Source organism: Pseudomonas shirazica, assembly GCF_015168335.1.
In the GTDB taxonomy this organism is placed as follows: Bacteria; Pseudomonadota; Gammaproteobacteria; order Pseudomonadales; family Pseudomonadaceae; genus Aquipseudomonas; species Aquipseudomonas asiatica.
The window spans coordinates 4,620,526-4,678,196 of the sequence record NZ_CP063456.1; the positions used below are offsets into that span (position 1 = coordinate 4,620,526).

Genomic DNA, 57,671 nt, shown 5'->3' on the forward strand with positions numbered 1-57,671 from the left:
TCGCCAAGGGCCCGAACGCACTGAGTGCGCCCAGGATGAGCACCATTCGCAGGTTCATCAGGAATCCATAGCAGGCTAAGCAAGTGCTCGATTCTACCTGCTGCGGGCCCTATCGACATGAAAACATTTGCAACAATACAGGCCCTGGCGCGGCCCCTGTAGGAGCGGCCTTGTGTCGCGATGGGCCGCAAAGCGGCCCCAGCAAGTCATGCATCGATGCCAATATCCTGGGGCCGCCTTGCGGCCCATCGCGACACAAGGCCGCTCAGAGTTCAGCGCATAGCCTGATCAGGCTACGTCGGCCTGATAACCCTCATCGCGAATGGCCGTGAGGATCTGCTCCTGAGCCAACTCGCTCTGCACCCGTACCTGCCTGGCCGCCAGATCGACCTCCACCTTGGCCGCGGCATCCTGTTCCTGCACCGCCCGGGTCACGGCTTTCACGCAATGGCCACAGGTCATGCCTTGTACATTGAACACTTGCATGGGGGTTACCTCCTTCGGGTTTTCCACAAGTCTCAAGCTTGCCATCGGGGCAAGGTCAAGACTTGCCGACACCAGCCGGGGTGGAAATCCGCGCGCGCGTCGGCCAAGCTGCGCCTTTGATGATCAGGCAAGCAGGAGATTCTTCATGTTCAGGGCAGCATTGGGCGTCGTCGGGCTATTGAGCACGCTGGCTGCAGTGCCACCGGCCAGCGCCGAGGGCAACTCGGACTACAGCGTGCTGATCATTACCCGGGAGCGTCTGGAAGTGGCCACCAGTTGCGAAATCGGCATCTACCTCAACGACCAGCTCTCCGGGCGCGTGTTCCAGGAGCAGTCCACCTCGTTCAACCTGCCGCCCGGCCCGGTGGACGTGCGCCTGCGCCTGCTGCCCGGGCAAATGCCCGGCTGCGCCCCGGGTGTCGAGGACCAACGCAGCACACGACTGGACCTGCAGGCGGGCCAGATCAACAAATACCGCATCGCCATGGGGCAATATGGGCTGGAGTTGAAGCGAGCCGGCCTGGGCTATTGACCTTACCTGCGTGGCAAGGTTGATGCTGGAGGCCTGTCCAAGGAGGAGAGCCATGCCCGCATCCACCACATACGACCTGCCGATCTCCGGCATGACCTGCGCCAGTTGTGCCGGCCGGGTCGAACGCGCCCTGCGCAAGGTCACCGGCACTGAACAGGTCAGCGTCAACCTCGCCACCGAACAGGCCCGGGTCCAGGCCCCGGCCAACAGTCTGCCCGCGCTGGTCGAGGCCATACGCGAAGCCGGCTATGGCGTGCCCACCCGCACCGTCGAACTGCAGATTGGCGGCATGACCTGCGCCAGTTGCGTCGGCCGCGTAGAGCGCGCTCTCGGCAAGCTGCCGGGTGTTGAACGGGTCAGCGTCAACCTGGCCAGCGAACGCGCTCACCTCGAAGTGCTCGCGGCCCTCGACGACAACCTGCTGATCGACGCCGTGCAAAAGGCCGGCTACAGCGCCAGCCTGCCGCAAACCGCCAAGGACGACCAGCACGCTGCCCAGCACCGCCTGCGTAACGAACGCCTGGCGGTCGGCGCAGCGTTGCTGCTCGCCCTGCCGCTGGTGGTACCAATGGTGGTGCAGCCGTTTGGCGTGCACTGGATGTTGCCAGCGTGGGTGCAGTTCCTGCTGGCCACACCGGTGCAGTTCATTCTCGGCGCGCGGTTCTACGTGGCCGCCTGGAAAGCCGTGCGCGCCGGGACTGGCAACATGGACCTGCTGGTAGCCCTGGGCACCAGCGCCGGCTACGGCCTGAGCCTGTACCAGTGGGCGCAAGCCCCCGCCGGCATGGCCCCTCACCTGTACTTCGAAGCTTCGGCCGTGGTGATTGCCCTGGTGCTGCTGGGCAAGTACCTGGAAAGCCGTGCCAAGCGCCAGACTGCCAGCGCCATCCGTGCCCTCGAAGCCCTTCGCCCGGAACGGGCCGTGCGCCTGGTCGATGGCCAGGAAGAGGACGTGGCCATTGCACAACTGCGCCTCGGCGACCTGGTACTGGTCAAACCCGGCGAGCGCTTCCCGGTCGATGGCGTGGTGGAAGACGGCAGCAGCCATGCCGATGAAGCCTTGATCAGCGGCGAGAGCCTGCCGGTGCCCAAGCAGCCAGGGGACAGGGTCACCGGTGGCGCCATCAACGGCGAAGGCCGGCTGCTGGTACGCACCCAGGCACTGGGTACCGAAACCGTGCTGGCACGCATCATCCGCCTGGTGGAAGACGCCCAGGCGGCCAAGGCACCGATCCAGAAGCTGGTCGACCGGGTCAGCCAGGTATTCGTCCCGGCCGTGCTGGTACTGGCGCTGATCACCCTGGTCGGTTGGTGGTTGGCTGGCGCGCCACTGGAAACCGCGCTGATCAATGCCGTCGCGGTACTGGTCATCGCCTGCCCCTGCGCCCTCGGCCTGGCCACACCCGCCGCGATCATGGCCGGCACCGGGGTCGCCGCCCGCCATGGCATCCTGATCAAGGACGCCGAAGCCCTGGAGCGCGCCCATGCGGTCAACCGTGTGGTGTTCGACAAGACCGGCACCCTCACCTCCGGCAGCCCGCGCGTTGTCCACAGCCAGGCGCAGGTGGGCAGCAGCGCCGACCTGCACCGCCTGGCCGGTGCCCTGCAGCGCGGCAGCGAACACCCGCTGGCCAAGGCGGTACTGGATGCCTGTGCCGAACAGGGCCTGGACGTGCCTGGCGTTGCTGACAGCCAGTCGCTGACCGGGCGTGGTATTGCCGGGCGTGTGGAAGGCCGCGAGTTGGCCCTGGGCAACCGCCGCCTGCTCGATGAAAGCGCCCTGCCACCCGGCGACCTGGCCGCCAAGGCCCAGGCCTGGGAAGCCGAGGGGCGCACCCTGTCATGGCTTATCGAACGCGGCGCGCAGCCGCGTGTGCTGGGCCTGTTCGCCTTTGGTGACAGCCTCAAGCCCGGCGCCGCGCAGGCGATCGATACCCTGCACGCGCAACACATCAGCAGCCACCTGCTGACCGGCGACAACCGCGGCAGCGCCAAAGTGGTGGCCGATGCCCTGGGCATCGACGACGTGCATGCCGAAGTGCTGCCGGCCGACAAGGCCGCGACCGTGACTGCACTCAAGCAGGATGGCGTGGTCGCCATGGTCGGGGATGGCATCAATGATGCGCCGGCGCTGGCCGCCGCCGATATCGGCATTGCCATGGGCGGCGGTACCGATGTGGCCATGCAGGCCGCCGGCATCACCCTGATGCGCGGCGACCCACGCCTGGTACCGGCCGCCCTGGAGATCAGCCGCAAGACCTATGCGAAGATCCGCCAGAACCTGTTCTGGGCGTTCATCTATAACCTGATCGGCATCCCGCTGGCCGCGCTGGGTTACCTCAACCCGGTACTGGCCGGCGCCGCCATGGCCCTGTCCAGCGTCAGCGTGGTGAGCAACGCGCTGTGGCTCAAGGCGTGGAAACCCACCAGCAACACCCAGGAGGCCCCATGAACATAGGCCAGGCCGCCCGCCGCAGCGGGCTCAGCACCAAGATGATCCGTTACTACGAGTCCATCGGCCTGCTCAAACCCGCCACGCGCAGTGACAGCGGCTACCGCCTTTACCAGGCGGAAGACTTGCACAGCCTGGCCTTCATCAAGCGCTCCCGCGACCTGGGCTTTTCCCTCGAGGAGGTCGGCAAGCTGTTGACCTTGTGGCAGGACCGCCAGCGTGCCAGCGCCGATGTGAAAGCGCTGGCCATGCAACACATCGATGAGCTGAACCGGCGCATTGAAGAGCTGGTGAGCCTGCGCGACACCCTTGGCGAACTGGTATCGCACTGCCAGGGAGACGAGCGCCCGGACTGCCCGATCCTCAAGGATCTGGCCAATGGCTCTGCTAATGGCTGCTGTCACTGAGCCACCCGCAACGTTTGGTATGCCATATACGTCCAAACACGACCGAATAGTCACCAACTGCGACTTTATCCAATAAATACGGGCGTTTTCCTACATTAAACCCGGATGCTGCCGATGCAATTGTTACCTGCCTCGTGTGTCGAAAATAACAAATCCGGGAGCGTCGATGAGCATCAAACAGAAACTGACCTGGGCATTCGCGGTCATCGCCGGCTTGCCCATAATCCTTGTGGCCACCTTGGTGGTCCTCAACCTGCGTGGCGAAGCCCGCGACGGATTCCTCGATGGCAGCAGCCGGGAAATCCGCCAGGTCAGCAACGCGATGAACATCTTCTTCCAGGGCATCAACCAGAATGTCGAGTACCTGGCTGCGCAGCCGATGGTCGCCGCCACGGGTAGCGAACTGAACAAGTACATGAGCGCAACCCCGTCCAACGAATTGGGCGACCAGGCCAACAAGCTGCTGGAGTTCATGACCCGCCTGGCCACCACGCATCCCAGCTATGCGTACCTGTCCTACGGGGTGAATGACGGTGGCTATGTCGGCTGGCCGGCCGGGCAGAAGTTCGTCAATTACGACCCGCGCACCCGCCCCTGGTACCAATTGGCAATGGCCAACCCTGGCAAGACCTTGCGTACCGGCGCCTACTACTGGGCTGCCGACGACGCCGTGCTGGTCAGCACCGTGCGCACCGTCGCCAACCAACTGGGCAACCCTGGTGGCGTGGTCAACGTCGACGTCTCGCTCAAAGGCCTTACCGAGATCGTCCAGCAGATCAAGCTGGGCGAAAGCGGCTACGTGCTACTGGTGGAAAACAACGGCAACGTACTGGTCGACCCTCGTGACGCCAAGCATAACTTCAAGCAACTGGCGAGCTTTGGCGACGGGTACGCCGAGCTGGCCAAGCACGGCAAGGGGCTGGCCGAAGTGGAACTGAATGGCGTGCGCTACATGGCCAACATCTACCCGGACGAACAGCTGGGCTGGACCCTGATCGGCCTGATCGAACAAAGCGAAGTGATGCAGACCACCACCCGCCTGACTTGGCTGATCGGCGTGGTGGCCCTGGTACTGGCCGCGCTGTTCGCCGTGGTCGGTGCCACCTTCGCCAAGCTGATCGTACGCCCGATCAACAGCGTCACCAGCGGCCTGGAAGATATCGCCCAGGGCGAGGGCGACCTGACCCGCAACCTGGAGATCCGTGGCCGCGACGAAACAGCGCAACTGGCCAGCTGGTTCAACCAGTTCCTCGGTGCCATTCGCAGCCTGATCCAGCACATCGGGGCTGCCGCCAGCAAGATACTCAGCACCTCCAGCAGCTCGACCCGCGTTTCCAGCGACATGGCCGAAGCCGCAGGCCGCCAGCGCGAAGCGGTGGACATGGTCTCTACCGCCTTCCACGAAATGGTCGCCACCGCCAACGAAGTGGCACGTTCCTGCAGCCAGGCGGCACAGTCGGCCGACAGCGGCCAGCAGCAGGCCCGCGAAGGCCAGCAGCAAATCGATGCCGCGGTACATAGCGTTGACCGCCTGAGCCAGGAGATAGAACAGTCGGCGCAGTCGATCCAGCAGCTGGAGCGTGACAGCAACGCCATCCAGTCGATCCTCGGCACCATCCGCTCGATTGCCGAGCAAACCAACCTGCTGGCACTCAACGCCGCCATCGAAGCGGCCCGTGCCGGCGAGCAGGGCCGTGGCTTTGCCGTGGTTGCCGACGAGGTGCGGGCGCTGGCCAAGCGCACTGCCGACTCCACCGCAGAGATCGACGGCCTGCTGGGCAACCTGGCCAGCCGCACTGCCGAAGTGGCCGCACAGATGCACGCCAGCCTGGAGGTTTCGCAGCAGTCGGTGAGCCGCATCGGCCTGGCCCGTGACAGCTTCGGGCAGATCCGCGAGTCGGTGGATGTGATCCGCGACATGAACACCCAGATTGCCACGGCGGCCGAAGAGCAGCACCAGGTGGCCGAAGACATCAACCGGCACATCAGCCAGATTCATGGCGATGCGCAGCTGGTGGCCGAACTGGCCCAAGCGGCGCGGATGGATTCGGAGAGCCTGGCCGGGTTGTCCAATGAGCTGGATGCACTGGTGCGCAGGTTCCGTACCTGATGTTTTGCCTGCCCCGGCCTTATCGCCGGCAAGCCGGCTCCCACAGGTACTGCACAGGCCCTGAGTGCAGTGGGATCCTGTGGGAGCTGGCTTGCCGGCGATAAGGCCGGTGCAGGCAAACAATGCCTGATTGCCTAAAGCTTCAATTCCCCCGGCGTCGCGCCGAACAATTGCTTGAACGCCGCAATGTAAGCCGAGGTGGAGTCATACCCACACCCCAACGCCGCCTCGGTCACACTCTCCCCGGCCTCCAGCAGCGCCAGCGACGACAACAGCCGCATACGCTGCCGCCAGTTGCGAAAACTCAAGCCCGTCTCTCGCTGGAACAGCCGCATCAGCGTCTTCTCCGAGCACCCCAGCTCTCGCGCCCACTGCTGCAAGGTCTGCGACTGGTCCGGTGCAGCGATCAGCCCATTGCACAGCGCCAGCAACCCCGGGTGCCGTGGCAGTGGCAGCGAAAAACCGACCTCGGGCAGCATGCGCAACTGGTCGAGCAGCACCACCACCAGCCGCGCCTCGGCGCTGTCACCCTCCGGGTAGTCTGCCGGGAACAGGCAGAACTGCTTGATCAGTTCGCGCGCCAGCGGGGTCACTTCCAGTACCCGGCATTGCTCCGGTGCCCACGGGCAGGCATCCCGGCGCACGTAAAGGCTGCGCATTTCGGCCTGCATCGAGGTGACCACCTCGTGTTCGAAATCGGCTGGGATCCATACGCCCCACTGGGGTGGGGCGAAGTAGCTGCCTTCCTGTGTATACACCCCGAGGACGCCGCTGATGGCATAGGAAAACTGCACCCAGTCGTGCTGGTGGCGGGTGGTCCAGGAGCCGGCGCCGAGGCTTTCGGCACGGGCATAGAGTGGCCTGGGCAGGTAGTCCAGCGCCGGAATGGGGCGGGGGTGTCCGATGATGGGCATGGTGGTTTCTTGTAGTTCTGACCAGACAAGCCTAACAGCTCAGCGCTCGACGATGACGGTCACCCCCTGCCCACCCGCAGCGCAGATCGATATCAACCCCCGCCCCTTCCCCGACCTCGCCAGCAGCTTGGCCAGGTTGGCCAATATCCGCCCCCCGGTCGCGGCAAACGGGTGCCCGGCCGCCAGCGAACTGCCCTTGACGTTGAGCTTGCTGCGGTCAATCGCCCCGAGCGGCGCATCCAGCCCCAGCCGTTCGCGGCAATAATCGGCATCTTCCCAGGCCTTGAGCGTGCACAGCACCTGGGCAGCAAAGGCTTCGTGAATCTCGTAATAGTCAAAGTCCTGCAGCGTCAGGCCATTGCGCGCCAACAGCCGCGGCACCGCATACACCGGCGCCATCAACAGCCCTTCGCGACCAGTAACGAAATCCACCGCAGCGGTTTCACCATCGACCAGATAGGCCAGCACCGACAGCCCCTGCTGCTCGGCCCATTCCTCGCTGCCCAGCAACACCAGCGAAGCACCATCGGTCAGCGGTGTGGAGTTGCCCGCCGTCAGCGTGCCCTGCCCGCTGCGGTCGAAGGCTGGCTTGAGCTTGGCCAATTGTTCCAGCGTCAGGTCGGGGCGCAGGTTGTTATCACGGGTCAACGACAGAAACGGCGTCAGCAAGTCATCCTGCCAACCTTCGGCGTACGCGGCAGCCAGCGCCTGGTGGCTGAGCAGCGCCAGCTCGTCCTGTTCGGCACGGCCAATGCGCCAGGCCTGGGCCATGCGTTCGCAATGCTCGCCCATCGACAACCCGGTGCGCGGCTCGCCGTTGCGCGGCAATTCGGGTTTCAGGTGGTGAGGGCGCAGCTTGAGGAATGGCTTGAGCCGCTCGCCCAGGCTTTTGCCACGGTTGGCCTGCAGCAAGATGTGGCGCAGGCCTTCGTTTACCGCAATCGGCGCATCGGAGGTGGTGTCCACGCCGCCGGCAATCCCGCAGTCGATCTGCCCCAGGGCAATCTTGTTGGCCACCAGCAGCGCTGCCTCCAGCCCGGTGCCGCAGGCTTGCTGGATGTCGTAGGCCGGCGTCTGCGGCGACAGCCGCGAGCCCAGCACGCACTCCCGGGTCAGGTTCATGTCACGCGAGTGCTTGAGCACCGCACCGGCCACCACTTCCCCCATGCGCAACCCATGCAGGCGGTAGCGTTCGATCAGCCCTTCGAGGGCGACGGTTAGCATCGCCTGGTTGCTGGCCGTGGCGTAGGCGCCATTGGAACGGGCGAAGGGAATTCGGTTGCCGCCCAGGATCGCGACCCGGCGAAGTGAACGCATGCGCTTGTTCCTCCTGAAACAATTTGATCCGTACAGCCTAGGTGTTTTTACCGCATTCGAACGACCTTGCCACAAAGTTGGTCCACACTTTCAAGCTTGCCTTCCGGGAGACCCACTCATGAGCGATCGCTACCTCGGCTTTGCCAACTCCAACCTCGGCCGCCGCCTTGTGGATGCCCTTGGCCTGCCACGTCCAGCGCCGCTGGAGCGTTGGCAGGCAGGCCGCCTGCGCCCGGTCGAAGGTGCCCTGGTACTGGGTGGCGGGCCACTGGCGAGCCAGGTCGAAGCCATTGCCCCGCGCCTGACCGACACGCTTTACAGCTTCAATACCGACAACCTCCAGGCCGAGGCATGGGTGGCTGGCCTGGGGCCGAAGATCAAGGCCGTGGTATTCGATGCCAGTGACCTGTCCGACAGCGACGCGTTGAAGCAGTTGCGCGAATTTTTCCAGCCACTGCTGCGCAGCCTGGCATCGTGCGCCCATGTGGTGCTGCTGGGCCGCGCGCCAGAAAGCCTCGACGACCCGTTGGCCAGCATTGCCCAACGAGCCCTGGAAGGCTTCAGCCGCTCGCTGGCCAAGGAACTGCGCAACGGTGCGACCGCGCAGTTGCTGTATGTCGGCCCAGGCGCGGAGGGTCAGCTGGAAGGCGCCCTGCGCTTCTTCCTCTCGCCCAAAAGCGCTTTTATCTCTGGCCAGGTGCTGCGCCTGCATGCCTGCGCCAGCCAGGTCAAGGACTGGACCCGGCCGCTGGCTGGGCGCCGCGCCCTGGTGACCGGTGCCGCGCGGGGCATCGGTGCCGCCATTGCCGAAACCCTGGCCCGGGACGGTGCCGACGTACTGCTGCTGGATGTGCCCCAAGCCAGCCAGGATCTCGACGCCCTGGCCGCGCGCCTGGGCGGCAAGGCGCTGCCCCTGGACATCTGCGCCGGCGACGCGGCAACGCAACTGCTTGCGGCCCTGCCCGACGGCGTCGACATCGTGGTGCACAATGCCGGTATCACACGCGACAAGACCCTGGCCAACATGACCCCGGAATACTGGGACGCGGTGCTGGCGGTAAACCTCAAGGCACCGCAGGTGCTGACACAGGCGCTGTACGACAACGGCGCCCTGGGTGAAAACGCGCGCATCACCCTGCTGGCCTCGGTCAGCGGTATCGCCGGCAACCGCGGGCAGGCCAACTATGCCGCGAGCAAGGCCGGGCTGATCGGCTTGGCCCAGGCGTGGGCGCCCCGGCTCGCCGAGCGCGGCGGCAGCATCAATGCCGTGGCACCCGGTTTCATCGAAACCCACATGACCGCCGCCATGCCCATGGGCCTGCGCGAGGCCGGGCGACGCTTGAGTTCGCTTGGCCAGGGCGGCCGCCCGCAGGATGTCGCCGAAGCCATCGCCTGGCTCAGCCAGCCGGGCTCCGGTGCAGTCAACGGCCAGGTGCTGCGGGTATGCGGCCAAGCCTTGATGGGGGCCTGAACATGAGCCGACACTGGCACGACCTGCACAGCCCGGCTTCGCGCGCCAGCCTGTACCTGCGCGCGGCAAGCAAGCGCACCATCAGCGGCGACCAGCTGCCGGACGACGGCCTGCGCTGCTTCATTCGCGTCCAGTCGGGCAACCTGGCCGCCTATCGTCGGCTGTGCCACTTCACCGACGATGGCCGCCTGCCGGGTACTTATCCACATGTCATGGCGTTCACGCTGCAGCTGCAGTTGATGACCGCGCCAAACTTCCCCTTCCCGCTGCTCGGCCTGGTGCACCTGCACAACCGCATCGAAGTGATGCGCCCGCTGGGCGGTATCGAAGGGCTGCGCTTTGCGGTGCATGCAGGCAATCTGCAAGCGCATGCCAAGGGCGGCACCTTCGACCTGGTCACCGAAGCCGAAGACGGCATCGGCCTGCTCTGGCGCGAGACCAGCCGCATGCTGGTGCGCGGGCTGAAGCTGGAAAGCCAGGCAGGTGAGCCTGCCGAGGACGAACCGCAAGCGCTGCCAGAGGCGACCCGCTGGTACGCCGACAGCGATATCGGCCGGCGTTATGCCAAGGTCTGCGGGGACTACAACCCGATCCACCTCAGCGCGGCCAGTGCCCGGCTCTTCGGCTTCCCCACGGCCATTGCCCATGGCATGTGGAGCAAGGCCATGGCCCTGGCGGCACTGCGCGGGCACCTGCCGCACAGTGGCTTTGCCTTCGAGGTGGATTTCCGCAAGCCGGTGCGGTTGCCATCGGAGGTGGTGCTCGGTGCCAGTGAGGCGGGGGCTGCGGGAGAGCTGCGGCTGGATGGGCATGGCGGGGTGCTGCACATGGTCGGGCGCTGGGCCCCCCTGTAGGAGCGGCCTTGTGTCGCGATGGGCCGCAAAGCGGCCCCGGCGATGCCAGCGGCGAAGCTGATAATTTGGGGCCGCTTCGCGCCCCATCGCGACACAAGGCCGCTCCTACAGGGACCATGTCTGTCTTGGCGGTATACGCTTGCTTTGCATCGGGCCTGCGCAGAAGCTATGCAGCATTAGGAGACCCCCGATGAACCTGCAAGAACTCACCCAACGCCTGCACCAGATCCGCGACAACAACGACTGGCGCGGCTTTCACAGCCCGAAGAACCTCGCCATGGCCGCCAGTGTCGAAATGGCCGAGCTGGTGGAAATCTTCCAGTGGCTGAGCGAAGACCAATCGCGCCAGCTGCCAGCCGATAAGCTGGCCCATGCCGGCCAGGAAATCGGCGATGTGGTGCTCTACCTGTTGCTGCTGTGCAGCGAACTTGGCCTGGACATGGACCAGGTAGTGCGAGCCAAGCTGGCCGACAGCGAGAGGCGCTTCGCCCGATGAGCGACCGTCACTTCGATGAGCTGGCTACCCGCTTTGCCGAAAAGATCTACGGCGGCGCCAAGGGCGCGATCCGCCTGGCCGTGCTGCAGGCCGACCTGGCCGAAGCCCTGCCTGACCGCCCGCTGCGCATCCTCGACATCGGTGCCGGGTTGGGTCACATGGCTTTGTGGCTGGCCCAGCGCGGCCACCAGCTGACCCTGGCCGAACCCGCCGCGCCCATGCTCGACGGCGCACGGGCGCGCTTTGCCGAAGCCGGCCAACCGGCCACCTTCATCCAGGCCCCCTGGCAAGACCTGCTTGGCCAGCTGACCGAACCCTACGATCTGGTGCTATGCCACGCCGTACTCGAATGGCTGGCCGAGCCCGAAAGCATCCTGCCGGTGCTGCACCAGCTCACGGCCCCTTCCGGGTGGTTGTCGCTGGCCTTCTACAACCGCGACGCCCTGGTCTATCGCAACCTGCTCAAGGGCCATTTCCGCAAGTTGCGCAGCAACCGGCTGGAAGGTGAAAAGCAGAGCCTGACCCCGCAAAAACCGCTTGATCCACGCGAACTCAGGGCGCAACTTGAACCCATGTGGCAGGTTGAAAGCGAAAGTGGTGTGCGGGTATTCCACGACTACATGCCCAAGGAATTCCAGGGCAAGGCTGAACTGCTCGACTTGCTGGAAATGGAACTGGCCTACCGTCGCCACCCCAGCTTCGCCGGGCTCGGCCGCTACCTGCACTGGGTCTGTCGCCCCCGTTGACCTGCCCGCCGGGAGGAATACATGCCGTACCGTCTGTTGTGCCTGGCCGTGCTGCCGCTTGCCCTGGCTGGCTGCCAGGGCAGCAACCCCTACGTGGCCAGCAGCCGCCCGTTACCACCGGCACCGGTCCAGGCGGCCAGCACCTTCGATGCCAGTGCCTACCCGACACCGGCCCGTGATTACGGGCACTACCGTAGCTGGAGCTGGCTCAACGGCCAGTTGCCCAGTGGCTCGGTCGATACCGACCCGGCGCAACTGGCCGATGCCGTCAGCGGCGCACTGGACCAGCATGGCCTGCGTCCCGCCCGGGGCGGCCCCGGCGACTTGCTGGTCAGCGCCGACATACGCCTGGAAAAGCGCTTGCGCCAGGTACGTGACTACGATGCCTACGACCCTTACTACGGCCCGTATCCCTATGGCGGTGTCGGCTATGGCGGCTACCGCCATGGCTATGGGGGCTATGCCAGCGTGCCCATCGTGCGCACCTACGAAGTGCAGGTGATGGTGGTGCGTATCGACCTGTACGACGCCCGCAGCGGCCAGCCGGTATGGAGTGCCAGTGCCGAAAGCGGCAGCGACAAGGACTCGCCGCGTGAACGCGAAAGCGCCCTGCGCGATTCTGTGCACAAGGCGCTCAACGGCTATCCTCCCAGTTGATATCCAACGGAGAACCATCATGTTGCGCCGTCTCGTTCTACTGTCATTCGCGTTGTTGCTCGCCGCCTGCTCCAGCAATAACGTCCAGCAGGATTTCGATGCCAGCCGTGACTTTGCCGCCTACCGCAGCTGGGCATGGCAGGAACCGGGCCTGCAGTACCGCCCGGATGACCCACGAATCAAGAGCGACCTCACCGAGCAACGCATTCGCCAGGCAGTTGCAAGCCAACTCGACCAGCGTGGCCTGCGCCCGGTACAAGGCGGCGCCCGGCCGGACGTGACAGTGCGCGCGTACCTGATCGTCGAGCAGCGCCAGCAACAGATCACCACCAACTACGGCGGTGGCTGGGGAGGCTACTGGGGCGGCTACTGGGGTGGCCCGATGTACAACGAAACTCGCAGCGTCGACTACAAGGTCGCCACTATCCAGATCGACCTGTTCGATGGGCGTGACGGCAAGCTGGTGTGGCGCGGCAGTGCCGAGCAGATCATGAACAACTACCCGCCAAGCCCCGAGGAACGCAACAGCGCGATCCAGAACACCGTGACCAAGGTGTTGGCCAACTACCCGCCGGGGAGCAAGAAGTAACACCGAGCGCGGTTATGCAGGCACCGCAGCCCCTGTGGGAGCGGGTTTACCCGCGAAGAAAACAACGCGGTGCATGGCACCGGCTTTGCCGGTGTTCGCGGGTGAACCCGCTCCCACAAGGGTCGCCTGCGAGGCCTGTTTCAACAGCGACAAAATCCATCCCGGCCACGCCTTTTTCCCTCTCCCGCTCCACTCCCCGCAGGTTCCCGTCTATCTTCACTTAAGGAAACCTGACTGACCGGGTAGATGTGTTCAACATTTGGGAAGGGCGACCTGCCAATGCAAAGCATTGTTCTCCTGCTGTGGCTTGCCTTGTGCTCCGAACAGGACGTGCGTCAACGCCAGATATCCAACATGCTCACCCTGGGTGTGGCTGCCTGTGCCCTGGCTTGGCTTTTCGCCACTGGCCGCAGCTGGATCGGCGCCGATGCCAGCGATGCCGGATGGGCGCTGGCCATCGTCATGTTGCTGACCCTGCCCGGCTACATGCTCGGCCGTTTCGGTGCCGATGACGTCAAGCTGATGGGCGCCCTGGCCCTGGCCACCAGCCCGCAATACGTGCTTGGCACCTTCATCGGCGCCGGCGTCAGCGTGCTGCTGTGGCTGCTTACCCGCCGGCGCCTGTGGACGTTGCTCAACCCCAAGGTAAAAAAGCGCTTGCAGGCTTTGACCGAGGAAATGGGTGACAAGCAGGCGTTCGTCCCCTATGTGCTCACCGGTTTTCTTTTGACTGCTGTATGGATCCAGTGAGCAATCTCGTGGTCCGATGGCTGTACAGAATATGTAATTTGTACAAATCCACTACCCCCGACTATTTTTAGTTTGCAGAGCGCTTGGCCCGGGAGCAGGACCGCGTAACGACAGGGAGTTGATCGTGTCCAGAGCATTCAGTGATGTGAAGATATTGGTGGTCGATGACCAACCAGTGATAGTCGAACAATTGTGTGAGTTTCTCGAAACCAAGGGTTACCGCTGCCTGCCGGCCCACTCCACTGACGAAGCCCTGGAACGTTACCTGGCAGACGAGACCATTGGCGTGGTCATCTGTGACCTGCACATGCCTGGTCGTGATGGTATTGAACTGGTCCGCGAACTGAAGATACAAGGCGGGCAGCGCGCGTTCGAGGCCATCATGGTGACCGGTCGAGCGGAGAAGCAGGATGTGATCCGAGCGTTGCGCGAGGGCTTTGCCGATTACTACCAGAAACCCATGGACCTCGATGAACTGCTGGAGGGCGTACGCCGCCAGGAACAGGCCGTGCAGGAGCGCCAGCGCAGCTTCCGCGAGCTGGGCGGGTTGAGCCAGCGTCTGCAAGAGCTGGCAGAGTCGATGGACGAGCTTTACCAGGACCTGCAAAAAGCCCGGGGCCAGGGCATGCACCGGCGTGCCAGCGATGTGGACGAGAGTGAAAGCGAACTGCCAGCGGCGTTCGAGAAGCTGTCGCCACGCCAGCTGGAAGTAGCCCGCCTGGTGGGCAAGGGCCAGACCAACTACCAGATCGCCTGTGAGCTGGGCATTACCGAGAATACCGTGAAGCTGTATGTGTCGCAGGTGCTGCGCCTGACCCACATGCACAACCGCACCCAGCTGGCACTGGCACTGACACCCAGTTCGTCGCCGGTGCATCAGCGGTTTACTACCCATTGAGTGACCGGTAGGCACACCGCTTTTTTGTAGGAGCAGCCTTGCGCTGCGAAAGGGCCCTCATGGCATACAAAAGATTGCGCCTGAAATGGCCTCTTTGCAGCACAAGGCTGCTCCTACAGATCCTCGGTTCACCTGTTACAACTGGATAGCCAGTTTTAACGTCACGCGCGGCGCGCGGTCCAGGCTGTCCAATGCCACATCGGCCAAAGGCTTGGCCACCTCCAGCGCCACATTGAACAAGCGCCCATCGCCCAATCGCACCCCAAGCGCCGCCGAAGCCAGGTGGGCATCCTCCACAGGCCCTCGGTTATGCCATGCCTGCGCCGTGTCCACCACCACATAGGGCTGCACCAACGCCAGCCAGCTGCCGTGCATGCTGTAGTTCACCTCGTAAGCCAAACCCCAGCCCTTGTCGCCGTCCGCCTGGTCGCGCGGGTAGCCACGGCCGAAATTTTGCCCGCCAAATCCCGCACGCTCGCTGTCAGGCAGCTGGTCATCGCTCCAGTACAACGCCCCGGACACCACCCCCTGCCAGTTACCTAGCAACGTGTTGCTCTGCAAGCCGGAAAGCCGCAACCGCAGAAAATCCAGATCGTAGTCGGCATCGCTACGCGCCCCCAGATAATCCAGGCCCTGATAGACCCCGGCGCTGACGATGCGCAAACGGCCCTCTTCCACCTTGCGCCAGTCGCCCTCGAATGACAGCGCACGCACGTAGGTGTCGTAGTCCCGTGCCGATGGCAACCCATCTACCCGGTCCTCGAAGTGCTCACTGACCGAATACACCTGCCCCTGCACCACCATCCATTCATCCGGCCTGACGATCACCGGCTGGCGCAGGCCGATCGCATAGCGATCGCTGTCGCGCTTGCGGGTGATGTCACGGCCATCGTCCAGACGAATCCGCGTGCCGGGTTCGCTGCGGTAGCGCGAAGCCGACAGCAGCAGCTGGCTGCCGCCCGCGTCCAGGTACTGGCTGTAGGCCAGGCGCTGGTAATGCACCTGGTCATCCCCCGGCGGCAGCAACAGGCTGGCCTCGATCTGTTCGGCAAAGCGGGTCTGGGCGTGGCTGGTTGCCGTCAGCAGCGCCTGCGCATCGTCGCGGTTGCCATCAGCAACGATAACAGCAGCGCTGAACGGCTTGCGCTGCGCATGCACGGTCAACCGCGCAGCACCATCAGCGGTTTGCGCCACGGCCAGCTGCGGCTCTATCGTTACCCCCGGCAGGCGCTCGGCCAGGCCCAGGTAGCGCTCCAGCGTTTCTCGGGTCAGCGGGCGCTCGGTGGCAAGCCGCTCCAGCAGCTGATGCAGATAGGCGCCGGCCGGGCCGATATCGCCGTCCACGCGGTAATCACGGATATAACCTTCGACCAGCACCACATTGACCCGGCCATCGGCCACTTCCTGCGGCGGCAGGTAGGCGTACGACAACAGGTAGCCTTCCTGCCGATAGCGCTGGGTCAGGCGCGCGGTGTACTGCTGCAGCTCGCCCAACGTGGTCTGGCGCCCGATCAGCGGTTGGTAGTGTTCGCGCAGGTCGCTCAGGGGGAACACCGTGCCGCCTTCGAAGCGCACTTTATGCAGCACCAGCCGGGTATTCGCAGGCGCCCACGCGGGGCTGTCACCCTCCACCCCAGCCAGCTGCAGGTGAGCGCTGACCGGGCGGTAGGCGTCTATTGGAAGGTTGGCGCTGGGCAGGCGACGTTCGTACTCATGGCTGTCGAGAAAACCCGGCAAAGGCTCGGCATGGGCCGCAAGTGCCCAAGGCAGCAACAATAGGGGCACGGCCAGAGGACGCATAGGGCGCTCCATGTTCCCTGGGGCTGCGTTGCAGCCCTTCGCGGGCGCGCCCGCTCCCACCGAGATCGCGCTTTCCTGAACCCAGCACCAAACCTGTGGGAGCGGGCGTGCCCGCGAAGGGCCGCAAAGCGGCCCCAAATTGCTTGACTTACAGGCATCAGGGGCGCCAGCCGGTCACACCCGTTACCTGCAAGCGTAGGTGCTGCCTCGGCCCTCGTCGAACGGCTACTCGCTGACCTGGAACGCCACGCGCGCCGTCTCGCCGCTTTCATCCAGCGCGCTGATTTCGGCCTGGCCTACCTGTTGGAAGCGCACCAGCAGGCTGTCCTGGCCCTGGGTTTCGCCCAATGGCTGGCCGTTGAGGAACCACCAGCGCCGACCGCCGCCGCCCAGCGCCGACACATGCAGTTGCAACGGCTCGCTGCTGGTGGCCGGGCGGCGCAGGTTGTCGCCCGGGCGCACGCCCACGATCGAAAGCGGTGGCGCGCTGGCCGGCACATGCGGCGGGCAGGCCGGATCGATGGCCGGCAGGCGCGCCGCACGCCGCTCCACACGTGGCAGCCAAGGCTCCAGCGGGGCGGGCCATAGGGCGATATCGCGGGCCTTGGCGCCCGGGCAACTGCCATCGACGCGCAGCCCCTGGTCGTTGACCCATACGCTTTCGCGCAGGCCCAGGCCGAGTGGCTGGTCGGCGGCCTGCAGGGTTGGCGGCGTAGTGCCGTCCAAAGTCCAGGCGAAACGCTGACGCCGGCAGTTGGGGTCCTTTTTGCTCATCGGCTGGCCCAGTGGCCAACAGATCGCAGCCACGCCGACGTTCGCCGGCACCCGCTCCACCGGCACGCTGATGCCACGCTGGCTGTCACGGTTGCTCAGCAGGTCGTGCACCTGCAGCATCAGCGGCGCTGCCGAAGCCAGCCCGAATTGGCCGGGGACCGGTGTGCCATCGGGGCGGCCAATCCATACGCCGATCAGGTAGCGCGGGCCCACGCCGATCGACCAGGCATCGCGAAAGCCGTAGCTTGTGCCCGTCTTCCACGCCAGTTGCGGGCGTTGCACCAGCTCGGCATGCGGGTCGCGGTCGGGGCGCGCCTGGCCGCTGAGGATGCGCCGGATGATCCACGCCGCCCCTGGCGACAGCAGGCGCCGTTCCAGCAACGGATCCTGTGGTTGCAGGCGCACCCTCGCACTATTGCCACCCCGCGCCAGCGCAGCGTAGCCACCCACCAGGTCCTCCAGGCGGCTGCCCGCGCCACCCAGGATCAACGACAGGTTGGGCTCTGCCAGAGGCGGCAATATCAGCGGCATGCCCGCCATGCGCAGTTGCGCGGCAAAGCGTTTCGGACCATAGGCCTCCAACAGCTGCACCGCCGGCAGGTTGAGCGACCGCGCAAGCGCCGAACTGGCCGACACCGGCCCGCTGAAGCCCATGGAGAAGTTGCCGGGGCGGTAGTCGCCATAGCGTCGCGGCACATCCTGCAACAACGACTCGGAATGGATCAGGCCATCATCCAGTGCCATGCCGTAGAGGAACGGCTTTAGAGTGGAGCCCGGCGAGCGCAACGAACGCACCATGTCGACATGCCCGAAGCGGCGCTCGTCGGCCAGGTCGATAGAACCCAGGTAGGCACGCACCGCCATCGTCTGCGCATCGACCACCAGGATGGCGGCGGAGGTGCGCTCCGGCAGCCGTGCCCGCCAACCCAGCAGCAGGTCTTCGAGACGCCGCTGCAGTGCGGCGTCGAGCGTGGTACGGATCAGCGGCGGGCTGTCGGCGCTGTTCAGGCGCCGGGCCAGCAACGGCGCGAGAGCCGGCTCCTGACGTGGCGCCAGCACAAGCGGCTCTTCGGCAGCCTCACGGATTTGCTGAGCCGGCCACACCTGGTATTCGGCCAGGCGTTGCAGCACCTTGTCCCGGGCGCGCTGCGCACGCTCGGGGTGACGGTCCGGGCGCAAGCGGCTGGGCGCCTGGGGCAGCACGGCCAGCAGCGCCGCTTCGGCCGGGGTCAGGTGCATGGGCGACTTGCCAAGGTAGGCCCAGCTGGCCGCCGCCACGCCCTGCAGGGTGCCGCCGAAGGGCGCGCGGTCCAGGTAGATCTGCAGGATTTCGCGCTTGGACAAGTGCCATTCCAGCTGCGCCGTGCGCCATAGTTGGCGCAGCTTGCCGGCCAGGGTGCGCTCATGCGGGTCGAGCAGGCGTGCGACCTGCATCGACAGCGTGCTGCCGCCCGACACCACACGCCCGCCACGCAGGTTCAGCCAGGCAGCGCGAGCCAGGGCCAGCGGGTTGACTCCGGGGTGGCTGTAGAACCAGCGGTCTTCGTAGGTGAGCAGCGCCTGCAGATACAGCGGCGAGACTTCGTCGGAGCTGACCGGGTAGCGCCATACGCCATCGGCATCGGCAAAGCGCCACAACGGCGTGCCGTCCTCGGCCAGCACCACGCGGGCCAGGTCGTCTCCGGGCATGGGCAGCGGCCATAGGCGGTCAGCCAGCCACAACAGGCCGAACAGTACCAGCATGCCGATCACCGTGGCGCGCAACAGCCTGCCCGCACGGGTATGCGGCCGCGTTAAGCTTGGCATCGGGAACCGACCTGGCCAGGTGATGGCCAAAGGCTTGGGAACGGCAACATCGCCGATTCGTTCATCAGGAAGCAACTATGCATGTAGAAGGTTTTTTCGAGTGGCTGGGCCAGGCGCTGGGGTCATTGATCCGCTTCATCGTCGACGCATTGAGCGGGCTGTTCAACCTGCTGGCCAATGCCGGTGGCAATTTCATCGATGGCCTGGCGCGCACCTTGGGCATGGAGACCTCGCTGCTCAGCATCCTCGCCCTGATCATCGGGCTGGTGCTGCTGTACTCGGCAATCCGCGCGTTCATGCGCGCCTCGATCATCCTCGGGATCATCTGGCTGTTGCTGGGGTTGTGGGTGATGAGCTGGGTGATTCACTGAACAGGGCCGGGGGCCGCGTTGCGGCCCAATCGCCGGCAAGCCAGCTCCCACCTCGACCGCGTCGCCCTCAAGCCATGCTCCATCCTGTGGGAGCTGGCTTGCCGGCGATGAGGCCGGTAAAGGCGACAAAATTCTAGCGGGCTTTTACGGTCATCTCCCCTTGCCCATCCCCCACGGCCTGCAGGTTTGGCCGGTACATCGATTCAACCTGCGGCGGCGGCACGCGATAGGTGCCCGGGGTCACCGCCCGAGCCAGGTACAGCAGGTGGGTGGTGCCATAGCTGTCCAGCTTGAGCGCGGCGACGTAACGATCATCGCGATACTCCTGGTGCACCACGCTGGCGTTCTGCATCGATTCGCGCCATTCCTTCACCGCACTGCTGGCGTTTTCCAGGCTGGCGGCACTTTGCGCCAGATTCTGGTTTTCCAGCTCCAGGCCCGCCGGTAGCAAGTCCACCACCAGCGCATCCGGCACCCGGTCTTCAGCCTTGAGCGCCAGGTGCACCAGCACCAGGTCGCCGCTGCGCAGGTTATGCAGGTCCAACGGCTGGCCATTCATGCCCAGGTACTCACGGCGGATCTGCATGCCATTGCCACCGGCCGCAGGCGCCTGGCGTGGGTAACCCGACAAGGTCAGTTGCTGGTACAGCGTTTCGCTACCTTGGTTCTGCACACTCAATGGCGAAGCCAGCAACGGGCCTTCGAGCTTCATGCCGGACTCGGCATTGTTGAACTCGCGCACTTCGCCCGCGCTGTCCAGGCGCGCCTGCCACTGGCCTTCCGGCTTGCCCAGCAGGCCACGGCCGGCCAGGAACAGTGCATTGCGCTCCTGGGTCGACAGCCAGCGGTTGGCCGCCAGTTCATCCGACAGGGCGAACAGGCGCTGGTCGACCTGGCGGCTGGCCAGGTTGCTTTCCTGCAGCAGCGCCAGGATCAGTGCCTGGTCACGCAGGGCGCTACCATAGTCGGCCATCCAGCCTTTACCGCGGCTGATGCCCAGGCCTGCCTGCAGGGCCTGCTCGGCACGCGGCTTGTCGCCCATCTTGTCCAGCGCCACCGCCAGTTGCACCAGTGGCAGGCCAGAGCGGGCGTCGGCGCGGCGTTCGAACAGGCCACGCAGGGCACCCAGGGGCGCCTGCTGGCTGCGCGACAGCACCAATGCCGCATAGGCCTGCACGGCGAAGCGGGTGTGTTCGGCGTTCTCGCTGTAGTCGACTTCGATCAGGTTGCGCTCCTGCAGGTAGCGCAGCAGGCGCTCGCTGGCCTTCTTCAGCGCTTCGGCGGGCACACCATAGCCTTGGTCACGGGCGCGCAGCAGGAAGTCGGTGACATAGGCGGTCAGCCAGTATTCTTCTTCGCTGTCCGAGCTCCACAGGCCGAAGCTGCCGTTGTAGCGCTGCATGCCCAGCAGGTGCTCGATACCCATCTCGATCTTGCGCTTGCGCACATCGGCTGGCTCGCCCTTGATGCCCAGGCGCTTGAGGCTGTCGGCATCGGCGTACAGCGACGGATAGAGGCCGCTGGTAGTCTGCTCCAGGCAACCGTAGGGGTATGCTTCGAGGGCACGGATCTGCTCGGCCAGGTTCAGCGGTGGCCGGCTCGACAGGGCCAGGCTGGCTTCAAGCCCGGCGGGTTCGAAGGCAGCCAGGTCTGCTTCAGGCAGGGTCCATGGCTGGTCCTTCAAGGCCACGCGGTAGTGCTTGAGCATCGCCGGGTAGGCCGGGCGCACGCCCAGCGTCCACTCGCGTTCGAACGCGCCGGTCGGCTCGTTCGGCAGCTGCAGGCCAGTAACCCGCACATGTACCTTGCCCTGCCCCAAGCCACCCTGGGCCTGTACCGGGATCATCAGCGTCGAGCGCTGGCCTTCAGCCAGGGCTACGTTTTGCACGGCGTTGGCCGCCAGGCTCAGCTGCCCTTCGGTGCTGATTTCAACATTCAGTTGCTGGGCACGACCAGACAGGTTGGCCAGGTCCAGCGCCAGGCTGGTACGGTCGCCACCGGCCAGGAAACGCGGCGCCGAGAGTTCGGCGATCAGCGGCGCGGCGACCACGGTCTTGCCTTCGGCCATGCCGAACTGTTCCTCGGTCCAGGCCTGGGCCATCAGCCGCAGTTCGCCATTGAAGTCGGGGATATCGACCGTGGCCTGGCCCTCGCCCTTGTCGTCCAGGGTCACCGGCAGGCTCTGCTGGGCGACGATGGTCACCGTGGTGTTGGGGCGCTTGCCACCCTTGGCCATCGCTGCGTCACCACCAAATGCCAGGCTGGCCAGGCGGCCCTGGCCGGCTTCGATCAACTGGCCGTAGATATCCAGCTGGTCAGCACCGTAAGCCTTGCGCCCGAACAGGCTGGCGAATGGGTCGGGGGTCTTGAAGTCGGTGATGTTGAGGATGCCCACGTCCACCGCCGACAACAGCACATGCACCCGTTCAGGCACGCTGCCATCGGCATTTGCAGCCTTGATCTTCACGGTCAGCGGCTGTTTCGGGCGCATTTTTTCCGGAGCCTGCAGGCTCACCGCCAGCTTGCGTTCGGCGCGGTTCAGCGGCAGGTGCAGCACGCCCACCGCGCGTTTCGGCGTGGCGTTGGCCTTGCGCTCACCCGGGCGGATCACCAGCGCGCTGATGTACAGGTCATGGCGTGCCCACTGCTTGTCCAGTTGCACATCGAACGTCTTGCCCTCGGCGGGAACGTCGATCTCCTGCCACCACAGCGGGCCATCGCTGGACTCGATCATCAGGTAGCCACTGCCGGCTGCGGGCGGGGTGACGGTGACCTTGGCGGTAGCGCCGTCGGCGTAGGCCGGTTTGTCCAGCGCCAGCTTGACCTGGTCCGGCCGCACCGCGCCGCCTTCGGCGTTGTCCTGGGCGCGATAGCCTGCCCAGAAGCGCGCGCTGGACACCAGGCCCGTCTCCGGGTCCTCCACCTCGACACGGTAAGGGCCCCATTCCACCTGGAAGCTCAGCTTGGCGGTGGAGCCGGCCTTGACGCTTACGGTCTCTTCGCTCTGGGTCAGGAACTTCTCGTTGTAGGCGTAGCTCCAGCCATCGCTCTGCGAGTAGTTCCAGTAGTAGTCGCGGCGCTCGCGCACCAGCCGCACCTTGAGGTCGTTGGCCGCCAGTTTCTTGCCGTTGCGGTCGGCCACCAGGAACTCGAACTCCACCGGCCCGTCACTGTCGGTTTCCTCGCCGTCGAACAGGCCACGCAGGCCCGGCAGGCGCTCGGCCGGCCAGATGGGTTGTTCCAGGCGGCGGGTAATCGGCCGGCCACCGGACTCCTGCAGGCTGGCCTGCACGGTCAGTTGCAGCGGCGAGCGGGCTTCGGCCCAGCGGCTTTCGATATCGACCACGGCCTTGCCGGCCTGGTCGAGGGTAACTTCGTCCAGCTCCAGGTCCTGGTTCAGCTCGGTTTCGGTGACCGAGCCGAACTGGTAGCCAGGCAGCGCCGGTACCGCCTCGCGCAGCGGGCGAACATAGGCCTGGCCGCTCAGGCGGTTGCCGGCAGCCGGGGCGCCGTAAAGGTAACGGCCATTGACCTGGATACGCGCATCCTGATCCGGAGACAACGGTTTGCTGCTGCCTTTGAGTTCCAGCGCCAGGCGCTCGGGCAGGAAGTCTTCGACGAGAAATTCATACACCTGCTTGCGCCCGCCCCCCAGGTCGAGCAGCAGTTGCCAGCGGCCGGTCGGGGCCTCGCTGGCCAGCTGCAGCTGGTACTGGTACAGGCCATTGCCGTCGGCTTCCCAGACGAACTTGCGGCTGACCTGCTCATCCGGGCGACGCACTTCCACGCTCACTGGCTGCGCCTTGACCGGCTTGCCGTCCTGGTCGCGCAGCAGGCCGTTGAGCAACACCGTTTCACCGGGGCGATACAGGTCACGCGGGCCGAAGATGAAGAACTGCAGCGGGTTGGCCTGCGGGCCGGTGATGTCGAACTCGGCCAGGTCCAGCGCCGCGCTGCTCAGGCGCAGCAGGGTGGTGTGCACGCCCTGGGTGGCGATCAGGGTGTCGGCCTTGGGCGTGATCGGCAGCTGGGCGTGGCCATCGCTGTCGGTGCTGGCCTGAGCCAGCAGCTTGCCCTTGTCGTCATGGATTTCCAGGTTGACGCCGTTCATCGCCTTGCCACCTTCCAGGGCCTGGGCGAACACATCGAGGCGGTCACGGTAGCGATGCGCGGACACACCGATGTCGCTGAGAGTGAACAGGGTCGCTGGTTGCGAGTAGTCGTAAGTGCCCGAGGCTCGCATCACCGCCAGGTACACGCCTGGCTCCTGCAGCGGCTTGATGCCGGCGATCGGCAGCAGCACGGTCTCGCGGGTGTTGCGTGCGGGGTTGAGGTCGAAGCGGCCGCTGTAGACCAGATCGGCCATGTCCAGGGTTTCCTTGGACTGGTAGTAGTAAAGGCTGCTGTTGCGCCCCCAGTTGACCAGGAAGGTCGAGAGCATGTCCGGCTTCACGCGGAAGAACTCGACATCGACCTTGTCGACGTTGAGGGCGATCACCGGCAGGCCCTCGGCCAGGCGCGTGGGCAGCAGCGAACCGCGGCTGGCGAAGCCGATGGTCGGCTGCATGTCGCGGGTTTCCAGGCGGCTGATCGACTCGCTGTCCAGTTGCTTGCCATTGACCGCCAGCAGGCCCTTGTCGACGGTCAGCACCAGCTTGCGCTGCGGCTCCAGATGGCGCAGACGCAGCTCCATCTGGTTGTCGGACAGTTCCCAGGCGCCGTCGAGCTTGCCTTTGACGGTGTCGACCAGGTGCACTTTGCTGGCGAAGTCCTGCTTGGCATCCAGCGGCGCGGAGAAGCTGATCGACAGCGTCGCGGCGCCATCGAGCTGCACTTCGGAAACATCCAGCACCGTCAGCTCGCGGCCCTCGTAGCGTTTGGCGAGTACGGCCTGGTCTTCGCGTTGGGGTGCCGGGGTGGCGGCGGGCGCTGTGGCCGCCGGCTTTTCGGATGGCGCCGGCTTGTCCGGCGTCGAAGAGTCACAGGCACTGAGCAAAGCCAGCGCGCAGGCCAGCAACAATCCTTTGTTGAACATGGAGTAGAACTCTTTGGCAGCGTGTACGTGAGGGCAGCAACTATAGCGCAACTATGGTCGCGCGAATTAGCTGCATGGCCGGTACACTGCTGGCAATTTAGAAAAGCGGGGGGCGCTTTGCGCCCCTTTCGCGACACAAGGTCGCTCCTACAGAGACCGCGGCAACCTGGAAGGCCTTGCGGTTCCTGTAGGAGCGGCCTTGTGTCGCGAAAGGGCTGCGCAGCAGCCCCAGGATTCCCCAGGACGCCCGATGACCTCACTGACCACCGACTGGCAGCACCGCCCCACCCACCACAAGGTCTGGGCCCTGGCCGCGCCGATGATCCTGTCCAACATCTCCGTGCCGCTGGTAGCCCTGGTCGACAGCACGGTCATCGGCCACCTCCCCCACGCCCACCAGTTGGGTGCCGTAGCCGTGGGCGCCACGCTGTTCACCTTCATGGTTGGCCTGATGGGCTTCCTGCGCATGGGCTCCACCGGCTTCGCCGCCCAGGCCGCCGGCCGAGGCGACGGTGCAGCGTTGCGCCAGGTACTGGTACAAGGGCTGTTGCTGGCGGTCGGCTTCGCCCTGCTGATCGGCCTGCTGGCCCTGCCCTTCAGCCAGCTGGCGCTGCACGCGATGCAACCCAGCGCGGCCCTGCAGCAAGCCACCGAAGACTTCTTCCATACCCGCTTGCTTGGCCTGCCCGCGGCACTGGCCAGCTACGCCCTGGTCGGCTGGTTCCTCGGCACCCAGAACGCGCGGGCGCCACTGGCCATCCTGCTGACCACCAACCTGCTGAACATCGCCTTGAACCTGTGGTTCGTGCTTGGCCTGGGCTGGGGCGTGCTAGGTTCGGCGCGGGCGTCGGTGATTGCAGAATGGAGCGCCGCCCTGCTCGGCCTGGCCCTGACTCGCCCGGCCCTGCGCGCCTACCCGGGGCAGATCGTGTGGGCGGCGCTCAAGCGCTGGCAGGCCTGGCGACCGCTGCTGGCGGTGAACCGCGACATCTTCCTGCGCAGCCTGGCGCTGCAACTGGTGTTCCTGCTGATCACCGTGCAAGGCGCTCGTCTGGGCGAAGCCACCGTGGCGGCCAATGCCCTGCTGCTCAACGGCCTGCTGCTGACTGCCTATGCGCTTGACGGGTTGGCGCACGCGGTAGAGGCCCTGTGCGGCCATGCCATTGGCGCCCGCGACCGCGACACATTGCGCCGCTCGCTGGTGGTGGCCTGTGGCTGGTCGCTGATCATCAGCCTGGGGTTTGCCGGGTTGTTCCTGCTGGGCGGGCACCTGTTCATCGATTTGCAGACCGACATCGAGAGTGTGCGGGCAGCGGCTTATCCGTACCTGCCGTACCTGGCATTGCTGCCGTTGATTGCGGTGTGGAGTTATTTGCTGGATGGCTTGTTCATAGGCGCGACCCGGGCGCGGGAGATGCGTAATGCGATGTTGGTTTCGGTGGTGATTGCGCTGCCCTTGGGGGTGCTCATGAGTGGGTTTGGCAACCATGGGTTGTGGTTGGCGTTTCTCGGGTTCATGGGGTTGCGGGCAGTGACGTTGGGGTGGGTGGGATGGCGGTTGCAGGAAAAAGGTGAGTGGATTCAGTAATGCCGGGGCCGCTTTGCGGCCCATCGCGACGCAAGGCCGCTCCTACATGGAGATGGCCTGGTATCGCGATCACCTGCGGATTCACAGCCACACACAATCCCAATGTGGATAATCACCAGCCCGCCGCACCAGACCAGCCCGAATGGGATTGGCGATGATGTAGCGGGCAGCGGCCTTTACATCCTCCTCCTTGCGCAGCGCTCGGTCGTAAAAGCCGGGTTGCCAGATGTGCTGTCGCTCGGCACCTGTACGGTAGAGCGCGCAACTGCTTCGCGACTTGAAGGCACACATGAGTTTGCCCAGGCTGGTCGGGCCAAGCTCGATCAGCCAGTGCAAATGGTCCGGCATCAAGACCCAGGCCAGCGAACGGCAACTCCCCTCTCGATCACTCAGCCGCAATTGCTGAATGGCCGAACGCGCAAACCAGAGGTTCTCGAACAACGGGAGGCGATGGCGTGTGATGGTGGTTAGCAGATAGAGCCGGCCTGGCTCTGAAAAGCGCCCTTGGCGCAAGCGATGGTTGCCGTGACGATCCATGTCGACTTCCTTTGAACATTGCATTCACAGGATAGGCATGGCGATGAAATGCATCGCCGGTGGATCATTACCGAGTATGACGCGGTGAGGGCTGCGCCCTCAGATCGCGACACAAGGCCGCTCCTACAAAAGCTCGCGCCGCGATTTCCCGCGAAACCGCAATTCCATGTGGTTTCGCGGTCCCCTGTAGGAGCGGCCTTGTGTCGCGATGGGCCGCAAAGCGGCCCCCGAGGATCACGACGACAGGTACGAAGACCGAGTCAGACCAAGGCGCAAAGCATCCAGGAACTGAGTCCGCTCCCGCGCAGTGATCTTGGCGCTGGCCACCTTGTCACGGTAATGCGTCATCAACTCCTCCGGCGACAGGTGCACATAGCGCAGCATGTCTTCGATGGTGTCGTGGGTCTCGATACCGGCGTGGTACACGCTACCGTCGGCGTTCTGGTAGATGTTCACCGAGTCGGTGTCACCGAACAGGTTGTGCATGTCACCGAGGATTTCCTGGTAGGCACCGACCAGGAACACACCCAGCAAGTAGTCCTCGCCCTCCTTCACCGCATGCACCGGCATGCTGGTCTCGATGCTCTGCTCGTCGACGTACTGGTTGATCTTGCCGTCGGAGTCGCAGGTCAGGTCCTGCAGCACGGCACGACGCATCGGCTCTTCGTCCAGGCGGTGCAGCGGGATGATCGGCAATACCTGGCCGATGGCCCAGGTGTCCGGCAGGCTCTGGAACACCGAGAAGTTGCAGATGTACTTGTCGGCCAGCTTGTCGTTCAGCTCGTCCAGCACCTGGCGGTGCGAGCGCTGGCGGGCTTTCAGCGAGTTGTGCAGGCGGCGGCACACGGCAAAGTAGCACTGCTCGGCCAGGGCCTTCTCGGCCAGGCTGATCTTGCCATCGGCATACTGCGCAGCCACGTCACCCATGTAGTGGGTGGCGCGCCAGTAGGTCTCGGTCACCATCTCGATATCGGTCGGGCCGAGCAGGTCGACCAGCCACTGCACGGTCTCGGGCAGGGCTTCCTTGTTCTCGATGGTCGGCACGTCGTCGTTGTGCTTCTCGACGTCGGTCACCTGGATCACCAGCATGGCGTGGTGGGCGGTCAGCGAACGGCCGCTCTCGGAGAAGATGTGCGGGTGCGGCAGGCCCTGCGCGTCGCAGAATTCCTTGAGCATGCCCACCACCACGCCGGCGTAGTCGTCCATGTCGTAGTTGATCGAGCTGGCATTGCGCGAATGGGTACCGTCGTAGTCCACGCCCAGACCACCGCCAACGTCGATATGGTCGACCGGCAGGCCCAGCGCACGCAGCTCACCGTAGTAACGGATGGCTTCCTTGAAGCCGTGTTGGTAGTCCGCCAGGTTGGCGATCTGCGAGCCCATGTGGAAGTGAAGCAGGCGGATACCTTGGTCCAGGCCGGCATCGCGGAAGCGCTGTACCACCGAAATCAGCTGGGCGGCGGACAAGCCGAACTTGGACTTCTCGCCACCGGTGTCGGCCCACTTGCTCGAGGCCAGCGACGACAGGCGCACGCGCAGGCCGACTTGCGGCTTGACCTTGAGCTCGGCGGCCTCGTCGATCACCAGGGCCACTTCCGACTCTTTCTCGATGACGATGAACACGTTGTGGCCGAGCTTCTGGCCCATCAGCGCCAGGCGGATGAACTCGCGGTCCTTGTAGCCGTTGCAGACGATGGTGCCACCCTTCGGCGCCAGCGCCAGCACTGCCAGCAGCTCAGGCTTGGAGCCGGCTTCCAGGCCAATGGAGACGTTCTGCGTGGCGATGATGTTTTCCACCACCGCTTCCTGCTGGTTGACCTTGATCGGGTACAGCGCGGTGTACTTGCTCTGGTATTCCAGGCGCGCGATGTTGGCATCGAAGGCGCCGGTCAGCTGGCGCACGCGGTCCTGCAGAATGTCGGGGAAGCGCACCAGCAATGGCAGCGACAGGCCGCTCTGGCGCAGTTCGTCGACCTGTTCGAACAGGTCGATCGGTGCGCTTTTCGGGCCGTTGGGGCGTACTTCGACGCGCCCGGCTTCATTGATGGCGAAATAACCAGCGCCCCAATGGCGGATGCCATAAACACTGCGGCTGTCGGCCACGGTCCATTGGCTACCATCGTCTTTGCGTGTGCGTCGTACGGACATTCAAGTCCCCTATAGATAAGTCGAAGACACTGCCCCGCAAGGAGGCGGGCGCAGTGTAAAAGCCAAAAATGACGATTCGTCCGTGCCCTGGATAGACCCTGGTCACGGCAACGAGTTTAGAAAGCACTGGGCAAAAAATCGCGTGGCCGCATCAGCCGCCGGATTTTTTCGCCTTGAAGCCCTGCTTGGTCAGCTCACCGATCAGCAGTTCGACATGGTCGCCCTGGATTTCGATGACCCCATCCTTCAGGGCGCCACCGGTACCACAGCGGCGCTTGAGGGTAGAGGCCAGCTCCTTGAGCTGATCGAGCGGCAGCGGCACGCCGGTGACGGTGGTCACGGTCTTGCCGCCGCGGCCCTTGCTTTCGCGGCGCACACGGGCAATGCCATCGCCTTCGGGGATGACCTGCTGCTTGCAGGTACAAGCATCCACCGGCTGGCTACAGTCGGGGCAGTGCCGACCGGTGTCGGTGGAGTAAACGAGACCGCCAAGGGCGGCGAAGGAAGAAGCTTTCTTGGCCACTTTTGTTCCTCTGTGCTGAGGACAAAAACTGGTCGGCCCCTGGGGGTTGAGCCCGACCGCGAAGCCCCACTCTGGCAGGGGCGGCGCTACTGCCACAAGACCTGCGGCAGCCCGAAAAGGGCGCGCAGTGTAACGATAAATCCCGCTGTTGCTAAGTACTGGAATGCGGCATTTTGCGAATGTTTTGCGACTCCTTTCGACACTGGGGCTGCTTTGCAGCCCGATCGCGACACAAGGCCGCTCCTACAAAGCCCTGCGTACCCCGATCAATGTAGGAGCGGCCTTGTGTCGCGAAAGGACCGCAAAGCGGTCCACGGCGTCATCCCAGGCTGGCTTTATAGCGCTGCAACGCCGCCAACGAGTCCGGGCAATACGGCTTGGTCAGACTTTCTTGCTCAGCCTGCTCCAGGCCAATGAACCGCGCCTCGATCACCTCTTCCGGCTGTAACCGCAACGGCGCATCCGACACCGCCGAATACACCGCACACCACAAGTGGTTATCCGGCTGGTCAAAGTAGAACCGCTCATGAAAACGCAGCTCCACACCGTCGATCCCCAGCTCCTCGGCCAGCTCCCGCGCTGCCGAATCGGCATACGCCTCCCCGGCCGTCACCATGCCGCCTGCCGCCACATCCCAGTAACCCGGGTACAGCGCCTTGCTCAGGGTGCGCCGGTGCACACACAGTTCACCGGCACTGTTGAACAGCAGAATGAACGTGCAACGCCCTATCAGGCCGCGCTCGCGCAGTTCGGCCCGGGGCAAGGCACCCAGCACCCGGTCGGCTTCATCCACCCAGGTGACCAGTTCTCGGTCGGAAGCCGCCCGGTGGGCGGCCTCGTTCGGGCTGATCGCCATCATCAACCCTGCGACAGCAGCTGACGCAGGTCGATGACCGCCGCGTTGGCCCGGGAAATGTAGTTGGCCATGACCAGTGAGTGGTTGGCCCACATGCCGAAGCCGCTGCCGTTGAGCACCATCGGGCTCCACAGGGCTTCCTGCGAGGCTTCCAGCTCACGGATGATCTGGCGCACGCTGACCGTGGCGTTCTTCTTCGCCAGCACGTCGGCAAAGTCCACCTCGATGGCGCGCAGCAGGTGCGACAGCGCCCAGGCCTGGCCACGGGCTTCGTAGAACACGTTGTCGATCTGCAGCCATGGGGTTTCCACCAGCTCCTCGTCCACCTGCGGCGCCTGGCCGGCGACCAGCGACTCGGTCTTCAGCGTGGTGTTGAGCTTGACCCGGCCAACGCTGGCCGACAGGCGCTGCGACAGCGAGCCCAGGCGGGTGGCCACGTCACCCAGCCAGTTGTTCAGGTTGTCGGCACGGGTATAGAAGATTGCGCCCTTGTCGCCGGCAGCCAGACGGGTCTGGTAGCGGGTCAGCGACTTGATGCCCTCTTCGAACTCCGACTCGCTCGACGGCAGGATCCAGCTCTTGTTGTCGAAGTTGAAACGCGGCTCGGCCTTGGCCAGGTCGGCGTCTTCGGTCGACTGCGACTGCGAACGGGCGAAGTCCTTGCGCAAGGCACGGGACAGGTCGCGCACCTGGACCAGCACGCCATATTCCCAGCTCGGCATGTTGTCCATCCACAGCCCTGGCGGGAAGCGGTCGTTGGAAATGTAGCCACCAGGCTTGTTCAGCAAGGTGCCGGCCACGGTCTTGAGGGTTTCGATAGTGGTGTAGCCCACCACCATCTGCTGGCCGGTACGCTCGGCTGCGGCCTGGGCGTTCTGCTGCACCGGGAACAGCTCCGGCTCCTGGCTCCAGTACCAGCCCAGGCCGATGCACACCAGCAGGTACAACCCGATCAGGGTCCCCAGGGCACGGCTCCAGAGGCCGCCAAGATAGCTACGGGCGGCGGCGCCACGGCCGTCGACACGCTCGCGGGGCTCGGCTTTGGCCTCGCGGTTTTTCCAGTCCAGCATGGCTTTGTCCTTAATCAGTCACGACGGTTCAGGGGCTTGGACCACAGGCCTACGCCAGGGTGCCACGGCAAGCCCGCGTGGCAGCACTATAAAGCAGACACCGCCTTACGCATAAGCGACCAATCGGTCAGCAACTGAATATTCGTTCTGGCCGCTTTGTTGACACAGGGCACTCACGCACCTGAAAAGAACTGCTAGCATAGAGCCATCATTGCCCCTGCACACCCCAACCTACAAGTAGCCAGGACATGAGCCAAGCAGCCGAGCCGAGCCCGCTGTGCCCCGCCCAACAGCTGACGCGTAGCGGCCTGCGCAAGGACGACCCGCTCGATCAGGTGCTGCTGCCGCCCCTGCGCAAGCCGGTGTACATCCTGCTGCAGGACCACGAACGCGCCCAGCGCCTGGCCCAGCAACTGGAATTCTTTGGCCTGGTGGTGCAGGCGCTTGCCAGCGCCGCGGCGTTTCAGGCCTCGATCAGCGAATACCCGCCCTCGGCCATCATCATGGATGTCGACTTCAACGGTGCCGGCCAAGGCCTGCTGTTGGCTGCCCAGATGCAGCAGGGGCTGGCCCGACATATACCACTGCTGTTCTTCAGCCATCACGAAACCGACACCCCGACCCGCCTGGCCGCCGTGCGCGCCGGTGGCCAGGACTTCCTCACCGGCACCCTGGAAGCCTCCAGCCTGTTGGAAAAGGTCGAACTGCTGACCAATGCAACCCAGCACGACCCGTTGCGCGTACTGGTCATCGACGACTCACGCACCCAGGCGCTGTACACCGAGCGCGTGCTGGCCAGCGCCGGCATGATCACCCGCAGCCTGACCGACCCGATCCGCACCATGGCCGAGCTGGCTGACTTCCAGCCCGACCTGATCATCCTCGACCTGTACATGCCGGCCTGCACCGGCCCCGAACTGGCCAAGGTGATCCGCCACAGCGACCGTTATGTGAGTGTGCCGATCATCTATCTGTCTGCCGAGGACGACCTGGACAAGCAGCTGGATGCCATGAGCGAAGGCGGTGATGACTTCCTGACCAAGCCGTTTCGCTCACGCCACCTGATCACCACCGTGCGCAACCGCGCCGCCCGCGCCCGGCACCTGAAGGCGCGCATGGTACGCGACAGCCTGACCGGGTTGTACAACCACACCCACATCCTGCAATTGCTGGAAGACTGCAGCTTCCGCGCCCGTCGCGAGCAGCTGCCGTTGTGCTTCGCCATGCTCGACATCGACCACTTCAAGAAGATCAACGACCGCCACGGTCACCCCATGGGCGACCGGGTGATCAAGAGCCTGGCGCTGTTTCTCAAGCAGCGCTTGCGCAAGACCGATTTCATTGGCCGTTACGGCGGTGAAGAGTTCGCCATTGTCATGCCCAATACCGCACTGGACGCGGCGCACAAGGTTCTGGACGAAATCCGCAGGCGCTTTGCCGAGATCCTCTACCCGGCGCAGCCACGGGACTTGCAGTGCACCTTCAGTGCAGGGGTGGTGCAGTTGGATGAGGGGCTGGATGCGCTGACCATGGCCAGTGCGGCGGACGAGGCGCTGTATCGGGCCAAGCATGCCGGGCGTAATTGTGTAGTCCGTGTGGAGCCTTGAGTTTCTTATAGCCTGCACTGGCCTCTTCGCAGCACAAGGCTGCTTCTACAGGTATCGCACGCGCTGTAGGAGCAGCCTTGTGCTGCGAAGAGGCCAGTGCAGGCGGCCACCAATAGAGGCACTGTGCCACTTTTTTATGGCGCCAACCCCCTGTCGTCATCACCCCGTCACAAAATCGCAATAACTTCAGCCACCGACCTCTCCCTCCCCCGCAGGAAGCTCGCGGCTATGCGCCTGAAGTGGCTGACCAATTTCAACACCCTGTTGCTGGTAACCGTGTGTATCGCCCTGGGCGCCACCTTGTGGTGGTCGCAACGGGCCCTGGAGCGCCCCTACCAACTGATGGAGCGCTACCTGGGCCTGTCCCAGCAGTTCCAGAACCAGGCGGCCCGCAACATCCAGGCGTACCTGGGCAGCGGCGATGCCCTGCGCCATGCCGCGGCGATGGAGGCCAACCAGCAGTTGCAGGCCGCGCTGGCCGACTGGCCCAGCGAACTGGCCGACAAACTGCGCCCCAGCCTGGACAGCCTGCAGGCCTTTACCGCCGAGGAGCTGCTGGCCGCCGGCAAGCTGGCCGGCGACCCGCAAGCCCTGCTGCTGCAGGCCGAGCGGGAACTGGGTGCCAACTTCGAACAGATGGCCGGCTACGCCCGCGACAGCGGCAACGCCGACGCAAACCGCTACCTGGTGCCACTGCTCGACGCCACCGTGCACCTCGGTCGCCTGTCGCTGGCCCGGGACAAGCTGGTCAGCAGCGGCCGCCCGGAGCTGGCCGACGAAGTGGAGCGTGAGCTGCAGCTGATCCGTGCCCAGGCCCAGGCGATCGATGCCTTGCCCTTGCTCGGCGTAACCCATACCGCCGAATCCGGTGCCGACGACTTCGCCGCGATGATGGGCCTGGAAACCCAGGCCAGCGCCCAGCAGGAAGACATTGCCGTCGGCCTCAAGCGCGAACTGCAGAGCCTTCTCGGCCGCTACCCGGCCGAGCTGCAGCGCACCCGCGAACAGATCGAGCGCCGCGTCGCCCTGGCCGCCAGCACCGGCCAGCGCCTGGAGGCCGTGCAACAGGCCATTGCGGCGCTGGAGCCCGAGGTACGCGCCCAGCATGCGAAAATTGCCGCTGAAGTGCGAATCATCCAGGGCCTTATGATCGGCCTGATCCTGCTTATCGCCCTGCTGATCGACACCTTGCAACGCCGCCTGGCGCGCACCCTGACCGGCCTGGCCCCTGCCCTGTCGCGCTGGGCCGAGGGTGATTTCGCCGAGGCCATCGCCCTGGGGAGGACCAACCGCGAACTGCGCGACATCCAGGAATCGCTCAACCGCCTGCGTCAGTATCTGGTAGAGCTGGTCGGCACCATACGCCACAACGCCGAGCAGGTGGCTGGCAGCAGCCACGCCCTGGCCGGCATGAGCGCCGCCCTGCATGACGGCGCCGAACGCCAGGCCGGCGACACCGGGCAGATCCGCGATGCCTTGGGTGAACTGGAAGCGACCATCCAGCAAGTGGCCGGCGACGCCAGCGCCGCAGCTGACGCCAGCCGCGATGCCGGGCGTGCAGTGGAGCAGGGCCAGGCGGTGATCGGCCAGAGCCTGTCGGGCTTGCGTGAGTTGGTCGACGAGGTGCAGGGCAACGCCCGCATGATCGAGCAACTGGCGGAGGAGTCGGCCACCATCGGCGGCGTCCTGACGGTGATCCGCTCGATTGCCGAGCAGACCAACCTGCTGGCGCTGAATGCCGCGATCGAAGCGGCCCGCGCCGGTGAGATGGGCCGTGGTTTTGCCGTGGTGGCCGATGAGGTGCGTTCGCTGGCACAGCGCACCACCGGGGCGACCGGCGAGATTCAGGCACTGATCGACCGCTTGCAGCAGGCAGCCAGAAGTTCGGTGGCCGGGATGCGTGCGCAGCTTGAGCATGCCGAGGCCACGGCCAACCAGGCCCAGGCGGCGGACGGGGCGCTGGACGAGATCGTCTGTGCCATTCGCACCATTTCGGACACTGCGGTGCGGATTGCCGATGTCACGGCGCAGCAGAGTGGTGCCGTGAGTGAGATTCGCGACCACAGCGAGCGGATTCATGAGCTGGGTGAGGACAACCTGCAGCGCATTGGCGAGGGGCGCGAGCAAGGCGAGCAGTTGCTGAGCCTGGGTGGTGAACTGAACCGGGCGGTGCGGGCCTTCAGAGTCTAGGTTGGCCTGTACCGGCCTCTTCGCGGGCATGCCCGCTCCCACAGGGATAGCGCATGGCTTGAGGTTTATGCGGACGAGGTGGGTGCGGGTTTACCCGCAGCACATGAGCCAGCGGCCATGTGTCGCCCCCGCCACCAGCATGGCCCCAACCCGCACCAACTCCGCTATCATGCCCAGCACGTTCCACCTCGCGAGTCCGCCATGCGCCGCCTGTTTTTCCTGCTGTTCCTGCTGCTGGCCAGCCCTGCCTTCGCCACGGGCCTGCTCGACAACCGCCCCAGCGCCACCCTCGGCGCAGCTTCGCTGGCCAACAACGCCGACTTCCTGCCGGTACACGAAGCGTTCAAGCTCAGCCTGGTCCAGGCCGATGCGCAAACCATCAAGCTGCGCTTCGTCGCAACCGACGGCTACTACCTCTATCGCCACCGTTTCCAGTTCCGCACCGAACCGGCCGACATTGCCCTGGGCACACCAAGCATCCCCAAGGGCGAGGCCAAGCACGATGAGTTCTTCGGCGATGTCGAGGTGTACCACGGCGTGCTCGATATCGAGCTCCCGCGCAATGACCCGCGCGCCTTCACCCTGCTGGTGGGCTACCAGGGCTGCGCCGACAAAGGCCTGTGCTACCCGCCAGAAACCGCACGCCTGAGCATCGATGGCGAAGGCGGCAAAAGCACCCCGGCCGGCGGTGAACACGCCTGGACCTGGAAGTCGCTGCTGCTGTTCTTCCTCGCTGGGGTCGGCCTGACGTTCACCCCCTGCGTGCTGCCGATGCTGCCGATCCTTTCCGGCGTGGTGCTGCGCGGCCAGGCTGGCGGCCTGCGCGGTTTGGCGTTGTCGCTGGCCTATGTGCTGCCGATGGCGGCCAGCTTCGCGGTACTCGGTGCGTTGATGGGGTTGTTCGGCGCCGGCCTGAACCTGCAGGCGCGCCTGCAGTCGGCCTGGGTACTGGTGCCCTTCGCGCTGTTTTTCGTGGTATTTGCCCTGGCCATGTTCGGCCTGTTCGAACTGAAACTGCCGCAAGCCCTGAGCAACCGCCTGAACAATGTGGCCAGCCACACCCGGGGCGGCTCGCTGCTGGGCGCGGCAATACTGGGCGTACTCTCCAGCCTGCTGGTTTCGCCCTGTGTGTCGGCGCCGCTGGCCGGTGCGCTGCTGTACATCAGCGCCAGCGGCGATGCCCTGGGCGGCGCACTCAAGCTGTTCGCCCTAGGCCTGGGCATGGGCGCACCATTGCTGCTGGTGGCTACCGGTGGCGCGGCCTGGCTGCCGAAAAGCGGCCCTTGGCTGAACACGGTGAAGAACGCCATCGGCGTCCTGCTGCTGGGCTTGGCCATCGGTTTGCTCAGCCGTGTGCTGCCAGGCCCGCTGACCTTGCTGCTGGTCGGTTTCCTCGCCGCTGGCGTGGCGCTGTTCCTCGGTGCCCTCGAATTTGTCGTCAAGACCGCGCGCCAGCGCCTGGCCCAACTGCTCGGCCTGGCCCTGCTGGTGTACGCCCTGGCCTGCTGGTACGGCGCCCTCAGCGGCCACGGCGACCCACTGCGCCCGCTGCCGCCGGCAACCCTTGTGGCCACCGGCAACGGGCCCGCGGTGCAGGCGGATAGCTGGCAGACGATCACTACCCCCGCCGCACTGGACGCTGCCCTGGCCCAGGCCAAGGCAGCCGGCCAGCCGGTGCTCTTGGACTGGTACGCCGACTGGTGCATCAGTTGCAAGGTGATCGAACGCGAGGTGCTCACCACGCCGCAGGTGCAAGCGCAACTGGCCGGCTTCAAGCTGCTGCGTTTTGACATCACCGAAAGCAATGCCGAACAACGCAGCCTGCTCGATCGCTACCGGCTGTTCGGCCCGCCCGCCCTGCTGTTCTTTGCCGCGAACGGTAGCGAAATAACCGCTGATCGGGTCATTGGCGAGATAAATGCCAGTGAATTTGCGCAAATTCTCACACGCGTGCGCGGTAAAGTCGGTCTATAACTTCCCGCGAGCTGTGAAAAATCCAGAAATCAGTGACCAAATTTAGTTATTTGGTCACATACTTCGCGCGAACCTCGGACATCGTGCTGGCTATTGCCGGGAACTGGACACTTGCCGTCGCTTTACGGCACACTCGCCGCGCTGTGTCGAATTGCCCTACAAATCCAAGGAATCCGCAGATGGCAACGCTACTGGTGCTCCACGGCCCCAACCTCAACCTGCTCGGTACCCGCGAGCCTGGCCACTACGGCGCCGTGACCCTGGCCCAGATCAACCAGGACCTGGAGCAACGTGCCCGCGCCGCAGGCCACCATCTGCAGTACCTGCAGAGCAACGCCGAATACGAACTGATCGACCGCATTCACGCCGCACGCAACGAGGGTGTGGACTTCATCCTGATCAATCCGGCTGCTTTCACCCACACAAGCGTCGCATTACGTGACGCATTGCTTGCGGTGAGCATCCCATTCATCGAAGTGCACCTGTCCAACGTGCACAAACGCGAACCGTTCCGCCACCACTCCTACTTTTCCGATGTTGCAGTAGGGGTGATCTGCGGCCTGGGCGCCAGCGGTTATCGCCTGGCCCTGGAGTCCGCGCTGGAACAACTGGCTGCCAACGCACAGCCCAAATGATGAAAACCCTGGCCTCAGTGGGCCAGGGTTCGAGAGAAACGTTTCAGATACGTTTTTTTGTATTTCGCCCCCTGACCGAACCTTTGGGAGTTGATGATTAATGGATATCCGTAAAGTCAAGAAACTGATCGAGCTGCTGGAAGAGTCTGGCATCGACGAACTGGAGATCAAGGAAGGCGAAGAGTCGGTCCGTATCAGCCGTCACAGCAAGACCCCGGCTGCCCAGCAGTACTTCGCACCGGCTCCGGTAGCCGCCGCTCCTGTTGCTGCCCCGGTCGCCGCTGCCGCTCCGGCCGCTGAAGCCGCTGCCGCCGCCCCGGCCCTGAAAGGCACCGTGATCCGCTCGCCGATGGTAGGTACCTTCTACCGCAAGCCTTCGCCGACCTCGCCGAACTTCGCTGAAGTTGGCCAGACCGTGAAGAAAGGCGACACCCTGTGCATCGTCGAAGCCATGAAGATGATGAACCACATCGAAGCCGATGTTGGCGGTGTCATCGACGCCATCCTGGTAGAAGACGGCCAGCCGGTTGAGTTCGACCAGCCGCTGTTCACCGTCGTTTGAATCGCGGAGAGCCAACGATGTCTGGGAAGCTCGAAAAAGTCCTGATCGCCAACCGCGGGGAAATTGCCCTGCGGATCCTGCGTGCCTGCAAAGAGCTGGGTATCAAGACAGTCGCCGTGCACTCCACCGCCGACCGTGAACTGATGCACCTGGGCCTGGCAGACGAGTCGGTCTGCATCGGCCCTGCATCGTCCAAGGATTCCTACCTGCATATCCCGGCGATCATCGCTGCCGCCGAAGTGACCGGCGCCACCGCGATCCACCCGGGCTACGGCTTCCTGGCGGAAAACGCCGATTTCGCCGAGCAGGTGGAAAAATCCGGTTTCGCCTTCATCGGCCCGAAAGCCGACACCATTCGCCTGATGGGCGACAAGGTTTCGGCCAAGGACGCGATGATCAAGTCGGGCGTACCGACTGTGCCGGGCTCCGATGGCCCGCTGCCGGAAGATGAAGAAGTCGCCCTGGCGATTGCTCGTGACGTCGGCTACCCAGTGATCATCAAGGCCGCCGGTGGCGGTGGTGGTCGCGGCATGCGCGTGGTGCACAAGGAAGAGGACCTGATTTCCTCGGCCAAGCTCACCCGTACCGAAGCCGGTGCAGCCTTCGGCAACCCGATGGTCTACCTGGAGAAGTTCCTGACCAACCCACGCCACGTGGAAGTCCAGGTACTGTCCGACGGCCAGGGCAACGCCATTCACCTGGGCGACCGTGACTGCTCGCTGCAGCGCCGTCACCAGAAGGTACTGGAAGAAGCGCCAGCCCCGGGCATCGACGAGAAAGCCCGTCAGGAAGTGTTCAAGCGCTGCGTCGATGCGTGCATCGAGATCGGCTACCGTGGTGCGGGTACTTTCGAGTTCCTGTACGAGAACGGCCGCTTCTACTTCATCGAGATGAACACCCGCGTGCAGGTTGAGCACCCGGTGTCGGAGATGGTGACCGGTATCGACATCGTCAAGGAGATGCTGAGCATCGCCGCTGGCAACAAGCTGTCGTTCCGCCAGGAAGACGTGGTCATCCGTGGCCATGCGCTGGAATGCCGTATCAACGCCGAAGACCCGAAGAAGTTCATCCCGAGCCCAGGCAAGGTGAAGCACTTCCACGCCCCGGGTGGCAACGGCGTGCGTGTTGATTCGCACCTGTACAGCGGTTACTCGGTTCCGCCGAACTACGACTCGCTGATCGGCAAGCTGATCACCTACGGCAAGGACCGCGACGAAGCCATGGCGCGCATGCGCAATGCCCTGGACGAGATCGTCGTCGACGGCATCAAGACCAACATCCCGCTGCACCGCGACCTGGTGCGTGATGAAGGTTTCTGCAAAGGCGGCGTCAACATTCACTACCTCGAGCACAAACTGGCCAGCCAGGAGTGATCGCGTAGTGTGATGTACTGAAAACCCCGGACTTGTTCCGGGGTTTTTTATTGCCTGTCAGGGCCTCATCGCCGGCAAGCCAGCTCCCACAGGGATTGCACACGGCTTGAGGTCTATGCGGTCGAGGTGGGAGCTGGCTTGCCGGCGATTGGGCTGCAAAGCAGCCCCCGGGTCCTACCCCTTCATCCGCGGCATCTCGATGTGGTGCTCATGCACCCGCCGGTACAAAGTTGCCCGCGATATCCCCAGAGCCCGCGCCGCATCGGCCGGCTTCCAGCGATGGCGGATCAGCGCATCCAGCAGCAACTGCCGGGCCGGACAGGACATGCTGCTTTCAGCCGATGCGACTACCTCGCCGCGCACCTCCTGCGGCAGGTCCTGCATCTGCACCTGCCCGCCCTCACTCACCGCACAGGCATAGCGCAACACCTGCCGCAGCTGGCGCAAGTTCCCCGGCCAGCGATAGACCAGCAGCGCCTGCAGCGCATCATCCGCCAACACCACCTCGACCCCGCAGGCCTCGGCCTCCTCGACCAGCAACTGGTGAATCAACCCCAAGCGGTCCTCACGCTCGCGCAGCGGCGGCAATTCGAAGCGGGCATTGGCCAGGCGGAAGTAAAGATCCTCGCGAAAACGCCCATCCTCCACCATCGCCGCCAAATCGCGGTGGGTCGCGCAAATCACCTGGATATCCACCCGCTCCCGCCGCGCCGCGCCCAGCGGCGCCACTTCACCCTCCGCCAGCACGCGCAGCAACCGGGTTTGCAGGTTCAGCGGCATGTCACCGATTTCGTCGAGGAACAGCGTGCCGCCATCGGCCTGCTGCAACAGCCCCTGCATACCTTTGCTGGAAGCCCCGGTGAAGGCCCCGGCCACATAGCCGAACAGCTCGCTCTCGATCAGGCTTTCCGGGATGGCCGCGCAGTTCAGGGTGACGAACGGGCCATCGCGACGCAGGCTTTGCTGATGCAGCTGGCGGGCGAACACCTCTTTGCCAGCCCCCGTCTCGCCTTGCACAAGCACCGCCAGATTGCAGTCCTTGACCCGCGTGGCCAGGCGCAGATGCTGCTCGATACGGGCGTCCTGGGCCTGGCGCAACGGCTGCGCACGCTGGCGCTGGCGGGGTGCGCTGACCCGGCCGTACAACCCACCCAGGCCCGGCAGGCGTTGAGCGGACGATGCGTTCACGCGGCGCAACTGATCCATGTCGAACAGCTCGCCAATGTGCTCGGGCAAACGCCCCAGATGCTCCACCAGGCGCTGGCGCGCCAGGCTGTTGATCGCCTGCAGGCGGCCATCGCCATCCCAGGCCAGCAGGTAGTCGGGCTGGCTTTCCACATAGCCAGGCGTGCCATGGGCACGCATTACCCAATGGCCCTGGGCACTGTGCATGAAGAAGGCATTTTCGATCTCGCGCGCAGTCTGCTCGACCAATTGGCGGATCAGGTGCTGGCTGCGGCGGTCGTCCGGCGACTGCAAGGCCGAGACATCCACCACGCCCAGCAACTCGCCCAGCGGGTCGAACACCGGTGCCGCCGTACAGGTCAGGCCAATGAACGCGGCGCGGAAGTGGTCGCGCTTGTGCACCGTGACCGGCGCCTTGCTGGTCAACACCGCCGCCACGCCGCAGGTGCCCTCCTCGCCCTCCGACCAGCAGGTGCCCAGGTACAGCCCGGCCTTGCGGCAGTCGTTGCGGATGGCCGACTCGACCCGGTAATCGATGGTGCGCCCCAAGGCGTCGGTGAGCAGCACGCAGTAGTCGGCACCGCGCACCCGCTCATGCAGGCGGGCCACGGCATCGCTGGCGATACGCAGGAACAGTTCGGCGCGCTCACGGCACTCGTTGAGCAGGCTTTGGGACAGAATGCGCGGCCCCTGCTGGGACCCGGGGTCGAGGCGGTACAGCTCCATGGAACGGCGCCATGAATCGAGAATCAGCGGTGGCACCGGCGCCTGCGGCAGGCGGTCGGCATTCTTCAGCACCCTGCTGACGCAGTCGACATGGGCTCGGGAGTTCGCGGCAAGCATTCAGGCCCTCCGGTTCTCGTTGCTGTTTTTATCGTTGTCCGGCCATTAAGCGCTTCCAGGCATGCCCCGACAAGCACTGCGTGATTACCGGCCGGCTTGAGACGCAGCGTCTCAGCGTCTCGGCCATGCCATACCTCGGCTGGCACCCGGCGTCTCGCCAGCCCGGCCATACGTTCCGGCCAGAGCGCAACGAAACCGCTCTGCCCCGGCGATTTCAGCCAACCCAAGGAAAACTGGCACCGCGCTTGCTCCGGCACTGGCAAACAAGAAACGAGGTGCGCCATGCCGCTACCCGCCCCAACTGTCGGCATCATTGCCAACCCTGCCTCCGGCCGCGACCTGCGCCGCCTGACTGCCAATGCCGGGCTCTATTCGAGTACCGACAAGGCATCGGCGATCCAGCGCCTGCTCGCTGCCTTCGGTGCTACCGGCATCGGCCAGGTGCTGCTGCCCAGCGACATGACCGGCATCGCCGCTGCCGTGCTCAAGGCCAGCCAGGGCCCGGTCGCCCATGACCAGCACTGGCCGGCCATCGAAATCCTCGACCTGCCGCTGACCCAGACTGTTGCCGATACCCGCCTGGCCACCCGCCAAATGGTCGAGCGCGGTGTGGCGATGATCGCCGTGCTTGGCGGCGACGGCACCCACAAGGCAGTCGCTGCCGAGGCCGGGGACGTGCCGCTGCTGACCTTGTCCACCGGCACCAACAATGCCTTCCCCGAACTGCGCGAGGCCACCAGCGCCGGCCTGGCCGGCGGCCTGCTTGCCAGCGGACGGGTACCAGCCAGCATCGGCCTGCGCCGCAACAAGCGCCTGCTGGTGAAGGTGCCCGAACAACAGCTTGCCGAATGGGCACTGGTGGAGGTGGCGGTGTCGCCTCAGCGCTTCATCGGCGCTCGGGCACTGAGCCGCAGCGAAGACCTTTGCGAAGTCTTCGCGTGTTTCGCCGAACCCCATGCCATCGGCCTCTCGGCCCTGTGCGGCCTGTGGTGCCCGGTCTCGCGCCAGGACCCGCACGGTGCCTGGGTACGCCTGAACCCCGGTGCTGAACAAGCGCTGCTCGCACCACTGGCACCCGGCCTGCTGCAAGGCTGCGGCATCACCGCCAGCGGCGCCCTGACGCCCGGCGTAGCCCATCGCCTGAGCCTGGCCAGCGGCACCCTGGCGCTGGACGGCGAGCGCGAAATCGAATTCGCCGAGCATGACAGCCCCACCATCACCCTCGACCACCAAGGCCCATTGAGCGTGGACGTCGAGGCCGTACTGGCGCACGCCGCCCGCCATCACTTGCTGGCCGTGCCCCGTGGCCATCGGCTGCACCCTGCAAACCCGTGTTGAGACAACCCCGGAGAACAACAAGATGTCCAATCAACTCAGTACCGAACAACTGCTGCATGCCTATGAAGTGATGCGCACTATCCGTGCCTTCGAAGAACGCCTGCACGTCGAGTTCGCCACCGGCGAGATCCCTGGCTTCGTGCACCTGTATGCCGGCGAGGAGGCTTCCGCCGCCGGAGTCATGGCCCACCTGCGCGATAGCGACTGTATCGCCTCGACCCACCGCGGCCACGGCCACTGCATCGCCAAGGGTGTGGACGTATACGGCATGATGGCCGAGATCTACGGCAAGAAGACCGGCGTGTGCGGCGGCAAGGGCGGTTCGATGCACATCGCCGACCTGGAAAAAGGCATGCTCGGCGCCAACGGCATCGTCGGTGCCGGCGCTCCGCTGGTGGCCGGGGCGGCGCTGGCGGCCAAGATCAAAGGCCGCGACGATGTATCGGTGGCCTTCTTCGGCGATGGCGCCTCCAACGAAGGCGCCGTGTTCGAAGCCATGAACATGGCCTCGATCATGAACCTGCCGTGCATCTTCGTGGCCGAGAACAACGGCTACGCCGAAGCCACCGCCTCGACCTGGTCGGTTGCCTGCGACCATATCGCCGATCGCGCGGCCGGGTTCGGCATGCCCGGTGTCACCATCGACGGTTTCGACTTCTTTGCCGTGTACGAGGCCGCCGGCGCTGCCATCGAACGTGCGCGTTCCGGGCAAGGCCCGTCGCTGATCGAGGTCAAGCTCAGCCGCTACTACGGCCATTTCGAAGGCGATGCACAAACCTACCGCGCCCCGGACGAAGTGAAGAACCTGCGCGAATCCCGCGACTGCCTCATGCAGTTCCGCAACAAGACCACCCGCGCCGGCCTGCTCACGGCTGCGCAACTGGACGCCATCGACGCCCGCGTCGAGGACCTGATCGAAGACGCCGTGCGCCGCGCCAAGTCCGATCCCAAGCCACAGCCCGCCGACCTGCTCACCGACGTCTACGTCGCCTACCCCTGAGCCGCGGATTACAAGAACAACAGGAGAATCACCATGGCAAGAAAGATCAGCTACCAGCAGGCCATCAACGAAGCCCTGGCCCAGGAAATGCGCCGCGACAACACTGTATTCATCATTGGCGAAGACGTTGCCGGCGGCGCCGGTGCCCCCGGCGAGGATGACGCCTGGGGGGGCGTGCTGGGCGTGACCAAGGGCCTTTACCATCAGTTCCCGGGGCGCGTGCTCGACGCACCGCTGTCGGAAATCGGCTACGTCGGCGCTGCCGTCGGTGCTGCCACCCAGGGCCTGCGCCCGGTGTGCGAGCTGATGTTCGTCGACTTCGCCGGCTGCTGCCTGGACCAGATCCTCAACCAGGCCGCCAAGTTCCGCTACATGTTCGGCGGCAAGGCGGTAACCCCGCTGGTGATGCGCACCATGTACGGCGCCGGCCTGCGCGCGGCGGCCCAGCACTCGCAGATGCTCACCTCGCTGTGGACGCACATTCCCGGCCTGAAGGTGGTCTGCCCGTCCTCGCCGTACGATGCCAAGGGCCTGTTGATACAGGCGATCCGCGACAACGACCCGGTGATCTTCTGCGAGCACAAGCTGCTCTACAGCATGCAGGGAGAGGTGCCGGAAGAGGTGTACACCGTACCGTTCGGTGAGGCCAACTTCCTGCGTGATGGCGACGACGTGACCCTGGTCACCTATGGCCGCATGGTGCATGTGGCGCTGGAGGCCGCCAACAACCTGGCCCGCCAGGGTATCGACTGCGAAGTGCTGGACCTGCGCACCACCAGCCCGCTGGATGAGGACAGCATCCTGGAAAGCGTGGAAAAGACCGGCCGCCTGGTGGTGATCGACGAAGCCAACCCGCGTTGCTCCATGGCCACCGACATCAGCGCGCTGGTGGCACAGAAGGCCTTCGGCGCGCTCAAGGGCCCGATCGAAATGGTCACCGCCCCGCATACTCCTGTGCCGTTCTCCGATGCACTGGAAGACCTGTACATCCCTGACGCGGCGAAGATCGAGGCTGCGGTACGCAAAGTGATCGAAGCCGCAAGGAGTGCCGCATGAGCCAGATCCATACCCTGACCATGCCCAAGTGGGGCCTGTCGATGACCGAGGGCCGGGTGGATACCTGGCTGAAGCAGGAAGGTGACGAAATCAACAAGGGCGACGAGGTGCTGGACGTCGAGACCGACAAGATCAGCAGCAGCGTCGAAGCCCCGTTCAGCGGTGTGTTGCGCCGCCAGGTGGCCAGGCCTGATGAAACCCTGCCGGTCGGTGCCCTGCTGGCGGTGGTGGTGGAAGGCGAAGCCGAAGAAGCCGAAATCGATGCCGTGGTGCAGCGCTTCCAGGCCGAGTTCGTCGCCGAGGGGGGCGCCGACCAGGCCCAAGGGCCAGCGCCACAGAAGGCTGAAGTGGCTGGCCGGCAGTTGCGCTGGTTCGAGCTCGGTGAAGGCGGCACGCCGCTGGTGCTGGTGCACGGTTTTGGTGGCGACCTCAACAACTGGCTGTTCAACCACCCGGCGCTGTCTGCCGAGCGACGGGTAATCGCCCTCGACCTGCCGGGCCATGGCGAGTCGGCCAAGGCCCTGCAACGGGACGACCTGGATGAGTTGAGCGAAACCGTACTGGCCCTGCTCGACCACCTGGACATCGCCAAGGCCCACCTGGCCGGCCACTCCATGGGCGGCGCGGTCAGCCTGAACGTGGCGCGCCTGGCGCCGCAACGGGTGGCCAGCCTGAGCCTGGTGGCCAGTGCCGGGCTGGGCGAGGAGATCAACGGACAGTACCTGCAAGGCTTCGTCGCTGCCGCCAACCGCAATGCCCTCAAACCGCAGATGGTACAGCTGTTTGCCGACCCCGCACTGGTAACGCGGCAGATGCTGGAGGACATGCTCAAGTTCAAGCGACTGGAAGGCGTGGACGACGCGTTGCGCCTGTTGGCATCGGCCATCGCTGACGGCGACCGGCAGCGCCACGACCTGCGCGGGGTGCTGGGACAACACCCGGCCCTGGTGGTGTGGGGCGGCAAGGACGCGATCATCCCGGCCAGCCATGCCGAAGGGCTGGAGGCTGAAGTGCTGGTGCTGCCCGAGGCTGGCCACATGGTGCAAATGGAGGCGGCCGAACAGGTCAACCAGCAACTGCTCGCGTTCCTGCGCAAGCACTAAGCCCTTTCCGTGAGCCTGGAGAACAACAATGAACGACCTGAGCCACACCCACATGCGCGCCGCCGTCTGGCATGGCCGCAATGATATTCGCGTCGAACAGGTGCCCCTGCCGGCCGACCCTGCGCCCGGCTGGGTGCAGATCAAGGTGGACTGGTGCGGCATCTGCGGCTCCGACCTGCACGAATACGTCGCTGGCCCGGTATTCATCCCGGTGGAGGCACCGCACCCGCTGACCGGCATCCAGGGCCAGTGCATCCTCGGCCACGAGTTCTGCGGCCAGATCGCCAAGCTGGGTGAAGGCGTGGAAGGTTTTGCCGTCGGTGACCCGGTGGCTGCGGACGCCTGCCAGCATTGCGGCACCTGCTACTACTGCACCCACGGCCTGTACAACATCTGCGAGCGCCTGGCCTTCACCGGCCTGATGAACAACGGCGCCTTTGCCGAACTGGTCAACGTGCCCGCCAACCTGCTGTACCTGCTGCCGCAGGGTTTCCCGGCAGAGGCCGGGGCGCTGATCGAACCGCTGGCGGTGGGCATGCATGCGGTAAAGAAGGCCGGCAGCCTGCTTGGCCAGACGGTGGTGGTAGTTGGAGCCGGCACTATTGGTTTGTGCACCATCATGTGTGCCAAGGCGGCAGGCGCGGCGCAGGTGATCGCCCTGGAAATGTCCTCGGCGCGCAAGGCCAAGGCTAGAGAGGTTGGCGCCAGCGTAGTGCTGGACCCCAGCCAGTGCGACGCCCTGGTGGAAATCCGCAAGCTCACTGCCGGGCTGGGCGCGGATGTGAGTTTTGAATGCATCGGCAACAAACACACGGCCAAGCTGGCCATCGACACCATCCGCAAGGCGGGCAAGTGCGTGTTGGTGGGGATATTCGAGGAGCCTAGCGAGTTCAACTTCTTCGAAGTGGTGTCCACCGAAAAGCAGGTGCTGGGCGCGTTGGCGTACAACGGCGAGTTTGCCGATGTGATTGCCTTCATCGCTGACGGCAGGCTGGACATTCGCCCGCTGGTGACCGGGCGGATCGGGCTGGAGCAGATTGTCGAGCTGGGCTTCGAGGAGTTGGTCAACAACAAGGAGGAGAACGTGAAGATCATCGTTTCGCCGGGCGTGCGCTGATTGCACCTCAAAGGCAACACGGAACCTGTGGGAGCGGGCGTGCCCGCGAACCAGGCAACTCGGTGGATGGCACCGGCTTCGCCGGTGTTCGCGGCTAAAGCCGCTCCCACAGGTATTGCGCAAAGCTGAAGGTCACCGCAATACCTGTGGGAGCGGGTTCACCCGCGAAGAAGACCACACGGTACATGGCACCGGCTTCGCCGGTGTTCTCGGGCACGCCCGCTGCCACAGGTTCCGTGCCAGCTTTTCAATGCAGTGCAGGCTCGAGAGCTGCGCCAGCACATGCGTTCGCTGTTTCAGGACCCCATTCTGCGTCATACTCGGCAGACCTATTGCCCGGTTCTCGCCATGCGTTCACTGCTCCCCGTCACCCTGGTCCTGCTGCTCGCCGCCTGCGGCGATGGCGAATCGCTGCTCCCGCCGGACGCGCGCCTGCCTGACGGTGGGCGGTACCGGGGGCAGGTGGTCGATGGCCTGCTGCAAGGCGAGGGCCGGATCGACTACCCCAACGGCAGCTGGTACGCCGGTACCTTCAAGGACGGCCAATGGCACGGTCAGGGCGAATGGCACGGCCGCAACGGCGAGGTGTACCGCGGCCAGTTCGCCGCAGGGCTGTTCCAGGGGCTGGGCGAGCTGACTACCCCGGGTAGCCACTATGCCGGCACCTTCAGCCACGGCCGCCGCGACGGCGAAGGCACCCTCAAGCAAGCCGACCAGACCTACCGCGGCCAGTTCAAGGACGACCTGTACGAAGGCGCCGGCGAGCTGGAACTGGCCGACGGCAGCCGCTACCAGGGCCTGTTCGCCAAGGGCAAGCCCAACGGCGCTGGGGTGCGCAGCGATGCCAGCGGCAACCAGTTCAGCGGCCACTTCATCAATGGCCAGCTGGAAGGCAGCGGCACCTACGACAGCGTTGACGGCGAGCAGTACATCGGCGAGTTCAAGGACAACCGCCTGGAAGGCCGTGGCCGCTACGAAAATGCCGATGGTGATGTGTGGATCGGCGAATTCAAGGACGGCTCGCTGGTTGGCGAAGGCGAACTGCTGGGCAGCGATGGCAGCCACTACAAAGGCACCTTCGCCGACTGGCGCCTGTCGGGCCAGGGCAGCCTGCAACTGGCCGACGGCAGCAAGTACATCGGTGGCTTTCTCAACGATGCCTACCACGGCCAGGGCCGGCTGATCCTGGCCAACGGCAAGGTCGAAAGTGGCACCTGGAGCAACGGCGTGCGCGTACGGGACCAGAACGGCAAGCTGTTGCCCGACCCGCTGGACCTGACGCTGCTCAACCAGGGCCGTTTGCTGGATGAAGCGCTGGCCCGGGTACCGCGCTCGGCGCCACCAGTTCAGCTATACAGCCTGGTGGTGGCCGGCGATGGCCAGCAGAGCGTGTTCATGCGTGAAGCCGACTATGTCAGCAACATGCTCAAGGTGCGCTTTGGCGCCAGTGGCCAGGTGACCCTGGTCAACCACCGCGACCACATGACCACCCGAGCCATGGCCACACGCGAAAACCTGACCCGCGCCGCCCGTACCCTGGCCGAGCGCAGCGGCCCCGAAGACCTGGTGTTCATCTATCTCACCAGTCATGGCAGCCAGGACCATCAGCTGGTACTCGACCAACCGCGCCTGCAGTTGGCCGATCTGTCTGCCGACGAGCTGGCGAGCGCGCTGGCACCGCTGAAGAACCGCGACAAGGTGATTGTCATATCCGCCTGCTATTCAGGGGGCTACATCACGCCGCTCAAAGATGAGCGCACGCTGATCATGACCGCCGCCCGGGCCGACCGCGTGTCTTTCGGTTGCTCGGAAGAAGCCGATTTCACCTATTTCGGCGATGCCCTGTTCGCCGAAGCGCTGAACCAGACCGACGACCTGAAACAGGCGTTTGAACTGGCGCGCGCCAGCGTTGCCGAAAGAGAACAAAGGGAAGGTTTCGAGGCCTCCGAACCGCAGCTGTGGGCGCCGCCGAACGTGCTTGAGCACTGGCAGCACCTGCGCCGGCAACAGGCCGAAGAAGCATTGCGTAACGCCGCACAGGCCAACGTGGGGGAACAGGCGGAAACGCCACGCAGCCACTAAGCTTGTGTGTAACAAGGGAGAGACATCATGTATTTGACGCCTCAGCATGTCCTGCTTGCCGGTGCCACGGGTCTGACAGGTGAACACCTGCTCGACCGCCTGCTCAACGAGCCCACCATCACTCGCGTACTGGCGCCTACCCGCCGGCCATTGGCCGAGCACCCGCACCTGGAAAACCCGGTAGGCGACCCGGCTGTGTTCCTTCCACAACTGGGTGGGCGGGTCGATATCGCCTATTGCTGCCTGGGCACCACACTGAAGCAGGCCGGTTCCGAATCGGCCTTCCGCGCGGTGGACCTGGACATGGTGGTGGCGTTCAGCAAGCGTGCCCGGGAGTTGGGCGCGCGGCATCTGCTGGTGGTCAGTGCATTGGGCGCCGACCCGAAATCGTCGATTTTCTACAACCGGGTCAAGGGTGAGATGGAGGAGGCACTCAAGGCTCAGGATTGGCCGCAGCTGACCATCGTGCGGCCATCGTTGCTGCTGGGTGAGCGGGTCGAGCCTCGGCTTAGTGAACAGTTGGCTTCGCCGTTTGCCAAGCTGATACCCGGGAAGTATCGGGGGATCGAGGCTTGTACCTTGGCCCGGGCGCTGTGGCGGCTGGCGCTGGAGGAAGAGGACGGGGTGCGGATTGTGGAGTCGGATGAGTTGCGCAGGTTGGGCAAGAAGTAGGCTTCACTTGTGATGGCCTCTTCGCGGGCACGCCCGCTCCCACAGGTACAGTGATCACAAGAAGATTACACAGATCCTGTAGGAGCGGGTTTACCCGCGAAAGGGCCCTTACAGGCCACCAGTGGCCTGGAAGCCTACACCGGCTGCCGTGAGCAACGACAACGGCAGCAACAGAGTATCGAGCAACATGCTCCCCGGCAGGTCCAGCCCCGGATACGCTGGCGCCTCAGCCCCGTAACGATCCCGCGGGCAGCACCCGCCATTGATCACATACAAGTCCAACCGGGTACCGGCATACACCACCGGTGCCCCGGGTTTGTTGGCATCCAACGTGCGCACCGTGGCGCAGCCACCGAGCAGCACCAGCGCCAGCAAGCCCACCAGCGCTCGCTTCAATCATCCACCCCGAAGTGGTGCTCACCCCAGCGCGGCAACATGTCCTGGGGAATGTTCAGCAGGTTGAGAATGCGCGCCACCACGAAGTCGACCAGGTCGTCGATGGTCTGCGGCTGGTGATAAAAGCCCGGTGCCGCCGGCAGGATCACCGCGCCCATCTGCGACAGCTTGAGCATGTTCTCCAGGTGGATGGTGGAGAACGGCGCCTCGCGCGGCACCAGGATCAGTTGGCGACGCTCCTTGAGGGTAACGTCGGCAGCACGTTCGATCAGGTTGTTGCAGGCACCGGTGGCAATCGCCGACAACGTGCCGGTGGAACAGGGCACCACGACCATTGCCGCCGGGGCGCCGGAGCCCGAGGCTACCGGCGACATCCAGTCTTCCTTGCCATACACGCGGATCTGCCCGTCGGCAGCGCCGGTATATTCGGTGAGGAAGGCCTGCATCGCCTGTGGCTTGGCCGGCAGCACCACGTCCGTCTCGGTGGCCATCACCAGTTGCGCGGCCTTGGAGATCAGGAAGTGCACCTCGCGGTCCTCACGCACCAGGCAGTCGAGCAGGCGCAGGCCATACTGGGCACCAGAGGCGCCCGTCATGGCCAGGGTGATGCGTTCCGGCCCGCTCACTTCAGTGCCTCGGCCAGCTTGCCGTGCAGGCCGCCGAAGCCGCCGTTGCTCATGATCACTACATGGGTACCCGGGCGGGCCTGCCCCTTGACCCGTTCGATGATCGCTTCGAGGCTGTCGGCCACCACGCTGGGCACTTTGCATTGCGCGGCGGTGGCAGCCAGGTCCCAGCCAAGGTTGGCCGGGGCGTACCAGATCACCTGGTCGGCGTCGTTGACGCTTTCCGGCAGGCCGTCACGGTGGGCACCGAGCTTCATCGAGTTTGAGCGCGGCTCGATCACGGCGATCACCGGGGCTTCGCCAACGCGCTTGCGCAGGCCGTCTAGGGTGGTGGCGATGGCGGTCGGGTGGTGGGCGAAGTCATCGTAGATGGTCACGCCCTGCACTTCGGCAACCTTCTCCATGCGCCGCTTGACGCTCTTGAAGGCGCTCAGGCCTTCGATGCCCATGGCTGGCACCACGCCTACATGGCGCGCCGCTGCCAGGGTAGCCAGGGCGTTGGCGACGTTGTGCTGGCCAGTCAGCGCCCAGTCCACCACGCCCTGCGCTTCGCCGTCGAACAGCACTTCGAAGCGCGAGCCGTCGGGGCTGAGCAGACGGGCTTGCCACTGGCCACCTTCGCCGGTGGTCTGCACCGGGGTCCAGCAACCCATGCCGATCACTCGCTCCAGCGCCTGCTCGGTGGTGGGGTGGATGACAAGGCCTTCGCTGGGGATGGTGCGCACCAGGTGGTGGAACTGCCGCTCGATCGAGGCCAGGTCGGGGAAGATGTCCGCATGGTCGAACTCGAGGTTGTTGAGGATCGCCGTGCGCGGGTGGTAGTGGACGAACTTCGAGCGCTTGTCGAAGAAGGCGCTGTCGTACTCGTCGGCTTCGACCACGAAGAACGGCGTATCGCCAAGGCGCGCCGACACCGAGAAGTTCTGCGGCACACCGCCAATCAGGAAGCCCGGGCTCATGCCAGCGTGTTCCAGCACCCAGGCCAGCATGCTGCTGGTAGTGGTCTTGCCGTGGGTACCGGCAACGGCCAGCACCCAGCGGCCCTGCAACACGTGGTCGGCCAACCACTGCGGGCCGGAAACATAGGGCAGGCCCTTGTTCAGCACGTACTCCACCGCCGGGTTGCCACGCGACATGGCGTTGCCGATGACCACCAGATCTGGCGCCGGGTCCAGCTGGGCCGGGTCATAGCCTTGGGTCAGCTCGATGCCCTGGGCTTCAAGCTGGGTGCTCATCGGGGGATAGACGTTGGCGTCCGAGCCGGTGACGCGGTGGCCAAGTTCCTTGGCCAGCACCGCCAGCGAGCCCATGAAAGTGCCGCAAATACCGAGAATGTGAATATGCATGGTCGACCTCGCAAAACATCGAGGCAGGGTAGCCCAGGGCGCGACAAATCGCACCAGATGTTTCGCTCAGTCGGCCCTGGTGATGCCGTGTTTGCGCAGTTTTCGATACAAGGTATTGCGGCTGATGCCCAAGTGCTCGGCGACACGGGTGAGGTGCCAGTGTTTTGCCTCTAGCGTCTCCAACAATGCTTGCCGCTCCGCATCCTGTAGGAGCGGCCTTGTGTCGCGATCGGGCTGCGCAGCAGCCCCTGCAAATTGGTCGGCGCGGCTGGGCCCCTGGGGCCGCTCTGCGGCCCTTTCGCGACACAAGGCCGCTCCTACAGGGACGGTGCTGTTGCGAACAATGGCGGGGAGATCCGGGAACACGATGCGGGAGTCTTCGCAAAGTGCCACCAGGGTACGCAGCACGTTGCGCATCTGCCGCACGTTGCCCGGCCAGGCGAAGTCGAGCAGTGCCTGCCGCGCCCTGGGCTCGATATCGATCGGTTCTCCCTGCGCCTCCTGACGCAGCAGAAAGTCCAGCAACTGCGCCTTGTCACTGCGCTCGCGCACCGCAGGCAATGCCACTTCCAGGCCATTCAGCCGGTAATACAGGTCCTCGCGGAAACTGCCCTGCTCCACCCTCTCCAGCAGGTCACGGTGAGTAGCGCTGACAATGCGCACGTCGACCGCCTGCGGCTCGCCACCGATCGGCACCACCTGGCGCTCCTCCAGCACGCGCAGCAGGCGGGTTTGCAGGGCCAGTGGCATGTCGCCAATCTCGTCCAGCAGCAAGGTGCCGCCATCGGCCTGCAGCAGCTTGCCGCGCATGCCTTCCTTGCGTGCACCGGTAAAGCTGCCGCCGCGATAGCCGAACAGTTCGCTCTCGATCAGGCTTTCCGGGATCGAGGCGCAGTTGATGGCGACGAACGGCTTGCCGCGCCGCTCGCTGGCCTGGTGCACGGCCTGGGCAAAAGCCTCCTTGCCACAGCCGGTCTCGCCGCGCAGCAACAGCGGCACATCGCGCTCGAACACCCGCACGCTGCGACGGAAGTCGTTCTGCAAGGCGGGGTCGAGCAGGCAGATAAGCGGCTCCACTTCCCGCGTGGGCCGCGGCTGGGCGGCTGGTACCGACCACACCGGTGCGCGCGCCTGGCCACGCAGGCTGGCGAACACCTGGCGCCCGTCCAGGGTATGCAGCGGCCAGGCCGTGCTGCCGCTGGGCGTGGCGCGGCTGAACAGTTCGTCGTGGCTGCAAGCGAAAAAGCGTTCCAGCGGTTTGCCCAGCACGCCACCACGCACCGTGCCCAGCAGGTTCAGCGCACTCTGGTTGGCGGCGCAGATGCGCCCGTCACCGTCGAACGCCAGCAGGCCTTCGCTGAACAGGCCGACCGACTCGGCCTGCAGGTGAAAACGCAGCAGCCATTGCTGTTCGAAATGGCGCAGGAAGTAGCAGCTTTCGATCATCTTCGCCGACAGGTTGACCAAAGCCATGGTGTGGAACTGGCTCTGCCGGGAAACGTCGGGCCGCGCCGAAGACACATCCAGCACTGCAAGCAACTCGCCATGCGGGTCGAACACCGGGCTGGCCGAGCAGGTCAGGCCGGTGTGGCGGCCACGGAAGTGCTCGTTCTGGTGGATGGTCAGCGCCTGGCGCTCGACCAGGCAGGTGCCGATGCCGTTGGTGCCCTCGCGCGCCTCGCTCCAGTCAGCGCCCAGCCACAGCCCGGCACGCTCGAAGCTGCGCCGCTCGGTCGGCGCGCTGACGCAATTGAGGATCACCCCACGGGCATCGGTCAGCAGCACCGCATGGCCGGCCCCGGAAAGCTGCTGGTGCAGGCTGTTCATTTCATGGTCGGCAATCTGCAGCACCTGGCGCAGGCGCTCGCGGCTTTCCAGCAGGCGCCCATGCTCGAGCACCACCGGGGCCTCGATCACCGACGGGTCGAGGTGGTAGTCCTCCAGGCAGCGCAGCCAGGAGCGGGCGATGGACGGGTCACTTCCACCCTCTCCGGCCCCACCATGGGCGACGGTATGGACTTGCTGGGCATGGCGACTGAAATGATTGCTCTGCATTGTTGTAGTTCTCCGCAGATAGAGAGTCCCGCCAGCATCCTCCACCCGGCAAGGCTTTGCAATGCACCCTCCGGTTACGTGTCGCAAATGGCACAAAGTGTCACCCCCGCGCGTACCGGCGCTGGCACAGAGATCGTGGGCCAGGCCCAAAGAACCGAGCCAAGTCATTGATTTTCCTGGCGCTCGAAACGCTGGCCCAACCTTTGCTCTACGCTTTCCAACTCCCTAACAAACACAATAGCCAGGAGACACACCATGCGTTACGCACATCCCGGTACCGAAGGCGCGAAGGTTTCCTTCAAGAGCCGCTACGGCAACTACATCGGTGGTGAGTTCGTTCCTCCGGTAAAGGGGCAGTACTTCGAAAATACCTCCCCGGTGAATGGCAAGCTGATCGCTGAATTCCCTCGCTCCACTGCCGAAGACATCGATAAAGCCCTGGATGCAGCCCACGCTGCGGCCGACGCCTGGGGCCGCACTTCAGTGCAGGACCGCTCCAACGTTCTGCTGAAGATCGCCGACCGTATCGAGCAGAACCTCGAACTGCTGGCCATTACCGAAACCTGGGACAACGGCAAGCCGATCCGCGAAACCCTCAATGCCGACATTCCGCTGGCGGTCGACCACTTCCGCTACTTCGCTGGCTGCATCCGCGCCCAGGAAGGCGGCGCCGCGGAAATCAACGAAGGCACCGTGGCCTACCACATCCATGAGCCACTGGGCGTGGTCGGGCAGATCATCCCGTGGAACTTCCCGATCCTGATGGCCGCCTGGAAGCTCGCCCCGGCACTGGCCGCCGGCAACTGCGTGGTGCTCAAGCCAGCCGAACAGACCCCGCTGGGCATCACCGTGCTGCTGGAAGTGATCGGTGACCTGCTGCCACCTGGTGTGCTCAACGTGGTGCAAGGCTATGGCCGCGAAGCCGGTGAAGCACTGGCCACCAGCAAGCGCATCGCCAAGATCGCCTTCACCGGCTCGACCCCGGTGGGCTCGCACATCATGAAATGCGCCGCCGAGAACATCATCCCGTCCACCGTCGAACTGGGCGGCAAGTCGCCGAACGTGTATTTCGAAGACATCATGCAAGCCGAGCCAAGCTTCATCGAGAAGGCGGCCGAAGGCATGGTGCTGGCGTTCTTCAACCAGGGCGAGGTATGCACCTGCCCGTCACGGGCACTGGTGCAGGAGTCGATCTACCCGCAGTTCATGGAAGTGGTGATGAAGAAGGTGCTGCAGATCAAGCGCGGCGACCCGCTGGACACTGACACCATGGTCGGAGCGCAGGCCTCGCAACAGCAGTTCGAGAAGATCCTGTCGTACCTGGATATCGCCCAGAAGGAAGGCGCCGAGTTGCTGACCGGCGGCAAGGTCGAAAAACTGGAGGGCTCGCTGGCCACCGGTTACTACATCCAGCCGACCCTGCTCAAGGGCAACAACAAGATGCGCGTGTTCCAGGAAGAAATCTTCGGCCCGGTGGTCAGCGTCACCACCTTCAAGGACGAAGCCGAAGCCCTGGCGATCGCCAACGACACCGAGTTCGGCCTGGGTGCCGGCGTGTGGACCCGCGACATCAACCGTGCCTACCGCATGGGCCGTGGGATCAAGGCTGGCCGCGTGTGGACTAACTGCTACCACCTGTACCCGGCGCATGCCGCGTTCGGTGGCTACAAGAAGTCGGGGGTCGGGCGTGAGACGCACAAGATGATGCTTGACCACTATCAGCAGACCAAGAACCTGCTGGTGAGCTACGACATCAATCCGTTGGGCTTCTTCTAAACCTGGGATGGCCTCGGGGCTGCTTTGCAGCCCATCGCCGGCAAGCCAGCTCCCACAGGGATCGCAGGGGATTCCAGACCTGTGCAGTACCTGTGGGAGCCGGCTTGCCGGCGATGAGGCCGGACCTGCAAACACAATATCCAGAGCACCAACCGCTCTGGCTCGCTTCCTGCAGTACCCATCACCATCGGCCCGGAACCCGTCCGGCCACCAAGAAAAACAACAGGTGAATCTATGCCAAGCGATCATTCCGCCGGCTCGCCGGCAGGCTCTTCCGTCGACTTCGAAAAAGTCGGCTCGGACTATTTCCAGCAACGTGAACTGAAAAAAGGTGCCGCCGGCTGGGTCCTGCTGGTCGGCCTGGGCGTGGCCTACGTCATCTCCGGCGACTATGCCGGCTGGAACTTCGGCCTGGCCCAAGGCGGCTGGGGCGGCATGTTCCTCGCCACCCTGCTGATGGCCACCATGTACCTGTGCATGTGCTTCTCGCTGGCCGAGCTGTCGTCGATGATCCCCACCGCAGGCGGCGGCTACGGCTTTGCCCGCAGCGCCTTCGGCCCCTGGGGCGGCTTCCTCACCGGCACGGCAATCCTCATCGAGTACGCTATCGCCCCCGCCGCCATCGCCGTGTTCATCGGCGCCTACTGCCAGTCACTGTTCGGCATCGGCGGCTGGATGATCTACCTGGCGTTCTACATCGTGTTCATCGGCATCCACATCTTTGGCGTGGGTGAGGCGTTGAAGCTGATGTTCATCATCACCGCCATCGCAGCCATCGCTCTGGCCGTGTTCCTGGTGAGCATGGTGCCCCATTTTGATGCAGCCAACCTGTTCGACATCGCCAAAACGGACGCTGTGGGCGCCAGCAGCTTCCTGCCGTTCGGCTATGTCGGCGTGTGGGCGGCCATCCCCTATGCCATCTGGTTCTTCCTTGCCGTAGAGGGCGTGCCGCTGGCTGCCGAAGAAACCAAGAACCCCAAGCGTGACCTGCCACGCGGCCTGATCGGCGCCATGCTGGTGTTGCTGGCCTTCGCCCTGCTGATCCTGGTGGTCGGCCCTGGCGGCGCAGGCTCCGAAGCACTGAAAGCGTCCGGCAACCCGCTGGTGGAAGCATTGTCCAAAGCCTACGGCGGTAGCACCTGGATGGGCGGCTTCGTCAACCTGATCGGCCTGGCCGGGCTGATCGCCAGCTTCTTCTCGATCATCTACGCCTACTCCCGGCAGATCTTCGCCCTGTCCCGCGCCGGCTACCTGCCGCGCAAGCTGTCGGAAACCAACAAGAGCAAGGCCCCGGTACTGGCCTTGATCATCCCCGGGATCATCGGCTTTGCCCTGTCGCTGACCGGCCAGGGTGACCTGCTGATCCTGGTGGCGGTGTTCGGCGCTACCCTGTCGTACGTGCTGATGATGGCCGCGCACATCACCCTGCGCATCCGTCGGCCGAAGATGGAGCGCCCATACCGCACCCCTGGTGGCATCTTCACCTCGGGCCTGGCACTGGTACTGGCCTGCATCGCTGTGGTCGCCGGTTTCCTGGTAGACCCACGG

The 57,671-nt window shown here is 64.8% G+C and carries 46 protein-coding genes and 1 pseudogene (2 of these 47 only partly in view); 30 read left to right on the forward strand and 17 right to left on the reverse strand.

The annotated features are described in order from the left end of the window. Positions 1–58, reverse strand: the start of a protein-coding gene (locus tag IMX18_RS21350) for a multidrug effflux MFS transporter (protein WP_015268836.1). It extends 1,124 nt beyond the left edge of the window; only the first 58 of its 1,182 coding nucleotides appear in the window; it begins with the start codon at positions 56–58; its stop codon lies beyond the left edge, outside the window. A gap of 230 nt (positions 59–288) precedes the next feature. Continuing rightward, positions 289–486, reverse strand: a complete 198-nt coding sequence (locus IMX18_RS21355) for a heavy-metal-associated domain-containing protein (RefSeq protein WP_015268835.1) — start codon at positions 484–486, stop codon at positions 289–291. A 145-nt stretch (positions 487–631) separates the two neighbouring features. On the opposite strand from IMX18_RS21355, the gene IMX18_RS21360 reads away from it, so the two are divergent. The 5 genes and pseudogenes from IMX18_RS21360 to IMX18_RS28580 all read left to right on the forward strand — a co-directional run bounded on the left by IMX18_RS21360 (position 632) and on the right by IMX18_RS28580 (position 5,987). Continuing rightward, positions 632–1,018, forward strand: a complete 387-nt coding sequence (locus IMX18_RS21360) for a hypothetical protein (protein ID WP_217190786.1) — start codon at positions 632–634, stop codon at positions 1,016–1,018. Positions 1,019–1,070: 52 nt separating this feature from the next. Further along, on the forward strand, positions 1,071–3,470 hold the full coding sequence (locus tag IMX18_RS21365; RefSeq protein WP_054572851.1) for a heavy metal translocating P-type ATPase: 2,400 nt from the start codon (positions 1,071–1,073) through the stop codon (positions 3,468–3,470). Further along, positions 3,467–3,877 carry a Cu(I)-responsive transcriptional regulator gene (gene cueR, locus IMX18_RS21370; protein ID WP_061303951.1) on the forward strand — a complete coding sequence of 137 codons (411 nt, stop codon included), beginning with the start codon at positions 3,467–3,469 and terminating at the stop codon, positions 3,875–3,877. Before IMX18_RS21365 ends, cueR begins: the two co-directional genes overlap by 4 nt. 322 nt (positions 3,878–4,199) lie before the next feature. Continuing rightward, positions 4,200–5,081: pseudogene (locus IMX18_RS28575) on the forward strand (cache domain-containing protein); the annotation flags it as partial. Positions 5,082–5,282: 201 nt separating this feature from the next. Further along, entirely contained in the window at positions 5,283–5,987 is a 705-nt protein-coding gene (locus IMX18_RS28580) for a methyl-accepting chemotaxis protein (protein WP_397427827.1), read from the forward strand. Positions 5,988–6,121: 134 nt separating this feature from the next. Here the strand turns inward: IMX18_RS28580 and IMX18_RS21380 are convergent, their stop codons facing one another. Next, positions 6,122–6,901: an AraC family transcriptional regulator gene (locus IMX18_RS21380; protein WP_054572849.1), complete on the reverse strand. Its 780-nt coding sequence runs from the start codon at positions 6,899–6,901 to the stop codon at positions 6,122–6,124. Between the two features lie 39 nt (positions 6,902–6,940). Then, positions 6,941–8,218, reverse strand: a complete 1,278-nt coding sequence (locus IMX18_RS21385) for an acetyl-CoA C-acetyltransferase (RefSeq protein ID WP_015268829.1) — start codon at positions 8,216–8,218, stop codon at positions 6,941–6,943. Between the two features lie 118 nt (positions 8,219–8,336). Here IMX18_RS21385 and IMX18_RS21390 point away from each other — a divergent pair, with 118 nt between their 5' ends. The 8 genes from IMX18_RS21390 (at position 8,337) to IMX18_RS21425 (ending at position 14,679) form a co-directional block, all read left to right on the forward strand. Further along, positions 8,337–9,689, forward strand: a complete 1,353-nt coding sequence (locus tag IMX18_RS21390; RefSeq protein ID WP_217190788.1) for a 3-oxoacyl-ACP reductase — start codon at positions 8,337–8,339, stop codon at positions 9,687–9,689. 2 nt (positions 9,690–9,691) lie between these two features. Beyond that, on the forward strand, positions 9,692–10,543 hold the full coding sequence (locus IMX18_RS21395; protein WP_100414121.1) for a MaoC family dehydratase: 852 nt from the start codon (positions 9,692–9,694) through the stop codon (positions 10,541–10,543). A 190-nt stretch (positions 10,544–10,733) separates the two neighbouring features. Beyond that, entirely contained in the window at positions 10,734–11,039 is a 306-nt protein-coding gene (locus IMX18_RS21400) for a MazG-like family protein (RefSeq protein ID WP_013970728.1), read from the forward strand. Next, complete coding sequence (locus tag IMX18_RS21405; protein ID WP_217190790.1) at positions 11,036–11,785, forward strand: methyltransferase domain-containing protein; 750 nt, start codon at positions 11,036–11,038, stop codon at positions 11,783–11,785. Before IMX18_RS21400 ends, IMX18_RS21405 begins: the two co-directional genes overlap by 4 nt. A 21-nt stretch (positions 11,786–11,806) precedes the next feature. Further along, on the forward strand, positions 11,807–12,442 hold the full coding sequence (locus tag IMX18_RS21410; protein WP_137137881.1) for a DUF4136 domain-containing protein: 636 nt from the start codon (positions 11,807–11,809) through the stop codon (positions 12,440–12,442). 19 nt (positions 12,443–12,461) lie between these two features. Then, positions 12,462–13,031 carry a DUF4136 domain-containing protein gene (locus IMX18_RS21415; RefSeq protein ID WP_039614657.1) on the forward strand — a complete coding sequence of 190 codons (570 nt, stop codon included), beginning with the start codon at positions 12,462–12,464 and terminating at the stop codon, positions 13,029–13,031. Between the two features lie 279 nt (positions 13,032–13,310). Beyond that, positions 13,311–13,781: a prepilin peptidase gene (locus IMX18_RS21420; RefSeq protein WP_013970724.1), complete on the forward strand. Its 471-nt coding sequence runs from the start codon at positions 13,311–13,313 to the stop codon at positions 13,779–13,781. Positions 13,782–13,905: 124 nt separating this feature from the next. Further along, positions 13,906–14,679, forward strand: a complete 774-nt coding sequence (locus IMX18_RS21425) for a response regulator transcription factor (protein ID WP_085721454.1) — start codon at positions 13,906–13,908, stop codon at positions 14,677–14,679. A 135-nt stretch (positions 14,680–14,814) separates the two neighbouring features. Here the strand turns inward: IMX18_RS21425 and IMX18_RS21430 are convergent, their stop codons facing one another. Both IMX18_RS21430 and pbpC read right to left on the reverse strand, forming a co-directional pair. Then, positions 14,815–16,479: a ShlB/FhaC/HecB family hemolysin secretion/activation protein gene (locus IMX18_RS21430; protein ID WP_217190792.1), complete on the reverse strand. Its 1,665-nt coding sequence runs from the start codon at positions 16,477–16,479 to the stop codon at positions 14,815–14,817. Positions 16,480–16,704: 225 nt separating this feature from the next. Next, positions 16,705–19,059: a peptidoglycan glycosyltransferase PbpC gene (gene pbpC, locus IMX18_RS21435; protein ID WP_217190794.1), complete on the reverse strand. Its 2,355-nt coding sequence runs from the start codon at positions 19,057–19,059 to the stop codon at positions 16,705–16,707. Between the two features lie 77 nt (positions 19,060–19,136). On the opposite strand from pbpC, the gene IMX18_RS21440 reads away from it, so the two are divergent. Next, complete coding sequence (locus tag IMX18_RS21440; RefSeq protein ID WP_013970720.1) at positions 19,137–19,430, forward strand: hypothetical protein; 294 nt, start codon at positions 19,137–19,139, stop codon at positions 19,428–19,430. A 133-nt stretch (positions 19,431–19,563) separates the two neighbouring features. Here IMX18_RS21440 and IMX18_RS21445 read toward each other — a convergent pair whose 3' ends face one another. Then, entirely contained in the window at positions 19,564–24,465 is a 4,902-nt protein-coding gene (locus tag IMX18_RS21445) for an alpha-2-macroglobulin family protein (RefSeq protein WP_217190796.1), read from the reverse strand. Positions 24,466–24,715: 250 nt separating this feature from the next. Between IMX18_RS21445 and IMX18_RS21450 the strand changes: the two genes are divergently transcribed. After that, complete coding sequence (locus tag IMX18_RS21450; protein WP_015268819.1) at positions 24,716–26,053, forward strand: MATE family efflux transporter; 1,338 nt, start codon at positions 24,716–24,718, stop codon at positions 26,051–26,053. Between the two features lie 81 nt (positions 26,054–26,134). On the opposite strand, the gene IMX18_RS21455 is transcribed toward IMX18_RS21450, so the two are convergent. The 5 genes from IMX18_RS21455 to IMX18_RS21475 all read right to left on the reverse strand — a co-directional run bounded on the left by IMX18_RS21455 (position 26,135) and on the right by IMX18_RS21475 (position 31,187). After that, a complete protein-coding gene (locus IMX18_RS21455) occupies positions 26,135–26,590 on the reverse strand; it encodes an REP-associated tyrosine transposase (protein ID WP_015268818.1) in 456 nt (151 codons plus the stop codon). Positions 26,591–26,824: 234 nt separating this feature from the next. Beyond that, positions 26,825–28,738 carry an arginine decarboxylase gene (speA, locus tag IMX18_RS21460; RefSeq protein WP_025337567.1) on the reverse strand — a complete coding sequence of 638 codons (1,914 nt, stop codon included), beginning with the start codon at positions 28,736–28,738 and terminating at the stop codon, positions 26,825–26,827. Positions 28,739–28,889: 151 nt separating this feature from the next. After that, positions 28,890–29,261, reverse strand: a complete 372-nt coding sequence (locus IMX18_RS21465) for a translation initiation factor Sui1 (protein ID WP_003257057.1) — start codon at positions 29,259–29,261, stop codon at positions 28,890–28,892. A 319-nt stretch (positions 29,262–29,580) separates the two neighbouring features. Continuing rightward, positions 29,581–30,117: an NUDIX hydrolase gene (locus IMX18_RS21470; RefSeq protein WP_217190798.1), complete on the reverse strand. Its 537-nt coding sequence runs from the start codon at positions 30,115–30,117 to the stop codon at positions 29,581–29,583. A gap of 2 nt (positions 30,118–30,119) precedes the next feature. Further along, positions 30,120–31,187: a DUF2333 family protein gene (locus IMX18_RS21475; protein ID WP_013970713.1), complete on the reverse strand. Its 1,068-nt coding sequence runs from the start codon at positions 31,185–31,187 to the stop codon at positions 30,120–30,122. 248 nt (positions 31,188–31,435) lie between these two features. On the opposite strand from IMX18_RS21475, the gene IMX18_RS21480 reads away from it, so the two are divergent. From IMX18_RS21480 to accC, 6 genes are all read left to right on the forward strand, one after another. Then, on the forward strand, positions 31,436–32,794 hold the full coding sequence (locus IMX18_RS21480; protein WP_015268816.1) for a diguanylate cyclase: 1,359 nt from the start codon (positions 31,436–31,438) through the stop codon (positions 32,792–32,794). Positions 32,795–33,022: 228 nt separating this feature from the next. Then, a complete protein-coding gene (locus IMX18_RS21485) occupies positions 33,023–34,984 on the forward strand; it encodes a methyl-accepting chemotaxis protein (RefSeq protein WP_137164940.1) in 1,962 nt (653 codons plus the stop codon). Between the two features lie 201 nt (positions 34,985–35,185). After that, entirely contained in the window at positions 35,186–36,958 is a 1,773-nt protein-coding gene (locus IMX18_RS21490; protein WP_015268814.1) for a protein-disulfide reductase DsbD, read from the forward strand. 179 nt (positions 36,959–37,137) lie between these two features. Next, on the forward strand, positions 37,138–37,593 hold the full coding sequence (gene aroQ, locus IMX18_RS21495; RefSeq protein WP_003255330.1) for a type II 3-dehydroquinate dehydratase: 456 nt from the start codon (positions 37,138–37,140) through the stop codon (positions 37,591–37,593). A gap of 100 nt (positions 37,594–37,693) precedes the next feature. Next, the gene (gene accB / locus IMX18_RS21500; RefSeq protein WP_015268813.1) at positions 37,694–38,155 is read left to right on the forward strand and encodes an acetyl-CoA carboxylase biotin carboxyl carrier protein; all 462 of its coding nucleotides are present in this window, start codon (positions 37,694–37,696) and stop codon (positions 38,153–38,155) included. 17 nt (positions 38,156–38,172) lie between these two features. Next, a complete protein-coding gene (accC, locus tag IMX18_RS21505; protein ID WP_003257054.1) occupies positions 38,173–39,528 on the forward strand; it encodes an acetyl-CoA carboxylase biotin carboxylase subunit in 1,356 nt (451 codons plus the stop codon). Positions 39,529–39,702: 174 nt separating this feature from the next. Here accC and IMX18_RS21510 read toward each other — a convergent pair whose 3' ends face one another. Continuing rightward, a complete protein-coding gene (locus IMX18_RS21510; protein WP_015268812.1) occupies positions 39,703–41,556 on the reverse strand; it encodes a sigma-54-dependent Fis family transcriptional regulator in 1,854 nt (617 codons plus the stop codon). 282 nt (positions 41,557–41,838) lie between these two features. Between IMX18_RS21510 and IMX18_RS21515 the strand changes: the two genes are divergently transcribed. The 7 genes from IMX18_RS21515 to IMX18_RS21545 all read left to right on the forward strand — a co-directional run bounded on the left by IMX18_RS21515 (position 41,839) and on the right by IMX18_RS21545 (position 49,924). Further along, the gene (locus IMX18_RS21515; RefSeq protein ID WP_015268811.1) at positions 41,839–42,894 is read left to right on the forward strand and encodes an ATP-NAD kinase family protein; all 1,056 of its coding nucleotides are present in this window, start codon (positions 41,839–41,841) and stop codon (positions 42,892–42,894) included. A 22-nt stretch (positions 42,895–42,916) separates the two neighbouring features. Then, positions 42,917–43,894 (forward strand): thiamine pyrophosphate-dependent dehydrogenase E1 component subunit alpha, encoded by a 978-nt coding sequence (locus IMX18_RS21520; protein ID WP_015268810.1) that lies wholly within the window; start codon positions 42,917–42,919, stop codon positions 43,892–43,894. Between the two features lie 33 nt (positions 43,895–43,927). Beyond that, positions 43,928–44,950 (forward strand): alpha-ketoacid dehydrogenase subunit beta, encoded by a 1,023-nt coding sequence (locus IMX18_RS21525; protein ID WP_013970705.1) that lies wholly within the window; start codon positions 43,928–43,930, stop codon positions 44,948–44,950. Then, complete coding sequence (locus IMX18_RS21530) at positions 44,947–46,053, forward strand: acetoin dehydrogenase dihydrolipoyllysine-residue acetyltransferase subunit (protein WP_217190800.1); 1,107 nt, start codon at positions 44,947–44,949, stop codon at positions 46,051–46,053. The genes IMX18_RS21525 and IMX18_RS21530 overlap by 4 nt, the downstream gene beginning before the upstream one ends. Positions 46,054–46,105: 52 nt before the next feature. After that, on the forward strand, positions 46,106–47,170 hold the full coding sequence (locus tag IMX18_RS21535) for a 2,3-butanediol dehydrogenase (RefSeq protein WP_225903947.1): 1,065 nt from the start codon (positions 46,106–46,108) through the stop codon (positions 47,168–47,170). A 348-nt stretch (positions 47,171–47,518) separates the two neighbouring features. Next, positions 47,519–49,252 carry a C13 family peptidase gene (locus IMX18_RS21540; RefSeq protein ID WP_043936054.1) on the forward strand — a complete coding sequence of 578 codons (1,734 nt, stop codon included), beginning with the start codon at positions 47,519–47,521 and terminating at the stop codon, positions 49,250–49,252. A 27-nt stretch (positions 49,253–49,279) separates the two neighbouring features. After that, a complete protein-coding gene (locus IMX18_RS21545; RefSeq protein ID WP_015268805.1) occupies positions 49,280–49,924 on the forward strand; it encodes an oxidoreductase in 645 nt (214 codons plus the stop codon). Positions 49,925–50,032: 108 nt separating this feature from the next. On the opposite strand, the gene IMX18_RS21550 is transcribed toward IMX18_RS21545, so the two are convergent. The 4 genes from IMX18_RS21550 to IMX18_RS21565 all read right to left on the reverse strand — a co-directional run bounded on the left by IMX18_RS21550 (position 50,033) and on the right by IMX18_RS21565 (position 54,347). Continuing rightward, positions 50,033–50,320, reverse strand: a complete 288-nt coding sequence (locus IMX18_RS21550) for a YceK/YidQ family lipoprotein (RefSeq protein WP_015268804.1) — start codon at positions 50,318–50,320, stop codon at positions 50,033–50,035. After that, positions 50,317–50,946 carry a flavin prenyltransferase UbiX gene (gene ubiX, locus IMX18_RS21555; protein ID WP_013970698.1) on the reverse strand — a complete coding sequence of 210 codons (630 nt, stop codon included), beginning with the start codon at positions 50,944–50,946 and terminating at the stop codon, positions 50,317–50,319. Before ubiX ends, IMX18_RS21550 begins: the two co-directional genes overlap by 4 nt. Then, positions 50,943–52,292 carry a UDP-N-acetylmuramate:L-alanyl-gamma-D-glutamyl-meso-diaminopimelate ligase gene (mpl, locus tag IMX18_RS21560; RefSeq protein WP_015268803.1) on the reverse strand — a complete coding sequence of 450 codons (1,350 nt, stop codon included), beginning with the start codon at positions 52,290–52,292 and terminating at the stop codon, positions 50,943–50,945. Before mpl ends, ubiX begins: the two co-directional genes overlap by 4 nt. A 66-nt stretch (positions 52,293–52,358) precedes the next feature. Next, positions 52,359–54,347, reverse strand: a complete 1,989-nt coding sequence (locus tag IMX18_RS21565) for a sigma-54-dependent Fis family transcriptional regulator (protein ID WP_085721430.1) — start codon at positions 54,345–54,347, stop codon at positions 52,359–52,361. 255 nt (positions 54,348–54,602) lie between these two features. Here IMX18_RS21565 and exaC point away from each other — a divergent pair, with 255 nt between their 5' ends. Both exaC and eat read left to right on the forward strand, forming a co-directional pair. Then, positions 54,603–56,123 (forward strand): acetaldehyde dehydrogenase ExaC, encoded by a 1,521-nt coding sequence (gene exaC, locus IMX18_RS21570; protein ID WP_012270312.1) that lies wholly within the window; start codon positions 54,603–54,605, stop codon positions 56,121–56,123. A gap of 234 nt (positions 56,124–56,357) precedes the next feature. After that, positions 56,358–57,671, forward strand: the 5' portion of a protein-coding gene (gene eat / locus IMX18_RS21575; protein WP_015268800.1) for an ethanolamine permease. Its footprint extends 135 nt past the window's final position; only the first 1,314 of its 1,449 coding nucleotides appear in the window; the start codon lies at positions 56,358–56,360; its stop codon lies beyond the right edge, outside the window.

What these genes read in the sequence shown, in the direction of transcription:
- IMX18_RS21355 (WP_015268835.1), bottom strand. Translation starts at nt 486, where the DNA reads ATGCAAGTGTTCAATGTACAAGGCATGACCTGTGGCCATTGCGTGAAA.
- IMX18_RS21360 (WP_217190786.1), top strand. Translation starts at nt 632, where the DNA reads ATGTTCAGGGCAGCATTGGGCGTCGTCGGGCTATTGAGCACGCTGGCT.
- IMX18_RS21365 (WP_054572851.1), top strand. Translation starts at nt 1,071, where the DNA reads ATGCCCGCATCCACCACATACGACCTGCCGATCTCCGGCATGACCTGC.
- cueR (WP_061303951.1), top strand. Translation starts at nt 3,467, where the DNA reads ATGAACATAGGCCAGGCCGCCCGCCGCAGCGGGCTCAGCACCAAGATG.
- IMX18_RS28580 (WP_397427827.1), top strand. Translation starts at nt 5,283, where the DNA reads ATGGTCGCCACCGCCAACGAAGTGGCACGTTCCTGCAGCCAGGCGGCA.
- IMX18_RS21380 (WP_054572849.1), bottom strand. Translation starts at nt 6,901, where the DNA reads ATGCCCATCATCGGACACCCCCGCCCCATTCCGGCGCTGGACTACCTG.
- IMX18_RS21385 (WP_015268829.1), bottom strand. Translation starts at nt 8,218, where the DNA reads ATGCGTTCACTTCGCCGGGTCGCGATCCTGGGCGGCAACCGAATTCCC.
- IMX18_RS21390 (WP_217190788.1), top strand. Translation starts at nt 8,337, where the DNA reads ATGAGCGATCGCTACCTCGGCTTTGCCAACTCCAACCTCGGCCGCCGC.
- IMX18_RS21395 (WP_100414121.1), top strand. Translation starts at nt 9,692, where the DNA reads ATGAGCCGACACTGGCACGACCTGCACAGCCCGGCTTCGCGCGCCAGC.
- IMX18_RS21400 (WP_013970728.1), top strand. Translation starts at nt 10,734, where the DNA reads ATGAACCTGCAAGAACTCACCCAACGCCTGCACCAGATCCGCGACAAC.
- IMX18_RS21405 (WP_217190790.1), top strand. Translation starts at nt 11,036, where the DNA reads ATGAGCGACCGTCACTTCGATGAGCTGGCTACCCGCTTTGCCGAAAAG.
- IMX18_RS21410 (WP_137137881.1), top strand. Translation starts at nt 11,807, where the DNA reads ATGCCGTACCGTCTGTTGTGCCTGGCCGTGCTGCCGCTTGCCCTGGCT.
- IMX18_RS21415 (WP_039614657.1), top strand. Translation starts at nt 12,462, where the DNA reads ATGTTGCGCCGTCTCGTTCTACTGTCATTCGCGTTGTTGCTCGCCGCC.
- IMX18_RS21420 (WP_013970724.1), top strand. Translation starts at nt 13,311, where the DNA reads ATGCAAAGCATTGTTCTCCTGCTGTGGCTTGCCTTGTGCTCCGAACAG.
- IMX18_RS21430 (WP_217190792.1), bottom strand. Translation starts at nt 16,479, where the DNA reads ATGCGTCCTCTGGCCGTGCCCCTATTGTTGCTGCCTTGGGCACTTGCG.
- pbpC (WP_217190794.1), bottom strand. Translation starts at nt 19,059, where the DNA reads ATGCCAAGCTTAACGCGGCCGCATACCCGTGCGGGCAGGCTGTTGCGC.
- IMX18_RS21440 (WP_013970720.1), top strand. Translation starts at nt 19,137, where the DNA reads ATGCATGTAGAAGGTTTTTTCGAGTGGCTGGGCCAGGCGCTGGGGTCA.
- IMX18_RS21445 (WP_217190796.1), bottom strand. Translation starts at nt 24,465, where the DNA reads ATGTTCAACAAAGGATTGTTGCTGGCCTGCGCGCTGGCTTTGCTCAGT.
- IMX18_RS21450 (WP_015268819.1), top strand. Translation starts at nt 24,716, where the DNA reads ATGACCTCACTGACCACCGACTGGCAGCACCGCCCCACCCACCACAAG.
- IMX18_RS21455 (WP_015268818.1), bottom strand. Translation starts at nt 26,590, where the DNA reads ATGGATCGTCACGGCAACCATCGCTTGCGCCAAGGGCGCTTTTCAGAG.
- speA (WP_025337567.1), bottom strand. Translation starts at nt 28,738, where the DNA reads ATGTCCGTACGACGCACACGCAAAGACGATGGTAGCCAATGGACCGTG.
- IMX18_RS21470 (WP_217190798.1), bottom strand. Translation starts at nt 30,117, where the DNA reads ATGGCGATCAGCCCGAACGAGGCCGCCCACCGGGCGGCTTCCGACCGA.
- IMX18_RS21475 (WP_013970713.1), bottom strand. Translation starts at nt 31,187, where the DNA reads ATGCTGGACTGGAAAAACCGCGAGGCCAAAGCCGAGCCCCGCGAGCGT.
- IMX18_RS21480 (WP_015268816.1), top strand. Translation starts at nt 31,436, where the DNA reads ATGAGCCAAGCAGCCGAGCCGAGCCCGCTGTGCCCCGCCCAACAGCTG.
- IMX18_RS21485 (WP_137164940.1), top strand. Translation starts at nt 33,023, where the DNA reads ATGCGCCTGAAGTGGCTGACCAATTTCAACACCCTGTTGCTGGTAACC.
- IMX18_RS21490 (WP_015268814.1), top strand. Translation starts at nt 35,186, where the DNA reads ATGCGCCGCCTGTTTTTCCTGCTGTTCCTGCTGCTGGCCAGCCCTGCC.
- aroQ (WP_003255330.1), top strand. Translation starts at nt 37,138, where the DNA reads ATGGCAACGCTACTGGTGCTCCACGGCCCCAACCTCAACCTGCTCGGT.
- accB (WP_015268813.1), top strand. Translation starts at nt 37,694, where the DNA reads ATGGATATCCGTAAAGTCAAGAAACTGATCGAGCTGCTGGAAGAGTCT.
- accC (WP_003257054.1), top strand. Translation starts at nt 38,173, where the DNA reads ATGTCTGGGAAGCTCGAAAAAGTCCTGATCGCCAACCGCGGGGAAATT.
- IMX18_RS21510 (WP_015268812.1), bottom strand. Translation starts at nt 41,556, where the DNA reads ATGCTTGCCGCGAACTCCCGAGCCCATGTCGACTGCGTCAGCAGGGTG.
- IMX18_RS21515 (WP_015268811.1), top strand. Translation starts at nt 41,839, where the DNA reads ATGCCGCTACCCGCCCCAACTGTCGGCATCATTGCCAACCCTGCCTCC.
- IMX18_RS21520 (WP_015268810.1), top strand. Translation starts at nt 42,917, where the DNA reads ATGTCCAATCAACTCAGTACCGAACAACTGCTGCATGCCTATGAAGTG.
- IMX18_RS21525 (WP_013970705.1), top strand. Translation starts at nt 43,928, where the DNA reads ATGGCAAGAAAGATCAGCTACCAGCAGGCCATCAACGAAGCCCTGGCC.
- IMX18_RS21530 (WP_217190800.1), top strand. Translation starts at nt 44,947, where the DNA reads ATGAGCCAGATCCATACCCTGACCATGCCCAAGTGGGGCCTGTCGATG.
- IMX18_RS21535 (WP_225903947.1), top strand. Translation starts at nt 46,106, where the DNA reads ATGCGCGCCGCCGTCTGGCATGGCCGCAATGATATTCGCGTCGAACAG.
- IMX18_RS21540 (WP_043936054.1), top strand. Translation starts at nt 47,519, where the DNA reads ATGCGTTCACTGCTCCCCGTCACCCTGGTCCTGCTGCTCGCCGCCTGC.
- IMX18_RS21545 (WP_015268805.1), top strand. Translation starts at nt 49,280, where the DNA reads ATGTATTTGACGCCTCAGCATGTCCTGCTTGCCGGTGCCACGGGTCTG.
- mpl (WP_015268803.1), bottom strand. Translation starts at nt 52,292, where the DNA reads ATGCATATTCACATTCTCGGTATTTGCGGCACTTTCATGGGCTCGCTG.
- IMX18_RS21565 (WP_085721430.1), bottom strand. Translation starts at nt 54,347, where the DNA reads ATGCAGAGCAATCATTTCAGTCGCCATGCCCAGCAAGTCCATACCGTC.
- exaC (WP_012270312.1), top strand. Translation starts at nt 54,603, where the DNA reads ATGCGTTACGCACATCCCGGTACCGAAGGCGCGAAGGTTTCCTTCAAG.